This is a genomic window from Streptomyces sp. NPDC088730 (genome assembly GCF_044751215.1).
GTDB lineage: Bacteria > Actinomycetota > Actinomycetes > Streptomycetales > Streptomycetaceae > Streptomyces.
On sequence record NZ_JBIVLK010000003.1, the window covers coordinates 343,253 to 397,869 of the forward strand.

The 54,617-nt window shown below is 70.8% G+C and carries 54 protein-coding genes and 1 riboswitch (2 of these 55 running past the window's edge); of the genes, 25 read left to right on the forward strand and 29 right to left on the reverse strand.

Annotated elements, in window-relative coordinates:
* Window positions 1-45, reverse strand: the beginning of a protein-coding gene (locus ACIP89_RS13440; RefSeq protein WP_402114907.1) for a glycosyltransferase. The gene continues 1,116 nt to the left of window position 1, outside the view; the window shows 45 of its 1,161 coding nt (coding positions 1-45); the start codon lies at window positions 43-45; its stop codon lies off the left edge, out of view.
* 148 nt (window positions 46-193) lie between these two features.
* Between ACIP89_RS13440 and ACIP89_RS13445 the strand changes: the two genes are divergently transcribed.
* The 4 genes from ACIP89_RS13445 (at window position 194) to ACIP89_RS13460 (ending at window position 3,728) form a co-directional block, all read left to right on the forward strand.
* A complete protein-coding gene (locus ACIP89_RS13445; protein WP_402114909.1) occupies window positions 194-1,168 on the forward strand; it encodes a multiprotein-bridging factor 1 family protein in 975 nt (324 codons plus the stop codon).
* Window positions 1,165-1,728, forward strand: a complete 564-nt coding sequence (locus tag ACIP89_RS13450; protein ID WP_402114912.1) for a peptide deformylase — start codon at window positions 1,165-1,167, stop codon at window positions 1,726-1,728. Before ACIP89_RS13445 ends, ACIP89_RS13450 begins: the two co-directional genes overlap by 4 nt.
* Before the next feature lie 95 nt (window positions 1,729-1,823).
* The gene (locus tag ACIP89_RS13455; RefSeq protein ID WP_402114914.1) at window positions 1,824-2,309 is read left to right on the forward strand and encodes an NUDIX domain-containing protein; all 486 of its coding nucleotides are present in this window, start codon (window positions 1,824-1,826) and stop codon (window positions 2,307-2,309) included.
* Between the two features lie 927 nt (window positions 2,310-3,236).
* Entirely contained in the window at window positions 3,237-3,728 is a 492-nt protein-coding gene (locus tag ACIP89_RS13460) for a GNAT family N-acetyltransferase (RefSeq protein WP_402114917.1), read from the forward strand.
* A gap of 22 nt (window positions 3,729-3,750) precedes the next feature.
* On the opposite strand, the gene ACIP89_RS13465 is transcribed toward ACIP89_RS13460, so the two are convergent.
* Complete coding sequence (locus tag ACIP89_RS13465) at window positions 3,751-4,344, reverse strand: TetR/AcrR family transcriptional regulator (protein WP_402114919.1); 594 nt, start codon at window positions 4,342-4,344, stop codon at window positions 3,751-3,753.
* A gap of 135 nt (window positions 4,345-4,479) precedes the next feature.
* Between ACIP89_RS13465 and ACIP89_RS13470 the strand changes: the two genes are divergently transcribed.
* Window positions 4,480-5,268 (forward strand): SDR family oxidoreductase, encoded by a 789-nt coding sequence (locus ACIP89_RS13470; protein WP_402114921.1) that lies wholly within the window; start codon window positions 4,480-4,482, stop codon window positions 5,266-5,268.
* Between the two features lie 26 nt (window positions 5,269-5,294).
* Here the strand turns inward: ACIP89_RS13470 and ACIP89_RS13475 are convergent, their stop codons facing one another.
* A complete protein-coding gene (locus ACIP89_RS13475) occupies window positions 5,295-6,782 on the reverse strand; it encodes an MFS transporter (protein ID WP_402114923.1) in 1,488 nt (495 codons plus the stop codon).
* A gap of 101 nt (window positions 6,783-6,883) precedes the next feature.
* Here ACIP89_RS13475 and ACIP89_RS13480 point away from each other — a divergent pair, with 101 nt between their 5' ends.
* A complete protein-coding gene (locus ACIP89_RS13480; protein ID WP_401927749.1) occupies window positions 6,884-7,495 on the forward strand; it encodes a TetR/AcrR family transcriptional regulator in 612 nt (203 codons plus the stop codon).
* 260 nt (window positions 7,496-7,755) lie between these two features.
* Here the strand turns inward: ACIP89_RS13480 and ACIP89_RS13485 are convergent, their stop codons facing one another.
* The 6 genes from ACIP89_RS13485 to ACIP89_RS13510 all read right to left on the reverse strand — a co-directional run bounded on the left by ACIP89_RS13485 (window position 7,756) and on the right by ACIP89_RS13510 (window position 13,314).
* On the reverse strand, window positions 7,756-8,370 hold the full coding sequence (locus ACIP89_RS13485; RefSeq protein ID WP_402114926.1) for a nucleotidyltransferase domain-containing protein: 615 nt from the start codon (window positions 8,368-8,370) through the stop codon (window positions 7,756-7,758).
* A gap of 7 nt (window positions 8,371-8,377) precedes the next feature.
* Window positions 8,378-9,319, reverse strand: a complete 942-nt coding sequence (locus ACIP89_RS13490; protein ID WP_402114929.1) for an SDR family oxidoreductase — start codon at window positions 9,317-9,319, stop codon at window positions 8,378-8,380.
* Entirely contained in the window at window positions 9,316-9,672 is a 357-nt protein-coding gene (locus ACIP89_RS13495) for a DUF952 domain-containing protein (protein ID WP_402114930.1), read from the reverse strand. Before ACIP89_RS13495 ends, ACIP89_RS13490 begins: the two co-directional genes overlap by 4 nt.
* Before the next feature lie 30 nt (window positions 9,673-9,702).
* Window positions 9,703-11,025: a choice-of-anchor A family protein gene (locus tag ACIP89_RS13500; protein WP_402114933.1), complete on the reverse strand. Its 1,323-nt coding sequence runs from the start codon at window positions 11,023-11,025 to the stop codon at window positions 9,703-9,705.
* A gap of 153 nt (window positions 11,026-11,178) precedes the next feature.
* Window positions 11,179-12,180, reverse strand: a complete 1,002-nt coding sequence (locus tag ACIP89_RS13505; RefSeq protein ID WP_402115208.1) for an NAD-dependent epimerase/dehydratase family protein — start codon at window positions 12,178-12,180, stop codon at window positions 11,179-11,181.
* 180 nt (window positions 12,181-12,360) lie between these two features.
* On the reverse strand, window positions 12,361-13,314 hold the full coding sequence (locus ACIP89_RS13510; protein WP_402114936.1) for a LysR family transcriptional regulator: 954 nt from the start codon (window positions 13,312-13,314) through the stop codon (window positions 12,361-12,363).
* Between the two features lie 278 nt (window positions 13,315-13,592).
* On the opposite strand from ACIP89_RS13510, the gene snpA reads away from it, so the two are divergent.
* Window positions 13,593-14,264, forward strand: a complete 672-nt coding sequence (snpA, locus tag ACIP89_RS13515) for a snapalysin (RefSeq protein ID WP_401920632.1) — start codon at window positions 13,593-13,595, stop codon at window positions 14,262-14,264.
* Window positions 14,265-14,385: 121 nt separating this feature from the next.
* Here the strand turns inward: snpA and ACIP89_RS13520 are convergent, their stop codons facing one another.
* From ACIP89_RS13520 to ACIP89_RS13540, 5 genes are all read right to left on the reverse strand, one after another.
* Window positions 14,386-14,742, reverse strand: coding sequence for a GntR family transcriptional regulator (locus ACIP89_RS13520; RefSeq protein ID WP_401921057.1), 357 nt, complete (start codon window positions 14,740-14,742; stop codon window positions 14,386-14,388).
* Window positions 14,743-14,744: 2 nt separating this feature from the next.
* Complete coding sequence (locus ACIP89_RS13525) at window positions 14,745-15,728, reverse strand: DUF1648 domain-containing protein (RefSeq protein WP_402114939.1); 984 nt, start codon at window positions 15,726-15,728, stop codon at window positions 14,745-14,747.
* A 268-nt stretch (window positions 15,729-15,996) separates the two neighbouring features.
* Complete coding sequence (locus ACIP89_RS13530; RefSeq protein ID WP_401920635.1) at window positions 15,997-16,665, reverse strand: DUF6304 family protein; 669 nt, start codon at window positions 16,663-16,665, stop codon at window positions 15,997-15,999.
* 243 nt (window positions 16,666-16,908) lie between these two features.
* The gene (locus tag ACIP89_RS13535; RefSeq protein ID WP_401920636.1) at window positions 16,909-17,952 is read right to left on the reverse strand and encodes a family 2 encapsulin nanocompartment cargo protein polyprenyl transferase; all 1,044 of its coding nucleotides are present in this window, start codon (window positions 17,950-17,952) and stop codon (window positions 16,909-16,911) included.
* Between the two features lie 149 nt (window positions 17,953-18,101).
* Complete coding sequence (locus ACIP89_RS13540; protein ID WP_401920638.1) at window positions 18,102-19,508, reverse strand: family 2B encapsulin nanocompartment shell protein; 1,407 nt, start codon at window positions 19,506-19,508, stop codon at window positions 18,102-18,104.
* A 172-nt stretch (window positions 19,509-19,680) separates the two neighbouring features.
* Here ACIP89_RS13540 and ACIP89_RS13545 point away from each other — a divergent pair, with 172 nt between their 5' ends.
* The 4 genes from ACIP89_RS13545 (at window position 19,681) to ACIP89_RS13560 (ending at window position 23,195) form a co-directional block, all read left to right on the forward strand.
* Entirely contained in the window at window positions 19,681-20,130 is a 450-nt protein-coding gene (locus ACIP89_RS13545; RefSeq protein ID WP_402114942.1) for an RrF2 family transcriptional regulator, read from the forward strand.
* A 106-nt stretch (window positions 20,131-20,236) separates the two neighbouring features.
* Window positions 20,237-21,433: a globin domain-containing protein gene (locus ACIP89_RS13550; protein WP_402114945.1), complete on the forward strand. Its 1,197-nt coding sequence runs from the start codon at window positions 20,237-20,239 to the stop codon at window positions 21,431-21,433.
* Between the two features lie 150 nt (window positions 21,434-21,583).
* A complete protein-coding gene (locus tag ACIP89_RS13555) occupies window positions 21,584-22,174 on the forward strand; it encodes an N-acetylmuramoyl-L-alanine amidase (RefSeq protein ID WP_401920642.1) in 591 nt (196 codons plus the stop codon).
* Window positions 22,175-22,247: 73 nt separating this feature from the next.
* The gene (locus ACIP89_RS13560; protein ID WP_402114948.1) at window positions 22,248-23,195 is read left to right on the forward strand and encodes a 1-aminocyclopropane-1-carboxylate deaminase/D-cysteine desulfhydrase; all 948 of its coding nucleotides are present in this window, start codon (window positions 22,248-22,250) and stop codon (window positions 23,193-23,195) included.
* Here ACIP89_RS13560 and ACIP89_RS13565 read toward each other — a convergent pair.
* Entirely contained in the window at window positions 23,174-24,769 is a 1,596-nt protein-coding gene (locus ACIP89_RS13565) for a Na+/H+ antiporter (protein ID WP_401920646.1), read from the reverse strand. The two genes, ACIP89_RS13560 and ACIP89_RS13565, sit on opposite strands and share 22 nt — an antisense overlap.
* 35 nt (window positions 24,770-24,804) lie before the next feature.
* Between ACIP89_RS13565 and ACIP89_RS13570 the strand changes: the two genes are divergently transcribed.
* The 3 genes from ACIP89_RS13570 (at window position 24,805) to ACIP89_RS13580 (ending at window position 26,688) form a co-directional block, all read left to right on the forward strand.
* Window positions 24,805-25,065: a UBP-type zinc finger domain-containing protein gene (locus ACIP89_RS13570; protein ID WP_073737002.1), complete on the forward strand. Its 261-nt coding sequence runs from the start codon at window positions 24,805-24,807 to the stop codon at window positions 25,063-25,065.
* Between the two features lie 232 nt (window positions 25,066-25,297).
* Complete coding sequence (locus ACIP89_RS13575) at window positions 25,298-25,711, forward strand: anti-sigma regulatory factor (RefSeq protein ID WP_014048265.1); 414 nt, start codon at window positions 25,298-25,300, stop codon at window positions 25,709-25,711.
* Window positions 25,708-26,688, forward strand: a complete 981-nt coding sequence (locus ACIP89_RS13580; protein ID WP_401920648.1) for an RNA polymerase sigma factor SigF — start codon at window positions 25,708-25,710, stop codon at window positions 26,686-26,688. The genes ACIP89_RS13575 and ACIP89_RS13580 overlap by 4 nt, the downstream gene beginning before the upstream one ends.
* Window positions 26,689-26,749: 61 nt before the next feature.
* Here the strand turns inward: ACIP89_RS13580 and ACIP89_RS13585 are convergent, their stop codons facing one another.
* Window positions 26,750-27,151 (reverse strand): hypothetical protein, encoded by a 402-nt coding sequence (locus ACIP89_RS13585; RefSeq protein WP_401921059.1) that lies wholly within the window; start codon window positions 27,149-27,151, stop codon window positions 26,750-26,752.
* Between the two features lie 235 nt (window positions 27,152-27,386).
* On the opposite strand from ACIP89_RS13585, the gene ACIP89_RS13590 reads away from it, so the two are divergent.
* Both ACIP89_RS13590 and ACIP89_RS13595 read left to right on the forward strand, forming a co-directional pair.
* Window positions 27,387-28,355, forward strand: a complete 969-nt coding sequence (locus ACIP89_RS13590) for a diacylglycerol/lipid kinase family protein (RefSeq protein ID WP_401920650.1) — start codon at window positions 27,387-27,389, stop codon at window positions 28,353-28,355.
* 318 nt (window positions 28,356-28,673) lie between these two features.
* A complete protein-coding gene (locus tag ACIP89_RS13595) occupies window positions 28,674-28,931 on the forward strand; it encodes a WhiB family transcriptional regulator (protein ID WP_003953983.1) in 258 nt (85 codons plus the stop codon).
* Window positions 28,932-29,143: 212 nt separating this feature from the next.
* Here ACIP89_RS13595 and ACIP89_RS13600 read toward each other — a convergent pair whose 3' ends face one another.
* Together ACIP89_RS13600 and ACIP89_RS13605 are read right to left on the reverse strand one after the other, a co-directional pair.
* Window positions 29,144-30,610: a sensor histidine kinase gene (locus tag ACIP89_RS13600; protein ID WP_402115210.1), complete on the reverse strand. Its 1,467-nt coding sequence runs from the start codon at window positions 30,608-30,610 to the stop codon at window positions 29,144-29,146.
* Between the two features lie 353 nt (window positions 30,611-30,963).
* Window positions 30,964-32,034, reverse strand: coding sequence for an SIS domain-containing protein (locus ACIP89_RS13605; RefSeq protein ID WP_402114951.1), 1,071 nt, complete (start codon window positions 32,032-32,034; stop codon window positions 30,964-30,966).
* A 227-nt stretch (window positions 32,035-32,261) separates the two neighbouring features.
* On the opposite strand from ACIP89_RS13605, the gene nagB reads away from it, so the two are divergent.
* A complete protein-coding gene (gene nagB / locus ACIP89_RS13610) occupies window positions 32,262-33,047 on the forward strand; it encodes a glucosamine-6-phosphate deaminase (RefSeq protein WP_402114953.1) in 786 nt (261 codons plus the stop codon).
* 308 nt (window positions 33,048-33,355) lie between these two features.
* Here nagB and ACIP89_RS13615 read toward each other — a convergent pair whose 3' ends face one another.
* The 4 genes from ACIP89_RS13615 to ACIP89_RS13630 form a co-directional block, all read right to left on the reverse strand.
* On the reverse strand, window positions 33,356-34,891 hold the full coding sequence (locus ACIP89_RS13615) for a glycoside hydrolase family 3 protein (RefSeq protein ID WP_402114955.1): 1,536 nt from the start codon (window positions 34,889-34,891) through the stop codon (window positions 33,356-33,358).
* Between the two features lie 8 nt (window positions 34,892-34,899).
* Window positions 34,900-35,730: a carbohydrate ABC transporter permease gene (locus ACIP89_RS13620; protein ID WP_401920656.1), complete on the reverse strand. Its 831-nt coding sequence runs from the start codon at window positions 35,728-35,730 to the stop codon at window positions 34,900-34,902.
* Window positions 35,727-36,719, reverse strand: coding sequence for a carbohydrate ABC transporter permease (locus ACIP89_RS13625; protein ID WP_402114958.1), 993 nt, complete (start codon window positions 36,717-36,719; stop codon window positions 35,727-35,729). The genes ACIP89_RS13620 and ACIP89_RS13625 overlap by 4 nt, the downstream gene beginning before the upstream one ends.
* 98 nt (window positions 36,720-36,817) lie before the next feature.
* Complete coding sequence (locus tag ACIP89_RS13630) at window positions 36,818-38,101, reverse strand: extracellular solute-binding protein (RefSeq protein WP_401920658.1); 1,284 nt, start codon at window positions 38,099-38,101, stop codon at window positions 36,818-36,820.
* Window positions 38,102-38,382: 281 nt separating this feature from the next.
* On the opposite strand from ACIP89_RS13630, the gene ACIP89_RS13635 reads away from it, so the two are divergent.
* The 6 genes from ACIP89_RS13635 (at window position 38,383) to ACIP89_RS13660 (ending at window position 45,650) form a co-directional block, all read left to right on the forward strand.
* Complete coding sequence (locus tag ACIP89_RS13635; protein WP_401921063.1) at window positions 38,383-39,147, forward strand: GntR family transcriptional regulator; 765 nt, start codon at window positions 38,383-38,385, stop codon at window positions 39,145-39,147.
* Window positions 39,148-39,395: 248 nt separating this feature from the next.
* Entirely contained in the window at window positions 39,396-39,668 is a 273-nt protein-coding gene (locus tag ACIP89_RS13640) for a DUF3311 domain-containing protein (RefSeq protein WP_401927716.1), read from the forward strand.
* Window positions 39,665-41,293 (forward strand): monocarboxylate uptake permease MctP, encoded by a 1,629-nt coding sequence (gene mctP / locus ACIP89_RS13645; RefSeq protein ID WP_402114962.1) that lies wholly within the window; start codon window positions 39,665-39,667, stop codon window positions 41,291-41,293. The genes ACIP89_RS13640 and mctP overlap by 4 nt, the downstream gene beginning before the upstream one ends.
* Before the next feature lie 113 nt (window positions 41,294-41,406).
* Window positions 41,407-41,919 carry a GNAT family N-acetyltransferase gene (locus tag ACIP89_RS13650; protein ID WP_401920663.1) on the forward strand — a complete coding sequence of 171 codons (513 nt, stop codon included), beginning with the start codon at window positions 41,407-41,409 and terminating at the stop codon, window positions 41,917-41,919.
* A 20-nt stretch (window positions 41,920-41,939) separates the two neighbouring features.
* Window positions 41,940-42,097: riboswitch (cobalamin riboswitch) on the forward strand.
* A 140-nt stretch (window positions 42,098-42,237) separates the two neighbouring features.
* A complete protein-coding gene (locus ACIP89_RS13655; protein ID WP_401920665.1) occupies window positions 42,238-44,634 on the forward strand; it encodes a ribonucleoside-diphosphate reductase subunit alpha in 2,397 nt (798 codons plus the stop codon).
* Entirely contained in the window at window positions 44,634-45,650 is a 1,017-nt protein-coding gene (locus tag ACIP89_RS13660; RefSeq protein WP_401920666.1) for a ribonucleotide-diphosphate reductase subunit beta, read from the forward strand. The genes ACIP89_RS13655 and ACIP89_RS13660 overlap by 1 nt, the downstream gene beginning before the upstream one ends.
* Here the strand turns inward: ACIP89_RS13660 and ACIP89_RS13665 are convergent.
* Window positions 45,647-45,859, reverse strand: coding sequence for a hypothetical protein (locus ACIP89_RS13665; RefSeq protein WP_402114965.1), 213 nt, complete (start codon window positions 45,857-45,859; stop codon window positions 45,647-45,649). The two genes, ACIP89_RS13660 and ACIP89_RS13665, sit on opposite strands and share 4 nt — an antisense overlap.
* Window positions 45,860-45,940: 81 nt before the next feature.
* Here ACIP89_RS13665 and ACIP89_RS13670 point away from each other — a divergent pair, with 81 nt between their 5' ends.
* Entirely contained in the window at window positions 45,941-46,915 is a 975-nt protein-coding gene (locus ACIP89_RS13670) for a helix-turn-helix domain-containing protein (protein WP_402114967.1), read from the forward strand.
* A 90-nt stretch (window positions 46,916-47,005) separates the two neighbouring features.
* Window positions 47,006-48,922: a family 20 glycosylhydrolase gene (locus ACIP89_RS13675; RefSeq protein WP_402114970.1), complete on the forward strand. Its 1,917-nt coding sequence runs from the start codon at window positions 47,006-47,008 to the stop codon at window positions 48,920-48,922.
* Between the two features lie 77 nt (window positions 48,923-48,999).
* Here the strand turns inward: ACIP89_RS13675 and ACIP89_RS13680 are convergent, their stop codons facing one another.
* From ACIP89_RS13680 to rsrA, 6 genes are all read right to left on the reverse strand, one after another.
* Complete coding sequence (locus ACIP89_RS13680; protein WP_401920672.1) at window positions 49,000-49,731, reverse strand: D-Ala-D-Ala carboxypeptidase family metallohydrolase; 732 nt, start codon at window positions 49,729-49,731, stop codon at window positions 49,000-49,002.
* A gap of 164 nt (window positions 49,732-49,895) precedes the next feature.
* Window positions 49,896-50,543, reverse strand: coding sequence for a peptide deformylase (gene def, locus ACIP89_RS13685; RefSeq protein WP_402114973.1), 648 nt, complete (start codon window positions 50,541-50,543; stop codon window positions 49,896-49,898).
* A gap of 106 nt (window positions 50,544-50,649) precedes the next feature.
* Window positions 50,650-51,642: a hypothetical protein gene (locus ACIP89_RS13690; RefSeq protein WP_328695642.1), complete on the reverse strand. Its 993-nt coding sequence runs from the start codon at window positions 51,640-51,642 to the stop codon at window positions 50,650-50,652.
* Window positions 51,643-51,732: 90 nt separating this feature from the next.
* A complete protein-coding gene (locus tag ACIP89_RS13695) occupies window positions 51,733-52,968 on the reverse strand; it encodes an HD-GYP domain-containing protein (RefSeq protein ID WP_401927702.1) in 1,236 nt (411 codons plus the stop codon).
* The gene (locus ACIP89_RS13700; protein WP_402114976.1) at window positions 52,965-54,383 is read right to left on the reverse strand and encodes an HD-GYP domain-containing protein; all 1,419 of its coding nucleotides are present in this window, start codon (window positions 54,381-54,383) and stop codon (window positions 52,965-52,967) included. Before ACIP89_RS13700 ends, ACIP89_RS13695 begins: the two co-directional genes overlap by 4 nt.
* Window positions 54,384-54,528: 145 nt before the next feature.
* Window positions 54,529-54,617, reverse strand: the 3' end of a protein-coding gene (rsrA, locus tag ACIP89_RS13705) for a mycothiol system anti-sigma-R factor (protein ID WP_073737027.1). It continues 232 nt past the right edge of the window; 89 of the gene's 321 nt are visible here — the last part of the coding sequence; its start codon lies off the right edge, out of view — the gene reads right to left on this strand; its stop codon occupies window positions 54,529-54,531.

The following is a 54,617-nucleotide window of genomic DNA, read 5'->3' on the forward strand; positions in this document are numbered from 1 at the left end:
CAGCTGGTCGGGGTTGGAGATGTTCAGCAGGTACAGCACGCGCATGATGCGTCGCCTTCCTTGTCTGCCCGAACGGGTCTATCCGGGGCACTGAGGGAAGGAAAGCGGTGACGGGAGCCGTGACGGGATGATGAACTCAGATCACTCACGGTTCATTCATGCTCACCGACAAGTGACGCGGAGCGGGGCTTCCATGAACGCGCACAGCGAGGAGACGACCGTCGAGCAGGCGGCCGAGGACTTCGCAGCCGAGGTGGCCCGGTGGCGGGAGGTACGGGGCATGCCCAAGCGGGCATTGGCCCAAGCGATGGGCTTCGACCCGTCTCACGTCAGCCACATGGGGTCAGGTCGCACCAAGCCCACCGAGGAGTTCGCCCGGCTCGCGGACAAAGCCCTGAACGCCGGAAAGGCGATCTGGCGACGGTGGTGCGACTACGAGCAGGCCCGTCATCGGGGCAGGCGCCCGCCGACGGCGTCGCCGGCCCCGCGGAGGTCCGAGCAGCCCTACGCCACCGGCTCCGCCCTCGTGGTCGAGCACGACGCCGCCCACCTGAAGTACGACGGGCACTCCTACCGGCTCACCATGCGCAGGCTCCTGCGGAACACCGGTTCCGAGCCGGTGACCCGTTACCTGATCCGTGTCGCCGTCGACCGCTACCCCGGCGATCCCGAGCGCTCCAACGCCCACTACCGGGCACACCCCTTGACCTGGGAGGAACTCGACCTGACAGCGACCTGCCGGGGCGAGGCGATGCGCTGGCAGGTAAAGCACGACCGCGACGCGTTCAAGGAAGTCTGGCTGGTGTTCGACAACGAACACGGCCGCTTCCCGCTCTACCCTGACGAGTCCGTGTGGATCGAGTACGCGTACACCGTCGGTGACGACAAGTGGGGCAACTGGTTCCAGCGGGCCGTTCGGCTGCCCACCGAGCAGCTCGAAGTCCAGCTCGCCTTCCCGGTCGCCCTCGACCCGGTGGTCTGGGGAACCGAGGCCTCCATGACAGCCGAAGCCTCCCCACTGCGGACCCCACCCCTCCGCAGTGAGGACGGCGGGCTACGGCAATTCACGTGGATCACGGCCGCACCGGCCCTGCATGCTCGGTACCGTCTTGAGTGGCGTTTCCGGGCCGGACCCGAACGCGAGACAGATCAAGGGGAGTTCAGGTGATCGACGTGCGGCCCAGCCAGCAGATGCGAGACCTCGGAGTCGTCCAACGCGGCGCCGGCATCCTTGCCGAACCGGCCCGCGCCTTCGATCTGCCCGCCGAGCGCGACGAGGCGGAAGGCATCATCGATGAGCTGTTCGCCGCCATGGAGCGGATCGGCCAGGTTCATCCTTTCGCCAAGGGCATGGGCATCGCCGCCCCGCAGATCGGCATCGGCCGCGCTGTCGCCGTCGTCCTGCCGGCCGCCGACGCGCCTGCCATCGTCCTGCTCAACCCGAAGATCACCGATCGCTCCGACGAAACGGACGAGCAGTACGAGGGCTGCCTCAGCTTCTTCGACGTCCGCGGCCACGTCCCCCGTCCGCTGGAGATCACGGTCGAGACCACGGCCCTGACCGGTGAGGCCGTCACCACCGTGTACGAGCGTGGCCTCGCCCGCCTCGTCCACCACGAAATCGATCACCTCGACGGCCTGCTGTACACCGCCCGGATGAGGCCAGACGTCGCCCCCATCCCGGTCGAGGAGTACCGGCAGACCGGCCGGGCCTGGGCCTACGAGTAGGCCGCAGCTATCACTGCGGCCGTAAGAAGGGAGCCCCTGTGCCGCAACCGGCAACCGACGACCAGCCCGAGGCACTCAGCCCCGCCCTCACGTCCATGACGCTGCTGGTCGCCGGCGTCATCGTCCACGACAGGGACGCGAACCAGGTCGTCCTCCTCCAACGCAGCGAGCATGCCAAGTTCGCCCATGGCATGTGGGACCTACCGGTCGGCAAGAACGAGCCGGGCGAACCCATCACGGAGACCGCGGTCCGCGAGCTGTACGAGGAGACGGGCCTCACGGTCAAGTCCGAGTCCTTAAAGGTCGCCCATATCATCCACGGCTCCTGGGGCGTCGAGGCCCCCAACGGCTTCCTTACGGTCGTGTTCGCCGCTGAGGAATGGACCGGCGAACCCGAGAACCGCGAACCTCGCAAGCACTCCCAGGTCCGCTGGGTCAATACCGACGCCATCCCCGAGAACTTCGTAGAAACCACCTCAAGCGCCCTCCGCCGCTACCTCGCGGGAGGCCCAGACGTGTCCGTGAATGGCTGGCGACGGAAGGCGCAGCGCCCAGTGAGGGCTGAAGTAGCCAGATGTTGACTCTCTCTTCTATGTGATCGCGGCCGCTCCAGCTATTTTTCAGGGCTCCGGCAGTACTGTTACAGCCGAGACTTCCGTCGTACCTGAACTCCATGACGGGCTCGGGGAACTGCCATTGCCTCACCGACACGCTCGGCAGTGTGTGGCGGTCGCCGACGGACCGGCTCCACCGTCAACAACTACGGCTACAGCGCTCGCGGTCCGCTCCTGCGCCCCCAACATCGGAGGTTTCACCACACCCGCCCTTCGGGAGCCCTCTCGCTCTCTTTGGGGATCGGGCATGCGACATCGCCCGCGTCCGCCTCCGGCATATTCACCTCCTCTCCCCTTCGAGCTGACACAGCAGCCGGCAGCTTCATGCATACAAAATCGAAAATGAGGGCTCATGGAAAGCCGTATGACGCTGGCAGCCGCCGAGCAGGACAGGCCCGAGCTCCCCGCCTGGGGGATTGCGATCTTTCTGGTGATCTTCGCACTGGTGGGAGTCTTCGTTTTCCTGCGGAGATCAAGGAAACGCCCCTGACCGACGGGATGTTCGGCTCGGCCGCGGTCGGGTTGATGCCGCGCCGACCGGGCGACGCCGTGCGGGCAGCAGGCCGTGGGGGCCGAGGAAGTGCGCCGGGCGCCCAGCAGTGGACGTGTTCGCACCGCACGCCCCGGGGCGTGCGGCCCCTCGGGGAATTCACCTCCGTCAAGGAAGACCCGACCATCCTGCGTCGGTTCATGGCCCAAGACCTGGTGCTGAGATTCTGACGCGCCCTCGCAGCCGCCGACTCATTCGGCGCTTGAGCATCTTGATGCCGGCCGGTTACTCATAGGGCTACTGGGCTACTGGGCTACTGGGCTACTGGGCTACTGGGCTCAGCTTCCGTTGTGCCTTACCTTGCCGCCATACATGCCCTTCCGAACCGAACCGGAGAGTGGCCGATGGCCGATGGAGTCGTTCTCGACGGGGTGCTGACCCGCCTTGTCCCGACGGCCGAGGAGGATGTGGACCTGCTGGCCCAGTGGTTCGCTTCGCCGGACTTCGTCGAGCACTGGGGCGGCGTACCGCTATCGCGTGCCGAGGTGGCCGAGAAGTACGTGGGTCGGCGCCGGCCGCGTGTGGAGTCCTTCCTCGTACTCGAAAACGGCACACCGGTGGGCTACGCGCAGTACTGGCGGGCCGGAGTGGCCGAAGGGGGCATCGACATGGTGCTGGCGCCGGAAGCGGGAGGGCGGGGCCTGGGGCCGGATGCCGCTCGGGTGCTCCTTGCGCACCTGGGCGGGGATCTCGGGTGGCGGCGCGTGACGGTCGATCCCGCGAGGGGGAACCCGCGGGCAGTACGTGCCTGGGAGAAGGCCGGGTTCCGGCAGGTGCCGAGCGCGGGTGAGAACCTCCTCATGGAGTTCAGGTTTCCCGAGCGAGGACTGGACTGATCCCTTCGGCCACGCTGCCCCCTCAGGAGCTGAGCAGCCCGCCCTGACCCACCCCGCGCAGCAACGTGTCGACCACGAGTGCCGCCAGTTCGTCCACGTCCCTGGTTTCGGTGGCACGGCTCTGGGCGGCCTCGTGGATCAGGGCGTAGTAGACGCGGCGCGCCCAGGCCAGGTCCGTGCCGGGGCGCAGGACGCCGGCTTCCAGGGCACGTCGGAACAACCGCTCGCACTGGTCGAGCACTTCGGCGTGCACGCGGGCCACCTCGGGGTCCTCCGGGGTGGTGGCGCCCATCGCGAAGCCCCAGCCGGTCTTGACGCGCAGGACGTTGGCGGTCACCTGGTAGAGGGCGACCAGTGGTGGGGCGCTGTCGGCGTGGGCGCTCGTCACGGCTTCGTGGAACTGCCGGGCCGCCCACCCCCGCAGGGCTGCGACCAGGGCCTCGCGGCTGCTGAACCGGCGGTGCACCGTGGTGCGGGCGACGCCCGCCGCCTCGGCGATCTGCTCCATCGTGGCGGCCGGGTTGGCGCCGAGGACCCGCTCGGCGGCTTCCAGGATCGCCCTGACCGTCCGCTCGGTATCCGCGCGCAGCGGTCGCTGCTGAATCTTCCGGTCCACGAGGCTCCTCACATCCCAGTGTCTGTTCGAACAGGCTACGGGACAGTCGCCGGTCGTCCTTAAGTTGCGACATCAGTGTCGCAGGTTCTAGGGTTGTTGCATCACTAGCGACCCATCTAGGTAGAGGGGTGCCTCATGGACCTGCAACTGACCGAAAAGACCGCCGTCGTGACCGGCGCAAGCCGGGGAATCGGCCTGGCCACCGTCTCCGCGCTGGTGGGCGAGGGCATGCGCGTGGTCGGCGCGGCGCGGACCATCACACCGGAGCTCAAGGAGACCGGCGCGATCTGCGTTGCCATGGACCTCGCCGCGTCCGACGCCCCCGGCCGGCTCGTCGCCCTGGCCGCGGCCGAGCTCGGCGGGCTCGATCTCCTGGTGAACAACGTCGGCGGGGGCGACTCGGGTGCGGACACGACGGGCGGGTTCCTCGGCTTCACGGACGAGCAGTGGCACGACACGTTCAACCTGAACTTCATGACCGCCGTCCGCACCACCCGGGCGGCCCTGCCCCACCTCACGGAGAGTCGCGGATCCGTCGTCAACATCTCCTCGAACGGAGCCAGGACCCCGCACGCCGGCCCCGTCCCGTACACCACCGCGAAGGCCGCGCTGACCGCGCTGGGCAAGGCGCTGGCCGAGGAGTTCGGCCCCTTGGGCGTGCGCGTCAACACCATCTCGCCCGGCCCCGTCCGCACCGCCATGTGGGAGAGTCCCGACGGGTACGGGGCCGAGCTGTCCAGGTCCATGGGCGTGGAGCACGAGCAGCTCCTGGCCGGTCTCCCGGCCGCCGTGGGCATGGTCACCGGCAGGCTCGTGCAGCCGGACGAGGTCGCCGCGCTCGTCGCCTGCCTCGCCTCTCCCCGCGCCGGCAGCACCACCGGCGCGGACCACATCATCGACGGAGGTTCGATCAAGACGGTGTGATCGGGAGAGTGCGTTCCGCGGCGTGATCAGGATCGCGCGGCCGCCGCCCGCTCCGCTCGCCCGCGGCCCAGGAAGGCGCCGGCGAGCAGGGCCCCGGCCAGGACCAGCGCGGAGTTGACGAGGATCGCGACCGCGACCCCGGAGAGGACCCCGTCGGGACCCGTGTCCCCCAGGGCGGCCATCCTGGCGGTGGCGACGGCGCTCATGACCGGGATGCCCAGGGTGATGCCGACCTGCTGGGTCATCGTGGCGAGGCCGGTGGCCAGGCCCTGCTCCTCGTCCGGGAGTCCGGAGGTGGCGGTGACCATGAAGCCGACGATCATCAGCATGTTGCCGACGCCTCCGACGAACGTGGCCGCCAGCAGCAGCCAGATCCACGTCCCCGAGGTGCCGAGCGCGACCAGGGAGAGGGTGGCCGCCGCCTGGACGACGCCGCCGGTGACGATGGTGGTGCGGTTGCCGAACCTGCCGACGGCCCGGCCGCCCAGGGTGCCGCCGATGACCGTGCCGATACCGAGGACGCCGAAGGCGAGCCCCGTCGCGAGGGGCGAATAGCCGAGGACTTCCTGGAGGTAGAGCGTCAGCAGGAAGACCAGCGAGGTCTCGGTGACGAACGCGATCAGGCCGGTGGCGTTGCCCCAGATGACACTGCGGCGCTTGAGGATGCGGACGGGGACGAGCGGCGCGGCGGCCCTCTTCTCGACGAACCAGAAGCCGATGAGCAGCCCGGTGCCCGCGAGGAGCGCGGCCAGGGTGGTGGGCGTCGTCCAGCCGGTCGCGCCCGCCTGGGTCAGCCCGTAGACCAGGAACAGCAGGCCGCCGGTGACGGTCGCGGCTCCGGGCACGTCGAGACGGGGCCGTTCGGCCGGGCGCGAGTCGGCGATGACGGACGGGGCCAGGGCGACGACGAGCGCGGCGACGGGCACGTTGACGAAGAACGCCCAGCGCCAGGAGAGCAGATCGGTGAGCAGCCCGCCGAGGATCGCGCCCGCCGTGAACCCGGCGGACATCAGCGCCCCGTTGAGGCCCAGGGCGCGTTCGCGCAGCGGGCCCTCCTTGAAGGCCGTGGTCAGCAGGGCGAGTCCGGCCGGGGTGACGGCCGCGGTGGCGAGACCCTGGAGGACCCGGGCGGTGAGCAGCACCTCCGGGGAGGTCGCCAGTCCGCCCAGTGCCGAGGAGAGGCCGAGGACGATCATGCCGCCGACGAACAGGCGTTTGCGTCCGACGAGATCGGCCACCCGGCCGAACAGGAGCGTGAATCCGGCGGCGGCGAGGGCGAACGCGGTGGCGATCCACTGGAGGTCCGCGAGAGCGAAGCCGAGGCCCTCGCCGACGACGGGCAGTGCGACGTTCAGGATCGAGAAGTCCACCGCGATCATGAACTGGGCGCCCAGGAGAAGAGCGAGTACGAGCTTCTGCCGGCCGGTCATCCGGGGCGGCGGCGGAGGAGCGGCGTCCACGGGTGGCGTGGCGTCAAAAGGTGCGCGGGACGGGGTCTGGCTGGGTGCGGACATGGCCGGCCTTCCTCGGGTCGAGGTGTTAACGGTTCCGTAGTTCCGTTAAGGTGAGGTGACCGTAGCAGAGGAGAGGGTATTAATGGAACTGGAGACCCGTTATGACGTCTGAGGGTGTGGAACCCGGTACGGTCCGGCCAGGCGGGCGCACCGCCCGGGTCCGGGAGGCCGTCCTGCGCGCGGCGGGTGACGCGCTGGCGGAACACGGCTTCGACCGCCTCGACCTCGCCGATGTCGCGCGCCGCGCGGAGGTCGGCAAGACGACCGTCTACCGCCGCTGGTCGAGCCCCACCGGGCTGATCGCGGAGCTGCTCGACGACATGGCCGAGCAGTCCTCCCCGCGCACGGCGACCGGCTCGCTGGACGAGGACCTCAGGGCCAACGCCCGGCTCGTGCTCAGCACCCTCACCGACCCCCGCCAGGGGGCCCTGTTCCGCTCGGTGATCGCGGCGGCGACCTGCGACGAGCGCACGGCGGCGGCGCTGCACCGCTTCTACGCGATCCGCATCAAGGAATGGTCCGGCTGCGTCACCGAGGCCGTCGAGCGCGGGGAGCTGCCCGCGGGCACCGATCCGGACGAGGTGATCCGAGCCGTCTCGGCGCCGCTCTACTACCGCCTGCTGGCCAGCGGCGACCCGCTCGACGCGGCGGCCGCAGACCGCGCTGCCGACGCCGCCGCGGCGGCCGCCAGGGCGGGCGCGTACGTGAGCTGAGCCGGCTCAGCCGGGCCTCCCAGGGCTGCCGGGCTCAACCCGCCCCGCAGCCGCGCGCCCAAGGATGCCGGGCTCAGCTGCGCCGCCAAAGGATGCCGCGCTCAGCCCGCCCGGAACCACACCGCCCAGGGATGCCGGGCTCAACCCGCCCGCACCGCGCTGCCCAAGGCCGCCGGCCTCAACCTGCCGGCACCGCACCGCACCGCCCAAGGCTGCCGGGCTCAACCCGCCCGCAACCGCACCGCCCAAGGATGTCGGCCTCAAGCCGCCCGCAGCCGCGCCGCCCAGGGGTGGTCCGCGCCTGCGGCCAGGGTGATCGTCTCGGTCAGCCAGGCGCGCTGGTCGTCACCGAGAACGGGCAGCGCGGCCGCGAAGTCCTGCTCGTCCTTGGGGCGCCGGGACCGGGACTTGTACAGCAGCTGGACCTCCGGCACGACGTACGGGACGCCGTCCCCGGAGACCGCGCCCAGCCGGTCAAGCGGCAGCCTGATCCTGGGATCGCGCCGGAACACCCAGTCGCCGCCCGCCACGTCGTCGAGCATGAACTGGACGCGCCACGGCTCGTCCGGCCCCGGCCTGCACCAGATGTCGTGGACGTCCCCCGGCAGGATCTCGCCGGGCTTCCAGGGCCGCAGCGTGCCGGGCGGATCGGCGGCCCACCACTCCCAGCCCGGCAGTGTCCGCTGGACGGCGAGCTGGTCCCGGCGCAGCAGGAGCACATCGATGTCACCGTGCTCACGGTAGGAGCGGCCGACGGCCAGCTCGACCGCGTACCCGCCCGCGATCCACCACGGGCCGCGCAGCGGGGCGAGCAGGCCGACGGTTCCGGGGAGGGACAGTGGGTCCCAGGGGCCCCACGGGGTCTCCGTGCGCACGACGCCCTCAGCCCGGAGGGAGGAGGTGCCGGTAGCTGTCCGGGTGCTCCCTGAGGTAGGTGGCCAGGTCCTTGGGCGGCCGGCCGGTAAGCCGCTGCACGGCGTCCGAGACCGTGGCCATCTCGCCGGCCGCGATGGCCTCGTAGGACGTCACCCAGCCCGCCACCTCCCAGTCCGGCGCCCCGTACCCCGAGCGGGAGGCGTAGGCCTCCTCCCGCGTCTCCGGCACGTAGGTGATGGTCCGTCCGGTGGCCCGGCTCAGCTCCTCGGCCGCTTCCGTGAGGGTGAACGCCCGCGGGCCGGTCAGTTCGTACGTCGCCCCGTCGTGCGCGGCGTCCCCGGTGGGGCCGCCGCCGGACAGCAGTACCGCGGACGCCGCGTCGGCGATGTCCTCGTGGGCCACCGCGGCCACCCGGCCGTCCCCTCCCGGGCCGCGCAGCACGCCGTCGGCACCGGTCATCGCCGGGAGGCCCGCGAGGTACCAGCTGTCGCGCAGGAAGGTGTGGCGGACGCCGGAGACCCGGATGTGCGCCTCGGTCTCCCAGTGGTCCCGGGCGAAGGTGAACGTGGCGTCGGGCGCCGCGCCGACGAACGACACGTACACGATCCGTTCGACGCCCGCCGCCGTCGCCGCGTCCACGGCGCTGATGTGCTCGCGCACCCGGTCCGGGCTCTCGTGCGCCGATACGAGGAACAGGGTCTGCGCCCCGGCCAGCGCGCGGCGCATCGCCTCCCCGTCGCCGTAGGACGCGGCCGGCCCGGTGTGGGCGCCGGGCAGTTCGGGCAGCCGCGACGGGTCGCGGCCCAGCAGCCGGACCGGGACGCCCGCCCGGGCCAGCCGCTTGGCGACCCGGCCGCCGAGCGCACCGCTCGCGCCGGTGACCGCTGTGAGGGGGCCGCCGGTGAGGTCGTCGGGGCTGTGCTGCCTGTCGTCGTCGGATGAAGTCATATCGGATCGCCTTCCTTGCGCTGCCAGGGGCGCACCTCCACGACCGCTTCGACCGGAACCGGTCCGTAGATGTGCGGGAACTGCTCGCCGCCGGGGATGACCGACTCGTACCGGACGGGCGCGGGGAGCCGTTCGGTGTCGATGACCAGCACCACCAGGTCCTGGTCACCAGCTCCGGACCGGCTCCCGGCGCCGTACAGCATCTCGGCCACACCGGGGAGCTGGTGGGGCAGCGAGCAGTGGATGAAGCCCTCTTCGTGCAGGGTGCGGCCGCGGGTGGACATCTCGTACGTCCCGGTCCCGCGGGCCGCCTCCCACAGCGGGCCTTCGGTGAGGTGCAGAAGTTCGGTCATGGGCCAAAGCTAGGCCGGACCCAGTGGGTCTCAGCCGCGTCGGCGCGTCCTGCGGGCCATCAGTGTGGCCGCCGATCCCGCGACCAGCAGCGCTGCGGCAATCCCGCCGATCACCCATTCACCGCCGCGTGAACCCGTGTTCGGGAGTTCTCCTCCCGGGTGGGGCCGGTGCGGCCAGGAGTGGGTGGGGGTGGGCCTGGGGTTGGGGGTCGACTCCGACGGCGACGGTCCCGGCGTATCTGTCGGAGTGGGGGTGGGAGTAGGAGTGGGGGTTGGGGTGGGGGTGGGAGTCGGAGTCGGAGTCGGTGTCGGTGTCGGGGACGGCTCCTCGTCGCAGTCCGGCAGATCGCCGTCGAACGGGTAGGCGTGCATCTCCTGGCCGCCCGACTCGCCCTCCGACGTGTGGGTCAGCGAACCAGCGGTGTAGAAACGGCCGTTGGTGCCGCTCATCATCAGGTTCGCCATGCTGGACTGCTGCCCGATGAGCACACTGCCCTGGAACTGGCCGGTGCCCTTCAGCCCGACCTCGGTGGCGTCCGGGAAGTTCCACATCAGCCGCTCGCGGAGCCCGGACTGGGGCAGCGAACCCATGTACGTGCTGATGTTGCGGGCCGTTCCGTAGACGTTGACCAGCACGGTCGCACCGTCCGGAATATCGCGGAAGACGATGCCCTCCTGGCCTCCGGAGCCCGTGGCCAGATCGGCGTCCAGGGCGAAGACCTGAAGGGCGGAGGTTCCGTCGCCGGTGAAGTAGGTCTCGGAGCCGTCCATCTGCACCCTGCCGGTCGCCGGGCGGCGGTGGTCCTTGTTGTCGTCGTAGGCGTAGCAGTGGCTGGCCGCCGTCAACTGGTCGCGCAGGGCGGTGTACGGGGCGGTCGCACCGGCCTCGTGGACCGCGGCCGGGATCACCGTCCCGGTCAGGCTCTGGGCGTACCGCACCACACCGTGGTTGAGCCCCTCCTCGGCGAGCAGCCGCTGTCCGGTGGCGATGCTGAGGTCGCCGCCCACCGTCAGGTAGTCGGACCCGTTGGGCGGCGGCACCCGTGATCCCACTCCGATGACGCCGACGTTGTAGATCTGCGAGGCGCCCGCCCGCTTGTTCATGTCGAACCGGCCGAGGGTGACGATCTTCCCCTCGGCTTCGGCCGCCGCCTCCCTGACCAGGTAATCGCCGCCCACGTAGATGTTGATGTTGCTGTCGTGGTTGACCACGGGTCCGTTGTTCGGATCGTTCCAGTCGGTGGGGCAGTCGTCCCCCAGACACGGTCCGAGTCCTCCCGGCAGCGGGTCGGCGGCCGCGGTGGGCGCGAGGGCCCCCACCATGGCTGCCGCCGCCGCCACCGTCACCGCCACGCGGTGAGTTCTACCGCTTCTGCGCGCTTTCGTTCCCATGCAGCGCAATATGCAGCTTTTCTGAGTACTTATCAGCTGTGCCACGCCGGGCGGCCGCCCGCTTCCGCCGACCGCCCGGCCCGCTCGTCCCCGGACGGCCGCCCCGTCAGCCCGTCAGCCGTCCAGCAGCTTCGCCTCGGTCCGCGGATCGAGGCCGACCGAGGGCCGGTCGGGGCGCTGAGGTGCGCTGCCGCCCAGTTGGCACAGCCACTTCCAGGTGTCCTCGACCGTCTCCCCGACCGGCCGGCAGCGCAGCCCGGTGGCGTGCGCCCGGCTGACGTCGCCCTGGTGCAGGCTGTCGTACAGCTCCCCCGGCGGCAGCCAGACCGGCAGGTCCGACCAGGGCTCGACGCCCGCCGCGAGGATCTCCTCCGTGGCGGTCCAGCGCAGCTCGGCATCGGAGCCGGTGACCCGCACGCAGGCGTCGAGCAGCTCCCCCATCGTGGCGTGCCCGGGGCGGCTAACCAGGTTGTACGGCCCGTTCAGCCCGCTCCCGGCGGCGTCCAGCAGCCACCCGGCGAGGTCACGGGCGTCGATGTACTGAAGGGGCAGACCGGGTGTCCCAGGGGCCAGCACGGGACCGCCCCGGGCGATCCGCGTCAGCCACCAGGGCAGCCTGCCGATGTTCTCCCAGGGACCGATGACCAGCCCCGCGCGGACGAGCAGCGCCCGGTCGCCGAAGGCGTCCAGCGCGGCCAGTTCGCCACCCCGTTTGGCCAGGGCGTACGAGACGTCACCACCGGCGTCCGGTGAGGCGCCGTCCACCACCGGGCCGTCCTCCGCCAGGCCTGCCGGGGCCGGGTAGGCGTAGACGGAACGGCTGGAGACGTACGCGTAGCGCCCGGCCCGGCCCGCGAGCAGCCGGGCCGCGTCCCGTACGGCCGAGGGCGCACCGCTCCAGGTGTCGACGACCAGGTCCCAGGTGTACGAGCCGTCCGCCGGCCCTCCGGCGGATTCGAGCGCGGCCAGGCCGTCCTGCGCGGTGCGGTCGCCGAGCAGTTCGGCCGTGCCGGGCGGTGGCTCGTGGTGGCCCCGGTGGAACACGGTGACCTCCCAGCCGCGCGTGAGCGCGCCCTCGGTGACGGCCCGGCCGACGAATTCGGTACCACCCAGCATCAAGAGCCTCATGCCCCGACTCTGCCTCCCCGCGCCCCGGACCGGAACCGGCCTCGCTCCGGGCTGAACCGGGCGCGTTCCGGTGCACGCCGGGCGCGTTCCGATGCGCGCCGAACCCGTTCAGGTGCCCGACCGACCCGTTCCGGCGTCCGCCTCGTTCCGGCACGCGCCTCGTTCCGGTCAGGAGGAACGTGCCAGCGGGCTCCGGTTGCGCAGGAGCCACTGGTGGTAGCCGTCGACCTGCCGGGCCGCCTCCCGGTAGGCGGCCTCCAGCTCGCCGTACACCACCGCCGTGTCGGCGCCCGGCCGGGAGACCAGCAGCAGCCGGACCGCGAGCGGGTCGTCGCGCAGCGGGCGGATGGCCATGTCGTCGCGCGGGCCCGAGGTCGGCTGGCAGGGCGCGACCGCCTCACCGAGGACGACGAGGGAGGCGGCGGTGAGGTAGTCGCCGTGCAGCACGGTCGGCGCGACACCGGCCGCGCCGAACACCCGGCGCAGGCCGTCCCATTCGCCGTCCACCGTGGGATCGACCATCCACCGGTCGGCCGCCAGGTCGGTCAGATCGACGACCGGCAGCGCGGCGGCCGGGTGGTCGCGGGCCATCGAGACGAACTGCGGTTCGCGGTCCAGGAGCACCCGCTGCACCAGGCCGTCGGGCACGTACAGCGGGCAGCCCTCCACCTCGTGCACGAAGGCGACGTCGAGCCGGCCCGCCTCGACCGCGCGCAGCAGCGCGTGGGCGGACACGTCGACCCGCAGCGTGATGTCCGTGCCGGGCAGCCGGATGCGCAGCCTGCGCAGCCAGCCGCCGATGACCCGGCTGGCGGTGCAGCCGATCCGCAGCCGGGGGCCGCCGGACCGGGCCGCGTCCGCCTCCGCCCTGGCGTCGGTGACCAGCGCCCGCATGCCGTCCACGAGCGGACGGGCCCGGCTCAGAACGGCGTGGCCGAGCAGGGTGGGGCGACACCCGGTGCGTTCGCGGCTGAACAGTTCGGCGCCGAGGGAGTTCTCGATCCGGCGCAGCTGGGTGGTGAGCGAGGGCTGGCTCACGCCCAGCCTGCGGGCCGCCCGGTGCAGGCTGCCGGTCTCGGCGATGGCGCACAGCGCCCTGAGGTGCCTCACCTCAAGCTCCATACCGCCGAGAGTAGGGCGGCGGCGCCATGCCGCACCAGACGTCCCAATCCCATCAAACTCCTGTAATTCAGCGGTAGGTGGAACGCCGGACACCGTTTGTGCCCGCTCGATTCATCGCACCCTCGCCCAGGAGCTGGGGCCGGGTGATAGGGCGGCGCTATCGCCGGTTGGCATCATCCGCCGGGGCTCCGATTGACCCACACTCTCTCCGTACCGCCCCCGTCCGAGTCCGATGATCGGACGGGTTCCTCGGACAGGTAACTGGTAGGAGACCCCCCATGAGACACCCCAGGACCGTCATGTCGGCCGTGGTCGGCCTCGGCTTCGGCCTCGCCGCCGCGCTGGGAACCGCACCCGCGCTCGCCTCTGCCGCCCCCGCACCTGCCTCTTCCGCGCCGGCCCCCCACGTCGCGTACACCTCCCACTCCGGATCGCACGAGAGCGCCGCCGCCAACAAGGCGTTCTTCGACGCGGTCGTGAAGTCGGTGGCCGAGAAGCGGGCCGCCCACCCGGGCGTCCAGTCGGTCACCATCGTCTACAGCACCGCCAACGCGCCCAGCTTCCGCACCCAGATAGCCAACAGCGCGCAGATCTGGAACAGCTCGGTCTCCAACGTCCGGTTGCAGGAGGGGTCCAACGCGGACTTCACCTACTACGAGGGCAACGACCCGAGCGGCTCGTACGCCAGCACCGACGGACACGGCAACGGCTACATCTTCCTCGACTACGCACAGAACCAGCAGTACAACTCGACCCGCGTCACGACCCACGAGACCGGGCACGTGCTCGGCCTGCCGGACCACTACTCGGGCCCGTGCAGCGAGCTGATGTCGGGCGGCGGCCCCGGCCCGTCCTGCACCAACCCGTATCCGAACACCAATGAGCGCAACCAGGTGAACTACCTCTGGCAGAACGGCTTCGCGGCCGCGCTCGCCCGCAGCGGTTCCTGACCACAGCACGCGGAAAGGGGCCACCTCGCCGGACGGGGTGGCCCTTCGCGGGTGCGCGACGGCCTGGGCCGCCGGCCCTTCGTGTGCCTGAGTTCAGCCTCCGGGCGTTCGCTCGGGGCTGTCAGCGGCTCAGTTCGGTACGGACGAGGGCCAGCAGTTCGTCGTCCGTCATCCCGAGCTCGCGGGCGCCGCCGACCATCTCGCGTACCCGGTCCAGCAGCCTGGCGCGGTGCGGGGAGACGCCCGCGGCGACCATCGCGCCGCGGCCACGGCGCAGTTCGATCAGCCCCTCCTCGCGCAGCCGCTGGTAGCCGCGCAGCGCCGTGTGCACATTGACGCCCAGCGATTCGGCCAGGACCCGGGCGGCGGGCAGCCGCTCTCCCGGGCCGACCGTCCCGTCGGCGACGGCACGGCGCACGCAGGCCGCGATCTGGTCGCCGAGCGGCACGGTGGAAGTGGGATCGACGCGGAAAAGCATGGTCATTTATCCGTTCGACGCTGATCGACGAGGGTGTTGAGCAGCGCCGCGGCGGTCGACGAGTCCTCGACGGTCACCGCGAACTGCCGGCCGCCGACCAGTTCCGCCACGATTCCCTCACCGGACCGGATCATGACTCCGGTACGGCCGGGCCGGATCCGGTAGCCCCAGCCGCCGTACTCGGCCAAGGGGTTGATCCTACGGCTGTCCGCCGCCTCGATCCGGTCGAGCGGGATTCTTATCCTCGGCCACGGCAGCACCCCGGAGACCGTGAGGCCGCGCCGGTCCACCGTTACGTACGGACGGGCGAAGACCGCGAGGAGCAGGCCGATCACGAGAGCCGGAACCGCCGCGATCCAGTGGGCGGTGAACACCAGGACGATGCCGCCTGCGAGCACGACGAGCGGGATCAACGGCAGCCACCAGGTCCCGGCATTGCGCGCCCACCCCGCGACCTCCCCGTCGGCCAGCTTGATCCGTTCGACGCCACGGGCCGGGCGGCTGCCGGCCGGGGCCGCTTCGCGGGGAAAGCGCGCGGCGAGCAGCAGCCCGAGCCCGAAGGCGAGCACCGCGACTCCCACGCCCACGGCCAGGTGCCACATCGGGAACGAGACATCCCGCGCCCGGCCCCGCGCGTCCTGGGCGGCATCTACGTTGATGTACAGAACGACCGCCATCAGGTAGCCGAGACCTCCGGCGGTGGCGTAGCCACTGGCGACGACCCTCCCGTACGAGCGGCCGCTGTACTTCCCCGCGACCGCCATCAGGACCCACAGGGCGCCGATCCCGGCGAACAGCACTACGACGAGAACGATGTACGAACCCCGGCTCGCATGGTCGTCTACCTGGCCGTTGCCGACGAAGTGGCTGGCCATCTGCTCGGGAAGCCGGTCACGCCAGGTTGCGAACAGGATGAGGTCGGCAGCGAGGGCGAGTACGAACGGCAGCGCGGCAAGGGCCGCACCGCCGACATTTCTACGGTTCATAGAAACCTCCATTGTTTGCATGCTAGTAGAACAATGAAGTTGCGGCAATGACGCGGGCCGGTGCGGCGGTTGGGGCAGTGCGGCAGCGGGGGCAGTGCAGCAGTGAGAGCAGTGCGGCGGTTGGGGCAGAGGGGGCAGTGGGGGCAGTGCGGAAAATGCGGAGCCCGCCTGACGGTGACGCGCTGTCAGGCGGGCTCGGTGACGGTTCGGTAAGGGTGGCGGGCGGTGAGTCGGCCAGGCCGGTCGGCGGGTCGGACGGGCCGGGCGGTCAGGCCAGTTCGAGGGGGAACGCTCCGCGGTGTCCGGTGCCCGCGCCGGCCGTCGGCCTGGGCTCGAACTCCGGGCAGCTGTAGGTCTCCTGGACGAATCCGCTGCGCCGGTCCCACAGGTCGAGGACATCGCCCTCCCCGTCCGCCCCCCGGTAGGCCTCCTTGGCACCCCGGAAGCAGGCGAGGCCGCCGGAGAGACCTCGGCCGGGCGCCGGGAAGTAGTCCGAGAAGGCGCAGGCGATGCAGGTCCGGAGCCGCACCCCGGGCGGAAGAACCCGCTGGATGGTGGCGAGCGCGGAACCGAAGTCGCTCTCGGCCCGGTGGGACCGGAATCCCGCCCCGCCGAACTGCAGCTCCAGGTAGAGGTACGGATCCGGCCGGCGCAGGGACAACAGGCAGCTGAGCCGCGCCTGTTCGGGCACCCCGTCCGCGACGACCGGGAACGGCAGGTCCCATTCCAGGACGCAGTCGTTGAGCACCCCGTCCGCCAGGGCGAACATCTCGCCCTGGTCCGGCGTGCCCGGCGCGGGACGGAGGCCGTCGAAGCTCTCGCCCACGAAGTCGATTCCCCGGATACGGAGGCGGAGTTGCTGTCCGTCGGTGGTGAGGATGACGGCATCGGATCCCTGCCGGTCCCGGTACCACCCTGCCCACGACTCATCTGTCATGGGCAGGGACTGTAGCCCGTGCCTCGGACACTCCCCCTGCCGCCCTCCACTTCGCCGCGCGAGGCCTGTGACCTCGGCCGATCACCGACCCACCGCATCACGCCCCTTCGCCCCTTTGCTCCCTCGTTCCTCTGCTCCTCCGCTTGCTCTTCGCTTCTGCGTTCCTCCGCCGCTCCTGCGGTTCTCTGTCGCTCCTGCGTTTCTCTGTCGCTCCTGCGTTTCTCTGCCCTTTCGCTCCTTCGCTCAGTGGGTCCGGCGGGTGACGAACTCCGCCAGGGCCAGGAGGTCGCCCGCCGCGGACAGGTCGGGCACCGCTCGGGACAGGTGGTGCACGGCCCGCGCCATCCGGTCCGCGGCGCAGACCTGCGCCCAGTCGCGGCCGCCCGCCCGGTCGACGGCGTCGGACGCGCGGCTCACCTCGCCGACCGTGTTCATCGCGCCCCGGTAGAGCGCGGCCAGCTCCGCGGCCGCGGGGGTCCCGGAGGTGAGCGCGGCGACCACGGGCAGCGACTTCTTGTGGGCGGCGAGATCGGCCCCGACCGGCTTCCCCGTCTGGGCCGGGTCGCCCCAGATGCCGATGAGGTCGTCGATCAGCTGGAAGGCCAGCCCGGCCTCCCGGCCGAAACCGTCCATGGCTCCGACGGCACGCTCGTCGGCGCCCGCGTAGAGCGCGCCCAGCGCGCAGGCGCAGCCGAGCAGGGCACCCGTTTTGGCCGTGGCCATGGTGAGGCACTCGTCCAGCGTGACCTCCTCCGGGCTCCGTTCCTCGAAGGCGCAGTCGGCCTGCTGGCCGGCGCACAGTTCGATGACGCAGGTCGAGAGCCGGGCCGAGGCGCGCGGCGACACCGCTCGGGCGTCCTCGGCCAGCAGCCGCTGGGCGAGGGCCAGCATGGCGTCGCCCGCGATGACGGCATCCGGGATGCCGAACACCGTCCAGGCGGTGGCGCGGTGACGGCGGGTCCGGTCCTCGTCGATGACGTCGTCGTGCAGCAGGGTGAAGTTGTGCGCCAGCTCCACGGCGACGGCCGCCCGCACGGCGTCCCTGGGGTCACCTCCGAGCGCCCGGGTGGCGGCCAGCACGAGCGCCGGCCTGATCGCCTTGCCCGCACCGCCGTCGGCCGGGCTGCCGTCGGCGTGCTGCCAGCCGAAGTGGTACATGGCGACGCGCCGGATGGATCCGGGCAGCGAGGCGACCGCCGCCCGCAGGTGGGGATCGACGAGGGATCGGGTGTACTCCAGAAGAGCCGCGGCCTCGTTGCCCTCGGTCGCGGCGTCGGTACGGGTCATGGTCAATCGGTCGCCCCGGGCGTTGCCGTCCCGGCCCGGACGCTGTCGCTCCGGGCCAGGGCGTGGGTGGTTGCTGTGGTCTCTGGGAACCGCGGCGCGTGCCGGGCGGCGGTCCCGCCGGTGGCGGCGGGACCCGCCGCGGACACGGACTAACGCCAGCGGCTTACCTCGACGTTCTCCAGGACACCGAGGGCGTCCGGCACCAGTACGGCCGCCGAGTAGTAGGCCGTCACGAGGTAGGAGATGATCGCCTGCTCGTCGATCCCCATGAAGCGGACCGACAGGCTGGGCTCGATCTCGTCGGGGATGCCCGTCTGCTGGAGCCCGACGACGCCCTGCTCCGCCTCGCCGGTCCTCATGCAGATGATCGAGGTGGTGCGGGCGTCGCTGACCGGGATCTTGTTGGACGGGAAGATCGGAACCCCGCGCCAGGTCGCGATGCGGTGACCGCCGACGTCCACGCTCTCCGGGACCAGGCCGCGCTTGCTGCACTCACGGCCGAAGGCGGCGATGGCCCGGGGGTGGGCCAGGAAGAGCTTCGATCCGCGGCGGCGCGAGAGCAGTTCGTCCATGTCGTCCGGGCCAGGGACGCCGTCGTGGGGCTGGAGCCGCTGGCCGTAGTCGCAGTTGTTGAGCAGGCCGAACTCGCGGTTGTTGATCAGCTCGTGCTCCTGGCGCTCGCGCAGCGCCTCGACCGTGAGCCGCAACTGCTGCTCGGTCTGGTTCATCGGCTGGTTGTACAGGTCGGCGACCCGGCTGTGGACCTTCAGCACGGTCTGCGCGACGCTCAGTTCGTACTCGCGGGGCGCGGCGTCGTAGTCGACGAACGTGTGCGGGACGAGGGCCTCCCCGACGTGTCCCGCGGACAGGTCGATGGCCGCCTCGCCGTAGGTGTTGGTGCGCTGCTGCGGGATGGCCAGCAGTCCGGCGAGGTGCTCGCGCAGCGATTCGGACCGCTCCGCGAGGTTGAGCACATCGGCGCGCTGCAGCGTCAGTACCGTGCAGTTCGTGACGGCGCGGGCCGTGTACTCCCAGAGGGCGTCGCCCTCCACGAGGGAGTGGTCACCGAAGTAGGCCCCGTCGGCATGCACCCCGAGCACCGTCTCGTCCCCGTAGGGGCCGGTGCCGATCTTCTCGACCTTGCCGTGCGCCAGCAGGAAGACCCGGTCCGCCGCGTCACCGGCCGTGGCCAGGAGCTGTCCGGCGGGGACGTCACGCTGCTCGCACCTCCGGGCCAGCTCCGCCAGCGCCTCCTCGTCCCCGAAGTCCCGCAGGGCCGGGAGTTCACCGAGCTCGGCGGGGATGACCGCCACCCGGTCACCGGTCTGCACGAAGGTCACCCGGCCGTCGCCGACCGAGTAGCTCAGCCTGCGGTTCACCCGGTATGTGCCGCCCTGCACCTGGACCCACGGAAGCATCTTCAGCAGCCACCGCGAGGTGATCTCCTGCATCTGCGGGGCGGACTTGGTGGTCGTCGCGAGGTTCCGCGCGGCTGCCGTGCCAAGACTCTGCTGCGGCGGCACCTGCGCGTTCTGAACCTCTTCACCAACGGACATCTGGCGTCCTCTCCATCATCGGCTGACCTGCTGAAGAAGCCTTTCAGCAGGTGCCTCGGCGCGCCATTACACAAAAGAGTGTGACTAATCGGGCTTTGGGCTGGGCACTACGCTGCGCGATGCCCGTGCGGTTAACTTGCATCCCGAATACCAATTATCTACCGTGACGGCCATGCGGCTGACGAGATTCACCGACGTGGCCCTGCGCGTACTGATGCGCCTCGCCGTCGTGGAGAACGAGGATCCGCCGACCACCCGCGAAGTGGCGGCGGCCATGCAGGTGCCGTACTCCCACGCCGCGAAGGTCGTGGCCCGGCTCCAGCACCTCGGTCTGGTCGAGGCGCGACGGGGCCGGGGCGGCGGGCTCACCCTCACCCCGGACGGCCGGACCGCGTCGGTCGGCGGGCTCGTCCGCGAGCTGGAGGGCCCCGGCGACGTCGTCGACTGCGAGGGCGCCACCCCGTGCCCGCTGCGGTCGGCGTGCCGGCTGCGCGGAGCGCTGCGCGAGGCGGCGGAAGCCTTCTACGCCGCACTCGACCCGCTCACCGTCGCGGAACTCGTCACCTCCCCCACCGGACCGCTCCTGATCGGCATCAGCGGCGGACGACCGCCCGGAGACTGAACCACCCCAGGCCCGGACACCGGACGAAGACCCCCTCACCCCACCCCGTCCCCACCTCGCCCATAAATACGCATCTTGAATGCCAATTCAAAAACGAGGAGTCACGATGCTCTCCGAGCAGTCGACCGCCACCGTCCGTGCCACCCTGCCCGCCGTCGGCGCGGCCATCGGAGACATCGCGGATCTCTTCTACCGCAAGCTGTTCGACGCCCACCCAGAGCTGTTGCGCGATCTCTTCAACCGCGGCAACCAGGCCTCCGGGGCCCAGCGCCAGGCGCTCGCCGGTTCCATAGCCGCCTTCGCGACACAGCTGGTCGAGCACCCGGACACCCGCCCCGACGTCATGCTCGGCCGCATCGCGCACAAGCACGCCTCGCTCGGGATCACGGCCGGCCAGTACGACGTCGTCCACACCCACCTGTTCGCCGCCATCGCCGAGGTGCTCGGTGACGCAGTGACCCCGGAGGTCGCCGCCGCCTGGGACGAGGTCTACTGGCTGATGGCCAACGCCCTCATAGCGATCGAGGAGCGGCTGTACGCGCGGCAGGGAGTGCTCGCCGGTGACGTGTGGCGGGACTGGGAGGTCGTCTCCCGGACCGAGGAGACCTCGGACGTCGTCACCTTCCGGCTCCGCCCCGCCGACGGTGCGCCCGCCCCCGGCTTCCGCCCCGGCCAGTACGTCTCGGTCCGGTGCGAACTCCCGGACGGCGCCCGCCAGATACGCCAGTACAGCCTCTCCTGCGCCCCCGGCTCCCCGCTCCGTTCGATCACCGTCAAGCGGGTCCACGGGGACGGCACCCCGGACGGCGAGGTCTCGCGGCAGCTGCACGACCGGGTCCGGCCCGGCGACCTGCTCAGCGTCTCGGCCCCGTACGGCGATCTCGTGCTGGACTCCCCCGGCGCCCCGCTCCTGCTCGCCTCCGCGGGCATCGGATGCACCCCGATGCTCTCGATGCTGGAGCAACTGGCGAACGACGGCCACCGCACCCCGGTCACCGTCGTGCACGGCGACCGCTCCCCCGACGACCACGCCCTGCGCGCCGACCACGCCACGCTCACCGGCGGACTCCCCGACGCCTCGGCGCACTTCTGGTACGAGAATCCGGCACCTGGCCACCCCGGGAACCGCACGGGCCCGGTCGATCTGACGGACCTGGCCGTCCCGTCCGGCACCCACGCCTATCTGTGCGGCCCGCTGCCCTTCATGCGGTCCGTGCGCACCCAGCTGCTCGCCAAGGGCGTCCCCGCCGCCGACATCCACTACGAGGTGTTCGGCCCCGACCTGTGGCTCGCCCGGGACTGAACCCCGGCCGGTGCTCGCGGAACTGACCGGATCGGCTCGCACACCGCCCGAACAGGGTCCCGTCAACAGCCCATGACTGGATCGTGGCCCTGTCCGCCGGGTACAAGCGCTATACGGGCATATCTCCCCCCACGCGCAAAGGAGTCGGCCATGTCCTCACCCATGTCCGCGAGCACCTTCCTCGCCGCCCTGAAGGACGAGGGGCTCACCGTCGTGCAGGTAGGCGACTGGCGAACCCACAACCGCAACCAGCAGGGCGACTGGGGCCCGGTCCACGGCGTGATGATCCACCACACCGTCACCAAGGGCACCGCCGCCACCGTCCAGCTCTGCCGCGACGGCCACAGCGATCTGCCGGGGCCGCTGTGCCACGGCGTCATCGCCAAGGACGGCACCGTCCACCTGGTCGGCTATGGCAGGGCCAACCACGCCGGCCTCGGCGACGGAGACGTACTGCGCGCCGTCATCGCGGAGAAGAGCCTGCCGCCGGACAACGAGGCCGACACCGACGGGAACCGGCACTTCTACGGCTTCGAGTGCGAGAACCTCGGCGACGGGAAGGACCCCTGGCCCGACGTCCAGCTCGAAGCCATCGAGAAGGCCGCGGCCGCGGTCTGCCGCCATCACGGCTGGACGTCCAAGTCGGTCGTCGGGCACCTGGAGTGGCAGCCGGGCAAGGTCGACCCGCGCGGCTTCACGATGGCCGATATGCGGGACAGGATCCATGACCGCATGAAGTAGCCGCGCACGGTCCGCCAGGAGCCCGTCCGCGACCCGGGGCACGTCCACCAGCGGGCACGTCCACAATGAGGTCATGCCCGCCACACCGCCCGGTCCGCCCGGCCTTCCCCGGCTGCGGCCGGTGCTTCCGTCCCCCCTGCAGCCGGCCGAGGACGACCGCTTCGGCCGGTACGGCGTACGGCTGCTGCTCAAGCGCGACGACCTGATCCACCCGGACCTGCCGGGCAACAAATGGCGCAAGCTCGCCCCGAACCTGCTCGCCGCCGCCGGACGTCCCGTGCTGACGTTCGGCGGGGCGTACTCCAACCACCTGCGGGCCACGGCCGCCGCGGGACGGCTGCTCGGCTTCCGCACCGTCGGTGTCGTCCGCGGCGACGAGCTGGCCCACCGGCCGCTCAACCCCTCGCTGGCGAGGTGCGCCGCCGACGGGATGCGACTGCACTTCGTGGACCGTGCGACCTACCGCGCCAAGGCCGATCCAGAGGTCCTGGCCGGGCTGCTGAGCGCCCACGGCGCGTGCGAGGTCATCCCGGAGGGCGGCAGCAACGCCCTGGCCGCACAGGGCTGCACAGAGCTCGGGCACGAGCTGCGCGGCCTGGCCGATGTGGCCGCCGTGGCCTGCGGCACCGGCGGCACCCTGGCGGGCCTCGCCGCCGGTCTCGCGCCGGGGCAGCGCGCGCTCGGCGTCCCCGTCCTGCGCGGCGGCTTCCTGGGCGACGCGGTACGCGGCCTCCAGCGGGAGGCCTTCGGCGGACCGGCCGGCGACTGGTCCCTGGACGAGCGGTTCCACTTCGGCGGCTACGCCCGCACCACCGACGCCCTGCACGCCTTCGCGGACGACTTCGAGGACCGGCACGGGCTGCCGGTCGAGCGGCTCTATGTGGCCAAACTCCTCTACGCGCTCACGACGCTGGCCGGGGAGGGCGCGTTCCCCGCCGGGAGCGCGGTCGCCGCCGTGATCACCGGACGTCCGGAACCGGCGGAACCGCCCGGTGCCCCTCAGTCCGACTCCTCCCGGTAGGCCGCCGCCTCCTCCAGGTCGAGGCGCCTGAGCAGGGTCCGCATCATCTCGTCGTCGATGCCGCGCTCGTCCCGCAGCCGCACGAAGACCTCCCGCTCGGCCTCGATCATCTCGCCGGCGAGGCGCCGGTAGGTGTCGTCGGCCGACTCCCCCGTCACCGGGTTCGACGCCCCCAGCCGCTCCCACACGGCGTTGCGGCGCCGCTCCAGGACGGTGCGCAGCCGGTCGGTGAGCGGCTGCGGCAGCCGGTTGCGCTCGTCCGCGAGCAGCTCCTCCAGCCGCGCTTCCGCGGCCGCGGACGCCTCGCTCTGCGCCTGCGCCTCCGCGAGGGTCTCGGCCTGCCGGTCGCGCCCGGGGAGCCTCAGGACGCGCACCAGGAGCGGCAGGGTGAGCCCCTGGATGACCAGCGTGCCGATGACCGTGGTGAACGTCAGGAAGAGCACCAGGTTGCGGGCCGGGAAGTCCGCGCCGTCGGCCGTGGCCATCGGGATGGAGAACGCGATGGCCAGCGAGACGACGCCGCGCATCCCGGCCCATCCGACGATGAGCGGCGCGGTCCAGTCCGTCCCGGGCTCCCGGTCCCTGATCCGTCTGGACAGCCGGGGCAGGTAGGTCGCCGGATAGACCCAGATGAACCGGACCACTACGACCGCCAGGAAGACCGCCACGGCGTACCAGAGGGCGTCCGCGACGGCGTACGTACCGAGCCCCTTCAGTACGAAGGGCAGCTGGAGGCCGATCAGCGCGAAGACCGCGGACTCCAGGACGAAGGCGACCATCTTCCAGACGGCCGCCTCCTGGAGCCTGGTCGCGAAGTCGACCTGCCAGGACCGGTGGCCCAGGTAGAGCGCGACGACGACCACCGCGAGCACTCCGGAGGCGTGCACCCGTTCGGCGGCCGCGTACGCCACGAAGGGGATCAGGAGCGACAGGGTGTTCTGGAGCAGCGCCTCCTTGAGGTGCGTGCGGAGCCAGTGCAGCGGCACCATGAGCACCAGGCCGACCGCGACGCCGCCGACCGACGCGAGGAAGAACTCCCCGATCCCGGCGCCCCAGCTCACCCCCTCGCCCACGGCCGCCGCGAGGGCCACCTTGTACGCGGTGATCGCGGTGGCGTCGTTCACCAGGGACTCGCCCTGGAGGATCGTCGTGACCCGGGCGGGCAGGCCGACCCGGCGGGCGATGGCCGCGGCCGTCACGGCGTCCGGCGGGGCGATCACGGCGCCCAGCACCAGTGCGGCGGTGAGCGGCAGATCGGGCACCAGCCGGTAGGCCAGCCAGCCGACCGCGACGGTCGCGAACAGCACGTAGCCGACGGAGAGCAGCGCGACGGGGCGGAGGTTGGCCCGCAGGTCGAGGTAGGAGCTGTCGACCGCGGCGGTGTAGAGCAGCGGTGGCAGCAGGAGCGGCAGCACGATGTGCGCGTTCAGGGTGTACGTCGGCACCCCCGGCACGTAGCTGCCGATCAGCCCCATCGCCACCAGAAGCAGCGGGGCCGGCACCGGGGTACGGCGGGCCAGCCCCGCCACCGCCGCGCTCGCCGCGACCAGTGCCACCAGTGGCAACGCGTCCATCTCACGGTCCTCGCATCCGTCGTAACCTGGCAATCATGAGTGAGTGCCCGCACGTATCAGATCTGCCGCGCCCCGAGCCCGCACCCCTCAGTGATGCCTGTCTCGAATGCCGGGCAGCCGGCACCCACCCCGTGCAACTGCGGCTCTGCCTGGTCTGCGGCCACGTCGGCTGCTGCGATTCGTCACCGATGCAGCACGCCACGACGCACTTCAAGGAGACCGGTCATCCGGTGATGCGGAGCTTCGAGCCCGGTGAAAGCTGGCGTTGGTGCTTCGAGCACGGTTCGATCGTCTGACGTCTGGGTACGTCAAACCGGCGCCTGTTGTTCGTAATTGACCGCCACAGACCTCTAGCCACTGTGCGTACCCATGTGCTTACCATGAGTGACAGTCATGGGACGGGGTCTTGGCGACACGGCATCATGGATCGCGATAGCGTCGCCGGACCAAGAACCGAAGACGTACCGCATGGCTCCGGGGCACTCTTCCCGGATCCTCGAATGAGTTTGTGCCACCTTGGAGGTGAGGGTGTCCCAGATCGCAGGCGAGCCCGGGAATCAGGACTTCGTAGAGGTCCGGCTGCCCGCTGCGGGTGCCTACCTGTCGGTGCTGCGTACGGCCACGGCCGGCCTCGCAGCGCGCTTGGACTTCACTCTCGACGAGATCGAGGATCTTCGCATCGCGGTCGACGAGGCCTGCGCGATCCTGCTTCAGCAGGCCGTGCCCGGCTCCGTCCTCAGCTGCGTCTTCCGTCTCATCGACGACTCACTTGAGGTGACGGTATCGGCCCCCACGACGGACGGGCGGGCCCCGGAACGTGACACCTTCGCCTGGACGGTGCTCTCGGCACTGGCGGGGAAGGTCGACTCCACGGTCGCCGACGACCGGACGGTCAGCATCAGCCTGTACAAACAGCGCGGCGCGGGACCCGGGCCGGCGTGAGCAACGGGAACGGGGACGGTCCTGTGCGGGACGAGACGATCCGACCAGGGGTGGTGCACGCGGCAGGCATCCCGGACCAGCAGGCCCTGACTCATCCGGTGGATGAGGCGGACCTGCCCCGTGCGGTGGACGGGGCGGACGGCTCCGCCGGCCGTACGGTCGCGGTGGAGCAGTCGCAGGCGGAGCGGGCGGGCCAGATGAGCGAGCACAGGCACCACGATCCACACGACCGCAGCGGGGCGCGGGCGCTGTTCATCGAGCTGGGCAAGCTCCCCGAGGGCTCGCCCGAGAAGGCCGAACTGCGCAACCGGCTGGTCCGGATGCATCTGCCGCTCGTGGAGCACCTGGCCCGGCGGTTCCGCAACCGGGGCGAGCCGCTGGACGATCTGACCCAGGTCGCGACGATCGGCCTGATCAAGTCGGTGGACCGGTTCGACCCGGAGCGGGGTGTCGAGTTCTCGACGTACGCCACGCCCACGGTCGTCGGTGAGATCAAGCGTCATTTCCGCGACAAGGGCTGGGCGGTGCGGGTGCCGCGCCGCCTCCAGGAGCTGCGGCTCTCGCTGACCACGGCGACCGCGGAGCTGTCCCAGCAGCACGGCCGTTCGCCCACGGTGCACGAGCTGGCGGAGCGGCTCGGCATCTCCGAGGAGGAGGTGCTGGAGGGGCTGGAATCGGCCAATGCCTACAGCACGCTCTCCCTGGATGTGCCGGACACGGACGACGAGTCCCCCGCGGTCGCGGACACGCTCGGCTCCGAGGACGAGGCGCTGGAGGGCGTCGAGTACCGGGAGTCGCTCAAGCCGCTGCTGGAGGACCTCCCGCCCCGCGAGAAGCGCATTCTGCTGCTCCGGTTCTTCGGCAACATGACCCAGTCGCAGATCGCCCAGGAGGTCGGCATCTCGCAGATGCACGTCTCGCGGCTGCTGGCCCGAACGCTGGCACAGCTGCGCGAGCGGCTGCTCGTCGAGGAGTAGCCGTACGGCGCGCGGCCCCGGGAGACCGGCGGCCGCCCGCGCCCCGGTTCACGCGTACGCGTCAGGCGGCGGTGTCCCTGTCGGTCTCCGGTGCGGGCTCCGCGCCCGGCCGGCGGATCCCCAGGGCGCCGATCGTCGTCGGCCTGGCCAGCTGGTACAGCGCCGTCAGCGACACCGCCGCCAGGACGATCCCGGCCGGGATCAGCACCCCCTGGGAGCGCAGCAGCGTCCACGCCACCGGCAGCGCGATGATCTGGGTGATGAGGGCGGGGCCCCGGCTCCAGCTGCGCCGCAGCAGCAGTCCGCGGGCGGCGAACAGCGGGATCAGCCCGAGCGCGATCAGCGTCAGACCGCCCATTTCGGCCTGCTGCGGGCTCTCGGGGCGGCCGAGCAGCCCCATCACCAGCATGTAGATCCCGCCCATGACGAGGGCCGCACCCTCCAGGGCGTTGAGTCCGGCCACGAGCGTGATCCTGGCCGGCTTCGGCGGTTCCACCAGAGGCATCGACGAGGGCGCGTTCTCCTGAGTACTCACCCATGCAGGTTGGCACTCCGGAGCCGCGGACGCGAAGCCGGGGTGGCGAATCCACCGGAACGCGGCGGCCGCGATCGGCCCACCGCTCCCACTCCGTCACCCTGCGTGAAGGCCATCGGGCAGGACTTCAGGCCCATACCCCGCGGTAGGTAGTCTGGCGGACATGCGCGCACTTCTTGTGGTCAATCCAGCTGCTACCACCACCAGTGCCCGCACCCGTGATGTGCTCATCCACGCGCTGGCCAGCGAGATGAAGCTGGAGGCCGTGACCACCGAGTACCGCGGGCACGCCCGCGACCTGGGGCGCCGGGCCGCCGACAGCGACGACATCGATCTCGTGGTGGCGCTCGGCGGTGACGGCACGGTCAACGAGGTCGTGAACGGCCTGCTGCACAACGGACCCGACATCGACAACCTGCCGAAACTCGCCGTCGTGCCCGGCGGCTCCACCAACGTCTTCGCACGCGCCCTCGGGCTGCCCAACGACGCGGTGGAGGCGACCGGCGCCATTCTGGACGCCCTGGCCAACCGTACGGAGCGCACCGTCGGACTCGGACTGGCGGCCGGCACCCCGGGCACGGAGGACGAATCCGTGCCGGAACGCTGGTTCACCTTCTGCGCCGGTCTCGGATTCGACGCGGGCGTCATCGGCCGGGTCGAACAGCGACGGGAACAGGGAAAGCGGTCGACCCACGCGCTCTACGTCCGCCAGGTACTGCGCCAATTCCTTGAGGAACCACACCGCCGGCAGGGAATGATCACGCTCGAAGTGCCCGGACAGCAGCCGGTCACCGAGCTCGCGCTCTCCATAATCTGCAATACGGCACCCTGGACCTACCTGGGGAACCGCCCGATGTACGCCTCCCCGAAGGCCTCGTTCGACACCGCCCTGGACGTCCTCGGCCTGCGGCGGCTGTCGACGGCGGCGGTCACCCGCTACGCGACCCAGCTGCTCACTTCGAGCCCCGAAAAGGGGCCGCGCGGTAAGCACGCGGTTTCACTGCATGACCTCACAGACTTCACCTTGCATTCAAAGGCTCCACTGCCCTTCCAGATGGACGGTGACCACCTGGGGGTACGCACAAGTGTGACGTTCACAGGCGTACGCCGTGCACTGCGTGTGATTGTGTGAGCGGAAGGGACCAAAGTCCTTTAACTCGAACGTTTGGACTGGCTTCCACCCTCTAGAAGTACGGCTGTGACCTAGCCGACACCGAGGAATCAAAAAAAACTTTCCTGTAGGGGTTGTATCCGCCGCCGAGGTTTGCGAATCTCTACATGGCGATCGGGACGGCCCGCAACAACGGCCTCCACTGAGAGCCAGAACCCCTCCTCACTTCACAGGACCACAACCAGTTCATCTGGGCGTCGGCCCGACACCTGCGGGGGGATTCGTGAAAGCGTTCACATTCACAAGCCACAGTACGTATACCAAGGAGAGGTAGCAGCCATGGACTGGCGTCACAACGCCGTTTGTCGTGAGGAAGACCCGGAGCTGTTCTTCCCCATCGGCAACACCGGTCCTGCGCTGCTGCAGATCGAGGAAGCCAAGGCCGTCTGCCGTCGCTGCCCCGTCATGGAGCAGTGCCTGCAGTGGGCGCTCGAGTCCGGCCAGGACTCGGGTGTCTGGGGTGGCCTCAGCGAGGACGAGCGCCGCGCAATGAAGCGCCGCGCCGCTCGCAACCGGGCGCGCAACGCCAGCGCCTGACCGACGCCACCGCTACGAACCTGAGCCCGGCGGCGCGTACAGAGCGTACGCATCACCCCGCCCTCCCCCGAGTCGCAGCGCGCAGTACCCCCGAAGCGCATGCTTGACCAGAGAGCCCGGACCGTTCACCAACGGTCCGGGCTCTCTGCTGTCCCGCCGCTCCGGTCCGGGCGGCGGCTACGGCTGCCGCTTGTCGGCCGCTCGCTCGACGACTACTTGTCGGCGCGGACCGGGATGTCGAGGATGACGCGGGTGCCGCGTTCCGGCGCCGGCACCATGCCGAACGTCCCGCTCAACTCACCTTCCACCAGCGTCCGCACGATCTGGAGCCCGAGATTGCCGGTGCGCTGCGGGTCGAACCCCTCGGGCAGACCGCAGCCGTCGTCCTGAACGGTGATCAGCAGCCGCGCCTCCGTGGGCGAACCGCCCCGGACCGCGGAGACCTCGACCGTCCCCGACTCGGCGACGCCGAAGGCGTGCTCCAGGGCGTTCTGCAGCACTTCGGTGAGGACCATGGCCAGCGGAGTGGCCACTTCCGCGTCCAGGATGCCGAAGCGTCCCGTCCGGCGGCAGGTCACCTTGCCCGGCGAGATCTCCGCGACCATGGCGAGGACCCGGTCAGCGATCTCGTCGAACTCCACCCGCTCGTCCAGATTCTGGGACAGCGTCTCATGCACGATGGCGATCGAACCGACGCGCCGTACCGCCTCGTTGAGCGCCTCGCGGCCCTGCTCCGAGTCCATCCGGCGGGCCTGCAGCCGCAACAGGGCCGCCACCGTCTGGAGGTTGTTCTTCACCCGGTGGTGGATCTCCCGGATGGTGGCGTCCTTGGTGATCAACTCGCGCTCACGGCGGCGCAGTTCCGTGACGTCGCGGAGCAGGACCAGGGAGCCGATCCGGACCCCCTTGGGCTTGAGCGGGATCGCCCGGAGCTGGATCACCCCGCCCGTGCACTCGACCTCGAACTCACGGGGCGCGTAACCGCTGGCCAGTTTGACCAGTGCCTCGTCCACCGGGCCCCGCGAAGGCGCGAGTTCGGCGGTGATCCCGCCGAGGTGCTGTCCGACGAGGTCGGAGGCGAGCCCGAGGCGGTGGTAGGCGGAGAGGCCGTTGGGACTGGCGTACTGGACGACGCCGTCGGCGTCGAGCCGGACCAGCCCGTCACCGACCCGCGGCGAGGCGTCCATGTCGACCTGCTGGCCGGGGAACGGGAAGGACCCGGCGGCGATCATCTGGGCCAGGTCGGAGGCGGACTGGAGGTAGGTGAGCTCCAGGCGGGACGGGGTGCGGACGGTGAGCAGGTTGGTGTTGCGGGCGATCACCCCGAGGACCCGGCCCTCCCTGCGTACGGGGATCGACTCGACCCGTACGGGCACCTCCTCGCGCCACTCCGGGTCGCCCTCGCGCACGATCCGGCCCTCGTCCAGCGCCGCGTCCAGCAGCGGGCGGCGGCCGCGCGGCACCAGGTGGCCGACCATGTCGTCCTGGTAGGAGGTGGGGCCGGTGTTGGGCCGCATCTGGGCGACGGACACATAGCGGGTGCCGTCGCGGGTGGGGACCCAGAGGACCAGGTCGGCGAAGGAGAGGTCGGAGAGCAGTTGCCACTCCGAGACCAGCAGATGGAGCCACTCGAGGTCGGTGTCACTCAGGGCGGTCTGCTGGCGGACGAGGTCGTTCATGGAGGGCACGCGTGCGAGCGTACCTGTGGATGCGGACAGGTACCGAACCGGAGGGCCCGGCCCCCCGTGTGGGGTGGAGGACCGGAAATTACCGCGTCCCATGGATGGACAGGCATGAATGGTCTAGTCCACAATGCAGAAGACAGAGCCTCCGCTCTCCCCGCACAGGAGAGCGGAACGAGGTACCCGCGCTCTCTGCCCTGACTGCGCCGGTACCTCTCCCGGGCCGGGGGCACCGCACACCGCCGGCCCGACTGACCGCCCGCGGGCGGTCTTACTCCGGGCTGCGGTGCTGGTCGGGCTGAGGGTCCCGGCCCGGCGCCGTGGCCCGCGGGTGTTTCCCGGGGCGCCTCTCAGTGCGTCTCCGTGACCTTCGCCAGCGCCCGCGGAGCGTCCGGGTCCTGGCCCCGCGCGATCGTCACCTCGTACGCCAGCATCTGCAGCGGCAGGATCTCCAGGATCGGCTGGACCTCCTCCGCGACCCCGGCGGTCGGCAGCACGAAGCCCGCGGAGGCCGCCTGGACCTGGGCCTCCGGGCCGACCACGAAGAGGTCGGCGCCCCGCCCGCGCAGCCGGTCGAGCACCGGCTGGAGTGCCTCGCCGCCCCGGCCGTCGGTGACCACGGCGATCACCGGGGAGATGTTGTCGACCATGGCGAGGGGGCCGTGCAGCAGGTCGGCGCCGGAGTAGGAGAGGGCGGGGATGTAGCTCGTCTCCATCAGCTTCAGGGCGGCTTCCTTGGCCGTGGGATAGCCGTAGCCGCGCGAGGTGATGACCATGCGCTCGGCAAAGCGGTAGCGCGAAGCCAGCGCCCTGACCTCGTCCTTGCGGGCCAGGACCGCCTCGGCCAGCTCCGGCAGGACCGCGGCCGCCGCACCGTCGCCGCCGCGCAGCCCCTCCACGAACAGGTACAGCGACAGCAGCGAGGCGGTGTACGTCTTGGTGGCCGGCAGCGCCTTCTCCGGTCCCGCCAGGATGTCGATGTGGTACTCGGAGACCGCGGCGAGCGGCGAGTCCGGGTTGTTGGTCACGGCCAGCGTCACCGCACCGGCCTCCCGCGCGGCCTTGGTCGAGGCCACCAGGTCGGGCGAGCCGCCGGACTGGCTGACGGTGATGACCAGGACGTCCTTGAGGTCCGGCTTCGCGCCGTACGCGGTGGTGGTGGACATCGAGGCCAGACCGCAGGGCAGTCCGAGCGTGATCTCGATCAGGTACTTCGCGTAGAGCGCGGCGTTGTCCGACGTGCCGCGGGCGGTGAGCAGGACGAAGCGCGGCCTGCGCGCGGCGATCTCGGCCGCCACCGCGCGGATGGCGGGGGCTCCGTCGTCGAGGATGCGGCGGAGCATCGCGGGCTGCTCGCCCATCTCGCCGGACATGATCCGGCCGGGCAGCTCGCCCTCGTCTGCCGGGTACGTGGCGGACATGTCTGGTGCCTCCCGGTGAAGTACCGATGCGTCGGCTGGGACCGGTCCAAGTCGAACACGGGGCATCGAGGGGCCGCCAGCGGACGGCACCCGGCGGGATTGCGGACGCGCCGCCCGCTGTTCGTCCGACGGGTACCCGGGGGCTTCGTCCGGGTGGACGAGGTCTGCTAGATTAGGACTTTGATTGGTCTATACCACATGATTCACTCCAGATCGGCAGGCCCCGCGTGGAAGTTGTCATCGTCCCGGACGCCAAGGCAGGCGGCGAACTGATCGCGGGGGCCATCGGCACCCTGCTGAGCCGTAAGCCCGACGCCCTTCTCGGCGTTGCCACCGGCTCGACCCCGCTGCCCATCTACCAGGCGCTGGCGGACAAGGTCCGCTCAGGTGCCGTGGACGCCTCGCGCGCCCGCATCTGCCAGCTCGACGAGTACGTCGGGCTGCCGGCGGGCCACCCGGAGTCGTACCGCTCCGTGGTCCTGCGCGAGGTCGTCGAGCCGCTCGGCCTCTCCGAGGCCTCGTTCATGGGCCCCGACGGCTCGGCGGAGGACGTCCAGGCCGCCTGCGAGGCGTACGACAAGGCGCTCGCGGAGGCCGGCGGGGTGGACCTCCAGCTGCTGGGCATCGGCACCGACGGGCACATCGGCTTCAACGAGCCGTGCTCCTCGCTCGCCTCCCGTACCCGGATCAAGACGCTGACCGAGCAGACCCGGGTCGACAACGCGCGCTTCTTCGACAACGACATCTCACAGGTGCCGCACCACGTGATCACCCAGGGCATCGGCACGATCCTGGAGTCCCGCCACCCGATCCTGCTCGCGACGGGCGAGGGCAAGGCCGACGCCGTGGCGGCGACGGTCGAGGGGCCGGTGGCCTCCGTGGTGCCCGCGTCGGCGCTCCAGATGCACCCGCACGCGACGATAGTGGTCGACGAGGCGGCGGCGTCGAAGCTGAAGCTGGCGGACTACTTCCGCGCCACGTATGCGGCGAAGCCGCTGTGGCAGGGTATTTAGTCTTCTGCGGTACGTGGGAGGGGCCGGGCACCTGCGGGGTGTCCGGCCCCTCCCACGTCTGTGCGGGTGCGTCGTGGCGGACGCCTTGTCCTCAATCGCCGGACGGGCTTGATGCGCGCGGAAGCCCTCGTGCCCGGGGGCTTGCCCTCAATCGCCGGACGGGCTTGATGTGCGCGCGAGCCCTCGTGCCCGGGGGCTCGTCCTCAATCGCCGGACGGGCTTGATGCGCGCGGGAGCCCTCGTGCCCGGGGGCTTGCCCTCAATCGCCGGACGGGCTTGATGTGGCCGTCCGGCGATTGGGGAGGGGGTCAGACGGCGGTGATGACCTCGGCCGCTGCCAGGCCGCAGACCCTGGCGGCTCCGTGGGTGGCGATGTGGAAGGCTCCCCGGGGCTCGGCCTGGGGGACGCCCATCTCGACCACGATCGTGTCCGCACGCGCCGCCAGCAGCGCGTCCAGGGCCTCCGTCATCCACGGGTGGCGGTGCGCGTCGCGGACGACCGCGACGATGCGCCGGTCCCCCGCCGCCCGCAGCACATCCGCGGCGAGGCTCTCGTGCTCGTCGCCGTAGGTGGCCGTACCGGTGCCCGGCACCAGCCGGGCCAGTTCGGCGGCGACGCCCCAGGGGGTCTCGTCCCCCACCGCGATGTTCGCGACCGGGGTGAGCGCGGCGACGTACGCCGGGCCGGTGAGCGGTTCGGCCGGGCCGGTCACCACGAGTGCGCGGCGGGCCGCGATCAGGCCGATGTCGGCGCTGATGCCCTTGCTGTCCCCGGTGCCGGGCGCGGTCCCCTCCTGCACTGCCGCGCCCGGCTCCGGGACAGCCCCCCTGGCCCCTCGCGTCCAGGACGCGAGGGCCCGTACCCGGGCGGCGGCGTCGGCGAGCCGCTCCTCGGGCAGCTCACCGGAACGGACCGCCGCGACCAGCGCGTCGCGCAGCCGGAGCACCGTGCTGTCGTCGTCGAGGCCGCCGCCGACACAGAGCGCGTCGGCGCCCGCCGCGATCGCGAGGACCGAGCCGCGCTCGATCCCGTACGTCGAGGCGATGGCCTGCATCTCCACGGCGTCGGTGACGATCAGTCCGTCGTAGCCCAGCTCCTCGCGCAGCAGACCGGTGAGGATCTGCGGGCTCAGCGTCGCCGGGCGGGTCGGGTCGAGCGCGGGAAGCAGGATATGCGCGCTCATCACCGATTTGGAACCCGCCGCGATCGCCGCCCGGAAAGGCACCAGTTCACGGGCGTGCAGGGTTTCCAGGTCCACGTCGATGCGCGGCAGCGCGTGGTGCGAGTCGACCGCTGTGTCGCCGTGCCCCGGGAAGTGCTTGGTGCAGGCGGCGACACCGGCGGCCTGGAGGCCCTCGATGTACGCGGCGGTGTGCCGGGCGACCAGCTGCGGGTCTGCGCCGAAGGACCGTACGCCGATGACCGGGTTGCCGGGGTTGGAGTTGACGTCCGCGGACGGCGCCCAGTTGAGGTTGACGCCGCACTCCGCGAGCCGGCGGCCCAGCTCCTGGGCGACGGCCCGGGTCAGCGCGGTGTCGTCGACGGAGCCGAGCGCCAGGTTGCCGGGGAAGGAGGAACCGTGCCGCACCTCCAGCCTGGTGACGTCGCCGCCCTCCTCGTCGATCGCGACGAGCACGTCGTCGCGTTCGGCGCGGAGCTGGGCGGTGAGCGCGGTGAGCTGTCCGGGCGTCTCGATGTTGCGGCCGAACAGCCCGACGGAGGAGAGGCCCTCACCGATCCGGCGCAGCAGCCAGTCCGGTGCCGTGGTGCCGGTGAACCCCGGCTGCAGGACGGCGAGTGCGTCGCGGGTGACGGTGTCCGTGGTGGGTACGAGGGTGGTCATGGGTGGCGTTATCCCTTCACGGCACCGTCGGTGAGACCGCTGACGGCCTTACGCTGCAGGAAGACGAAGAGGATCAGGATCGGGACCGCGAAGATCGAGGCCGCCGCCATGGTGGCGCCCCAGTCGTCGCCGAACTGGCTCTGGAACTGGGAGAGCCACAGCGGCAGCGTCTTGGACTCGGGATCCTTGTTGAGGATGAGGACGAGCGGGAATTCGTTCCACGCCGTGATGAAGCCGAAGAGCGAGGTCGCCATGAGACCGGGGGCCAGCAGCGGCAGGATCACCTTGACGAACGCCTGCGGGCGGCTGCACCCGTCGACCATGGCGGACTCCTCCAGCTCCTTCGGCACGGCGGCGACGTAGCCGCGCAGCGTCAGGATGGTGAAGGGCAGCACCATGACCATGTAGAAGAGGGTCAGCGGGACCAGGCTGTTGAGCATGTCCGCGTCGCGGACCAGCATGTAGATCGCGATGACCATGACTTCCCACGGGGCCATCTGCGCGATCATGAAGACCAGGATCATGCTCTTGCGGCCCTTGAACCGCATTCGCGCCAGGGCGAAGGACGCGAAGAGCGCGATGATCAGGGAGAACACGACCGCGAGCAGCGTGACGGTCAGCGAGTTCCTGACCAGCGTGAGGAAGTCGGGCGCGTTGTACGCCGTCTTGAAGTGCTCGAACGTGACGTCGGTCGGGAACCAGACCGGCTTCTCGGTGATGATGTCACCGGTCGGCTTGAACGCCGTGCTGAACATCCAGTAGACGGGGAAGACGAAGGCGGCGAAGAGGACGATCGCCGTTGCGTTGGGCCAGATGCGGCCGAGCAGTGAGCGCTTCACAGCTCGTCCTCCTCTTGCTTGAGAACGATGCGGAGGTAGTACGAGGTCAGCCCCAGCATGATCAGGATGGTGAGCAGCGAGATCGCGGCGCCCATGCCGTAGTGCTGGTTTCCGACCCCTTCGACGAAGGCGTAGATCGGCAGCGTCTCGGTGAGGCGGTTGGGGCCGCCCTCGTTGATGGTGAAGAGCTGCGGGAACGCCTTGAACACCCAGATGACCTCAAGGAAGGTCGTGGCGTAGAGGAAGGGCCGCATGAACGGGAACGTCACCTGGGTGAAGCTCTTCCAGTTGCCGGCTCCGTCGAGCGAGGCGGCTTCGTAGAGTTCCTTGGGGATCGTCGTGGTGGCGGCGTAGAGGTTGATCGCCACGAAGGGGATCGACTGCCAGACGATCAGCAGCCCGACCACGGAGAAGGTGGAGAGCTGCGAGCCGGTCCAGTTGTACTCGGCCATGGAGTGGAAGCCGATGTGGTCGAGCACGTAGTTCACGACACCGAACCGCGAGGCGAAGAGCCACTGGTAGACGGTGGACGCCGCGACGACGGGCATGGCCCAGGCGAGCACGAGGCCCAGCATCAGGGTGAGCCGCATCCGCTTGCCGAGGCGGGCGAGCAGCAGTCCGATCAGCGTGCCGAACAGCATGATCAGGGCGACGTTGGCGCCGGTGAAGACGATGGTGCGGAGGGTGACGCGCCAGAAGTCCTCACCGCCGAGGATCTCCGTGTAGTTCTTGAACCCGTTCCATTCGGTGACGTGCTGGATCAGCTGCCCCATATTGAGGTTCTGGAACGACAGCATGCCGTTCTTCACCAGGGGGTAGCCGAGGAGGAGCGCCGTCACGGCGAGAGCGGGTACGAGCAGCAGATAGGCCGCGGTCCCCGCGCCCAGCTTCCGCCTGCGTTTCCCACCCGGTGCGGCGGGTGGCTGCCCGCCGGGCCCCCGGCCTGCGGCTGTCTTAGCCACGTCCGACGGATTGGTCTCTACTGCCATGCTCGTCATCACTTCCAACAGAGCCCTACAGGAACGGTGCGTACAGCCGGGGCGGCGGGTGGATGCCCGCCGCCCCGGAGTGTGTCGCGCTGCTGCTACTACTGCTGCTGGCTCAGGCGCTTGTTGAGCTCGCCCTCGACCTTCTTGGCGGCATCGGCGGACGACTTACCCTGCAGGACCAGGGTCATGTAGTTCTTGATCGGGTTCGGCGGGTTCTCGACCGGGGCCCACTCGGGGATCAGCGGCGTCGTACCACCGGACTTGGCGGCGGCGGGGCCGGCGGCCTCGGCGGCGGGCTGGCCCACGGCGTACTTCTGTCCGGCCTCGGACTTCGGGGTCCAGCCGGCCTCCTTGACGAGGGCGCCGTCGTTCTTCTCGCTGAGGGCGATCCGCAGGAACTCCTTGGCGAGGTCCTGCTTCTTGCTGCCCGCGGCGACGGCGAAGTTGGAGCCACCGAGGAAGACACCCTCGGGCTTCTCGGCGGTCTCACCGGGGATGGTGAAGAAGCCGATGTCGTCCTTGAGCTTCGGGTTGGCCTCGATGGCCGTGCCGGCCTCGTAGCCCATCGCGATGATGGCGCCGGTCTTGCCCTTGGCGAAGACCTGGGCCTGCTGCGGGGTGGCCTCGTCCTTGTCCTTGGGGGCCTTGGAGTAGGACTGGTACTGCTTGTACACGTCCATGGCCGCGGCGACCTTCGGGTCACTCAGGTTGGAGACGTACTTGTCGCCTTCCTTCTTGACCGGCTCGACGCCCTGGCCGACGAGCAGACCGTCGAAGAAGTACCAGTTCTGGCCGGGCAGGTAGATCGGCTCGGCGTCACCCTTCTTCTTGATGGCGTCGAAGGCCTTGAAGAGGTCCGCGCGGGTCTTCGGCGTCTCGGTGATACCGGCGTCCTTGAAGACCTTCTTGTTGTACATGACGACGCGGTTGCCGAAGTACCACGGCAGGGCGTACTGCTTGCCGTCGAAGACCGAGGGGGCGTTGACCGCGTCGGCCCAGTCGCCGCCGATCTCCTTCTTCACGTCACCGAGCTCGGCGAGACCGCCGGTCTTGGCGTACGCGGGGGTCTGGGTGTTACCGATCTCCAGCACGTCGGGCGGGTTGGACTCGGAGAGGGCCGTGGTGACCTTCTGCTGAATACCGTTCCATTCCTGGACTTCGATCTTCAGCTTGGCCTTGGTCTTCTTCTCGAACTCGTCGGTGACCGTCTTGGTCCAACCGGGCGGGTTCGAGCCGGACATCGTCCAGACCGTCAGGGTCTGGCCCGCGTATCCTTCGGCACCAGCCTTCTTGCCGTCGCCGCTGTCGTCGTCAGAACCACAGGCCGCCATGCCGAACACCATGCCCGCGACGCCGATCGCCGCGATGAGCTTGCGCTTCACGCCACCCTCCTCAGGGATGCTGCAACCCCCGCCCACCGCACAAATAGCGTCGACGAGTACTACTGGGGCTGGAACCTGGTCTTTAATGGTTTAGACCAGTACCGGGAGCTTGGCCTAGACCTTTAGGGGTGTCAAGGGTGTATAAGAAGTGCACTCGCGTCCGTTATAGGACCGACATCTGAGGGAGGGCGACGAGCCGTGACCGGACCGTGCCACCATGTGAGCCGCGACAGACGGAGGAGCCGGTGACGGCAGCAGCGCAGCAGTCGGGAAGGCGGGCCATGGGCGTCGACGGGGGCAGTGCGGAGAACGATACGGGCGCGGGCACGCGTACCGCGCGCGTTCCGAAGTACTACCGGCTGAAGCGACATCTCCTCGACATGACGGACACGATGCCGCCCGGCACCCCGGTGCCCCCGGAACGGACCCTGGCCGCCGAGTTCGACACCTCGCGCACCACCGTGCGCCAGGCGCTCCAGGAGCTGGTCGTCGAGGGCCGGCTGGAGCGCATCCAGGGCAAGGGCACCTTCGTGGCCAAACCGAAGGTCTCGCAGGCCCTGCAACTCACCTCGTACACCGAGGACATGCGCGCCCAGGGACTGGAACCGACGTCCCAGCTGCTGGACATCGGCTATGTCACGGCCGACGACACACTCGCCGGGCTCCTCGACATCACCGCCGGCGGCCGGGTGCTGCGGATCGAGCGGCTGCGGCTGGCGAGCGGTGAGCCGATGGCGATCGAGACCACCCACCTTTCGGCCAAACGCTTCCCGGCGCTGCGGCGTTCGCTGGTGAAGTACACCTCGCTCTACACGGCCCTGGCCGAGGTGTACGACGTGCGGCTGGCCGAGGCGGAGGAGACCATCGAGACCTCGCTCGCCACCCCGAGCGAGGCCGGACTGCTCGGCACGGACGTGGGCCTGCCGATGCTGATGCTGTCCCGGCACTCGCTGGACGAGCAGGGCGAGCCGGTCGAGTGGGTCCGTTCGGTCTACCGGGGCGACCGCTACAAGTTCGTGGCCCGTCTGAAGCGTCCGCTGGACTGATAGCGGCACACTCCGACGGCCCCCGTGGAACCGCTTCCACGGGGGCCTTCCCGCGCCCGGACCAGTGGCTTCGTACCACCATTGGTCTGCACCACTTCTCCGACGCCGCGGACCGCCACGGCGAGCCGCCGCCGGACGGACGACCGTTGCCGGACCGCAATGCGGACAGGGGGTGACGCTGGCCGGGACCCTCGCCTAGATTTCCTGCGCATTACATCGGTGATCAGCGAGGGGACGGAGTCGCCGCCATGCCGGAAGAACCAGAAGGAAAGCCGGACCCAGGAGCAGAGCCGCCCACGGTCACCCCCGTGCGGGTGGTCATCGCCCTCTGCCTCATCGCACCGTTCGTGGCGATGCTCTGGGTGAGTTCGTACGCCAAGGTCGACCCGACCTTCATCGGCATCCCGTTCTTCTACTGGTACCAGATGCTCTGGGTGCTCATCTCGACCGCACTCACGATGGTCGCGTACAAGCTGTGGCAGCGTGACCAGCGCGCCCGCAAGGGGGGTGCGTCCGCATGAAGGACGGCGTGAACGGCATCGCGCTCGGCGTCTTCATCTTCTTCTTCCTGGCCGTCACGGTCGTCGGCTTCATGGCCGCCCGCTGGCGCAAGGCGGAGAACGAGGCCAGCCTCGACGAATGGGGCCTGGGCGGACGGTCCTTCGGCACCTGGGTCACCTGGTTCCTGCTCGGCGGCGACCTCTACACCGCGTACACCTTCGTCGCCGTGCCCGCGGCGATCTACGCGGCCGGCGCGGCGGGCTTCTTCGCGGTGCCCTACACCATCCTGGTGTACCCGATGATCTTCACCTTCCTGCCCCGCCTGTGGTCGGTCTCGCACAAGCACGGCTACGTCACCACCTCGGACTTCGTCCGCGGCCGGTTCGGCTCCAAGGGGCTCTCGCTGGCCGTCGCGGTCACCGGCATCCTCGCCACCATGCCGTACATCGCGCTCCAGCTCGTCGGCATCCAGGCGGTGCTGGACGTGATGGGCGTCGGCGGCGGCGAGAACACCCACTGGTTCATCAAGGACCTGCCGCTGCTGATCGCGTTCGCGGTGCTCGCCGCGTACACGTACTCCTCGGGACTGCGGGCGCCCGCGCTGATCGCGTTCGTCAAGGACGGGCTGATCTACCTGGTCATCGCCGTGGCGATCATCTACATCCCGATCAAGCTCGGCGGCTTCGACGACATCTTCGCCGCCGCGCAGGAGAAGTTCAACGGCCCGCCGGGCTCCAAGCCGACCGGCGCGCTCGCGCCCGGCGTGGACGGCCAGTGGGGTTACGCCACGCTGGCACTGGGCTCGGCGCTGGCGCTCTTCATGTACCCGCACTCGATCACGGCGACGCTCTCCAGCCGCAGCCGCAACGTGATCCGCCGCAACACCACGATCCTGCCGCTGTACTCGCTGATGCTGGGCCTGCTCGCGCTGCTCGGCTTCATGGCGATCGCCGCCGGGGTCAAGGTGGACAACGGCCAGCTGGCGATCCCGCAGCTGTTCGAGGACATGTTCCCCGACTGGTTCGCGGGCGTGGCGTTCGCCGCCATCGGCATCGGCGCCCTGGTCCCCGCGGCGATCATGTCGATCGCGGCGGCGAACCTCTTCACCAGGAACATCTACAAGGACTTCCTGAAGCCCGACGCGACGCCCGCCCAGGAGACCAGGATCTCCAAACTGGTGTCGCTGCTGGTGAAGGTCGGCGCGCTCGCCTTCGTCCTCACCATGGACAAGACGGTCGCGATCAACTTCCAGCTGCTCGGCGGGATCTGGATCCTCCAGACGATGCCGGCCCTGGTCGGCGGCCTGTTCACCCGGTGGTTCCACCGCTGGGCGCTGCTCGCGGGCTGGGCGGCCGGCATGGTCTACGGGACGGCCGCCGCCTACGGGGTGGCCAGCCCCACCCAGGCGCACTTCGGCGGCTCGTCCAAGGAGATCCCGGGCATCGGTGAGATCGGCTACATCGGCCTCACGGCGTTCGTGCTGAACATCGTGGTGACCGTCGTCCTCACCTTCGTCCTGAACGCCCTGAAGGCGCCTGCCGGGCTCGACGAGACCTCTCCCGGCGACTACACCGCGGACGCGGGCGACCCGGGCGTGCAGACCGAGCTCCCGCCGGCCACGGCCGGGGCCCCGGGCGGTCACTGACCGAGGTGAACGGGCCGCCGCACCCCCGCCCGTGGGGGTGCGGCGGCCCGTTCGCGCGTCCGGCGGAAAACCCCGTGCCGTCGCCGCCCGGCGGGTGCGGCAGACTCCCCTGCATGGACATAACCATCAGGCCGGTCGAGCCCGCCGAGTACGCAGCCCTCGGCGAGATCACCGCCGAGGCCTATCTCGGGGACGGGCTGCTGGACTACGGCGACGACGATCCGTACCTGGTACAGCTGCGCGACGTCCCCCGGCGGGCCGAGGAGGCCGAGGTGCTCGTCGCGGCGGACGCCCGGGGCCGCGTCCTCGGCGGGGTCACCTACGCGCCGCCGGGCAACCGCTGGGCCGATATCGCGACGCCGGACGAGGCCGAGTTCCGGATGCTCGCGGTCTCCCGCGAGGCCCGCGGCGCCGGGGCGGGCGAGGCGCTCGTCCGGGCCTGCATCGACCGCGCGCGGACCACCGCGGGGGTCACCGGAATCGTCCTGTCGACGCAGCCGGCCATGCGCGGGGCCCATAGGATCTACGGGCGCCTCGGCTTCGTCCGGACCCCGGAAAGGGACTGGTATCCGATCGAGGGACTCTCGCTCCTGACGTACCGCCTGGAGTTCCCGGCGGTCTCCTGATCGGTCACGCGACACAACATGTGGGGGCTGCCTCATCCGGCGGCCCCCACATGTATGCTCATGCTCGCTGTCGCCGCAGGGAAATCCGGTGCGAATCCGGAACTGTCCCGCAACGGTGTGTTCGGTGTGCTTTTGCGCACCCCGAGTCCGAGGACCTGCCGACAGCGCATCCGGCTCGACCGAACCGGATGCCCAGACGTCCGGGCCTCGTGGATGGGCCGGTGGACGCCGCACGGAGTGCTGCCCGGACCGGGCCCCGCTCCGCCCGGCTGCCTCCGCTCCCCCGTCGGCCCAGAGCCGAGCGAGGGAGAGCACCACGTGACCATCGCGCCAGCCGATCCGGTCTCAGCGGCCGCATCAACGGGAACCACGAGCGACGGACCGGGCACCGCACTGCTGCGGACCCTCACCGAGCTCACCGCCGATCTGCCCGACACCGACCCCGGACGCGTCGCCGGCGCCGCGCTGCGCGGCCGCAACGCCCGGTCGGACGAGGCCGAGCTGCGCTCGCTGGCCACCGAGGCCGCCGCGGGCCTGATCTCCGAGGACCCCGCCTACTCCCGGCTCGCCGCCCGACTGCTCACTCGCTCCATCGCGGACGAGGCGGCCGGGCAGGGCGCGACGTCCTTCTCCGCCTCGGTCGCCGTCGGACACCGCGAGGGCCTGATCGCGGACCGCACCGCCGCGTTCGTGACGCTGCACGCGGCCGCCCTCGACGCCCTGGTGGGCCAGGCGCTCGCCGACGGCGCCGACGACCGCTTCGGCTACTTCGGGCTGCGCACCCTGCACAGCCGCTACCTGCTGCGCCACCCGATCACCCGCCAGGTCGTCGAGACCCCGCAGCACTTCATGCTGCGGGTGGCCGCCGGGCTCGCGGAGGACGACTCCGAGCGCGCGCTGGACGAGGTCGCGGCCCTGTACCGGCTGATGAGCCGGCTGGACTACCTGCCCTCCTCCCCGACGCTCTTCAACTCGGGCACCCGGCACCCGCAGATGTCCTCCTGCTACCTGCTGGACTCGCCGCTGGACGAGCTGGACTCGATCTACGACCGCTACCACCAGGTGGCGCGCCTCTCCAAGCACGCGGGCGGCATCGGCCTCTCGTACTCCCGCATCCGGGCCCGCGGTTCGCTGATCCGGGGCACCAACGGGCACTCCAACGGCATCGTGCCGTTCCTGAAGACGCTCGACGCCTCCGTCGCGGCGGTCAACCAGGGCGGCCGGCGCAAGGGCGCGGCCGCCGTCTACCTGGAGACCTGGCACGCGGACATCGAGGAGTTCCTGGAGCTGCGCGACAACACCGGCGAGGACCAGCGGCGCACGCACAACCTGAACCTGGCGCACTGGATCCCGGACGAGTTCATGCGCCGGGTGGACGCGGACGGAACCTGGTCGCTGTTCTCCCCGGCCGACGTGCCGGAACTGGTCGACCTGTGGGGCGAGGCGTTCGACGCCGCGTACCGGGCCGCCGAGGCCAAGGGCCTGGCCCGCAAGACGATGCCGGCCCGTGAGCTGTACGGCCGGATGATGCGGACCCTCGCGCAGACCGGCCAGGGCTGGATGACGTTCAAGGACGCCTCCAACCGGACCGCGAACCAGACCGCCGAGCCGGGCCGCGTCGTGCACTCCTCGAACCTGTGCACCGAGATCCTGGAAGTCACCGACGACGGCGAGACGGCCGTCTGCAACCTCGGTTCGGTCAACCTCGGCGCGTTCGTCGAGGGCGGCACGATCGACTGGGAGCGCCTGGACGCCACCGTGCGCACCGCCGTGACCTTCCTGGACCGGGTCGTGGACATCAACTTCTACCCGACCGAGCAGGCCGGGCGCTCCAACGCCCGCTGGCGGCCGGTGGGCCTGGGCGCGATGGGCCTCCAGGACGTCTTCTTCCAGCTGCGGCTGCCCTTCGACTCCCCCGGGGCGCGCGCCCTCTCCACGAAGATCTCCGAGCGGATCATGCTCGCCGCCTACGAGGCCTCCTGCGACCTCGCGGAGCGCTCGGGCCCGCTCCCCGCCTGGTCGGAGACGCGTGCCGCCCGCGGCGTGCTGCACCCGGACCACTACGACACCGAGCTGAACTGGCCGGAGCGCTGGGACGCGCTGCGTGCCCGGGTCGCGAAGACCGGCATGCGCAACTCGCTGCTCCTGGCCATCGCGCCGACCGCGACGATCGCCTCGATCGCGGGTGTGTACGAGTGCATCGAGCCGCAGGTCTCCAACCTCTTCAAGCGCGAGACGCTCAGCGGTGAGTTCCTCCAGGTCAACGCCTACCTGGTGGACGAGCTGAAGAAGCTCGGCGTGTGGGACGCGCGGACGAGGGAGGCGCTGCGCGAGGCCAGCGGCTCCGTGCAGGGCTTCGCGTGGATCCCCGAGGACGTGCGGGCGCTGTACCGCACCGCGTGGGAGATCCCGCAGCGCGGACTGATCGACATGGCGGCGGCCCGTACGCCGTTCCTGGACCAGAGCCAGTCGCTGAACCTGTTCCTGGAGACGCCGACGATCGGCAAGCTCTCCTCGATGTACGCGTACGCCTGGAAGCAGGGGCTGAAGACGACGTACTACCTGCGCTCGCGCCCGGCGACGCGGATCGCCCGCGCGGCGTCCGGACAGGCCGCGGCCGCCGCCCCCATTCCCGTACAGCAGGCGGCCGCGCCCGACGCGGACGCGATCGCCTGCTCCCTCGAAAACCCCGAGTCCTGCGAGGCCTGCCAGTAATGAGCACCAACGAAGACAAGAACCTGCTGGACCCGGGCTTCGAGCTGACCCTGCGGCCCATGCGCTACCCGGACTTCTACGAGCGCTACCGGGACGCGATCAAGAACACCTGGACGGTGGAGGAGGTCGACCTGCACTCCGACGTCTCCGACCTCGCCAAGCTGTCGCCGGGCGAGCAGCACATGATCGGGCGGCTCGTCGCGTTCTTCGCGACCGGTGACTCGATCGTCTCCAACAACCTCGTGCTGACGCTGTACAAGCACATCAACTCCCCCGAGGCGCGGCTGTACCTGTCGCGGCAGCTCTTCGAGGAGGCCGTGCACGTCCAGTTCTATCTGACGCTGCTCGACACCTACCTGCCCGATCCGGACGACCGGGCGGCGGCCTTCGACGCGGTCGAGGAGATTCCCTCGATCCGTGAGAAGGCGCAGTTCTGCTTCAAGTGGATGGACTCGGTCGAGAAGATCGACCGGCTGGAGACGAAGGCCGACCGCCGCCGCTTCCTGCTGAACCTGATCTGCTTCGCGGCGTGCATCGAGGGGCTGTTCTTCTACGGCGCGTTCGCCTACGTGTACTGGTTCCGCTCGCGCGGACTGCTGCACGGCCTCGCCACCGGGACCAACTGGGTCTTCCGTGACGAGACCATGCACATGAGCTTCGCGTTCGAGGTCGTGGACACCGTCCGCAAGGAGGAGCCCGAGCTCTTCGACGACGCCCTCCAGCAGCAGGTCACCGACATGCTGAAGGAGGCCGTCGAGGCGGAGCTGCAGTTCGGCCGCGACCTGTGCGGCGAGGGGCTGCCGGGCATGAACACCGAGTCCATGCGCGAGTACCTGGAGTGCGTCGCCGACCAGCGGCTGGCCCGCCTGGGCTTCCCCGCGGTGTACGGATCGCAGAACCCGTTCTCGTTCATGGAGCTCCAGGGCGTCCAGGAGCTCACGAACTTCTTCGAGCGCCGCCCCTCGGCCTACCAGGTGGCGGTCGAGGGCACGGTCGGCTTCGACGACGAGTTCTAGATCCTCGCCCAGCTCCTCACGTACGGACGCCGTGCGGCCTTCACCGGCTGCGCGGCGTCCGCCGTTCCCGGTGGTGCGGTTCTCCGGCCCCGTTCCGCGTCCCGGAGCTCGCGGTCGATGCGGAGCTCGCGGACGATCCCGATCAGCGCCGGGAGGAGGACGAGGACGGTAACAGCCGATATGCCCAGGACGTTCTGGAATGTGTTCATGCCCCTACTCTCGTCCGTGCGAGCAGAATCCGGCAGTGGCAGGACTGTCATGGAGCATCGAATTACTGCCACACTTGGGTCATGCTGAAAAATGTCGCGGTCCTGCTGCTCGGTGAGGTCCACCCCTTCGAACTCGGCGTGCTCTGCGAGGTGTTCGGGCTCGACCGCAGCGACGAGGGCCTTCCGGTGCAGGATTTCGCCGTGGTCTCCGCCGAGGGCCCGGTGCTCAGTACCCACGCGGGGTTCAGCATCAGCACCCCGCACGGCCTCGACCGCCTGGAGGAGGCCGACCTCATCGCCGTGCCGGCCAGCGGCCAGGCCGCGGACCGGGAGTACCCGGAGGAGGCCTTGGAGGCACTGCGCCGGGCCGTGGACCGCGGCGCCCGGGTACTGAGCGTCTGCTCGGGGGCGTTCGTGCTGGGCGCGGCCGGACTGCTGGACGGCCGTCGCTGCACCACGCACTGGCGCCACTCCGACGCGCTGGCCCGCCGCTTCCCGCGGGCCGTCGTCGAGCCCGATGTGCTGTACGTGGACGAGGGCTCCGTGATCACCTCCGCGGGCACGGCCGCGGGCATCGACGCCTGTCTGCACCTGGTCCGCCAGGCGTACGGGCCCGCCGCCGCCAACACCATCGCCCGCCGCATGGTGGTGCCGCCGCACCGCGACGGCGGGCAGGCGCAGTACATCCAGCGGCCGCTGCCCCGGGGCCGCTGCGACACGGTCGGTGACACCCTCGTGTGGATGGAGCGGCATCTGAACGCGGAGATGACCGTCGAGCAGCTCGCCGCCCAGGCGCACATGTCACCGCGCACCTTCGCCCGGCGCTTCCAGCAGGAGACGGGCACCACCCCCTACCGCTGGCTGCTGCGGCAGCGGGTGCTGCTGGCACAGCACCTCCTGGAGACATCGGACGAAACGATGGACACGATCGCGGGACTGGCGGGCTTCGGGAACGCCGCGGCCCTGCGCCACCAGTTCGTACGCTCCCTGGGCACCACGCCGAACGCGTACCGCAGGACCTTCAGGGGGCCCTCGGAGCTGACCGAAGTCGCCTGATACCGGCCGCGTCGACATCCGATCATTCGTCCAACTCTTTCCCTCACCCGTCCATGGACCGGGCCCCGGCGGGCGGGCCAGGCTCTGACGATGGACATCCGGACGGCAAGACAGAGGACCATCGGGGCCGTGGTGGCCGCGCTCGCCGCCACTCTGCTGCCCTGGCAGAGCGCCGCCGCCGTGGACGGACCGGCCCCCGCTCCGCCGCCGGAGGTGCTGCCCTCGCTGCGGCAGTGGCAGCCGGCCGAGGGGGAGTTCACCCTCACGGACCGGGCCAGGATCGTGCTGGACGGAGTGCGGGAGCAGCGCACCGCCGACGACGCGAAGAGGTTCGCGGGCGAGCTGAAGGGCGGCGCCCCGGTGTCCCGGGGCCGGGCCAGGTCCGGCGACGTGGTGCTGCGCCAGGACGCCTCCCTGAAGGGGGCGCTGGGCGCGGAGGGCTACCGGCTCGATGTCGGGGACCGGGTCACGGTCACCGCGGCGACCTCCACGGGGGTGTTCTACGGTTCGCGCACCGTGCTCCAGCTGCTGAACGACGACGGCCGCGCGGCCCGGGGCTCGGCGACCGACGTTCCCGCGTACCGGGAGCGCGGGGCCGGGGTCTGCGCCTGCTACATCAACGTGTCCCTGCCGTGGTTCGAGCGGCTGATGAAGGACATGGCCTCGCAGAAGCTCAACCAGCTCTGGATCGAGGCGAAGGTCAGGAGCGACACCGACCCGGAGTCCGCGTTCTGGGGCTACTACACCAAGCCGCAGATCCGTTCGCTGGCCGCGATGGCGAAGAAGTACCACATCGAGCTGGTGCCGGAGATCAACTCCCCCGGCCACATGGACACCTATCTGGAGAACCACCCCGAGCTCCAGCTCAAGGACAAGGACGGCGTCGCCTCGCCGCCCCGGCTGGACATCTCGCGGCCAGAGGCGCTGACGTACTACACCTCCCTGCTCGACGAGGCCCTGAAGGTGTGGGACACCCGCACCTGGCACATGGGCGGCGACGAGTACATGATCGGGTCCTCGTACCCGGACTATCCGCAGCTCCAGACGGCTGCGACCGCGAAGTGGGGTGCTTCTGCCACCCCCGACGACCTCTTCGTCGACTTCATCAACCAGGTCAACGCGCATGTGAAGGCCGGCGGCCGGTCGCTGCGGATCTGGAACGACGGGCTGCTCGGCCATAACGGCGCCGTGCCGCTGGACCGCGACATCGCCGTCGAGCACTGGCTCGGCGGCGGCGCCATCCAGCAGCCGTCGGAGCTGCTGGCCGAGGGCCGTCCGGTGATGAACTCCGCGTACTCGCTCTACCTGGTGCGCGGCGGCTACACGATGCAGACCCAGAAGCTGTACGAGAGCGACTGGACGCCGCTGAGCTTCGAGGGCGAGACGCTGCCCGCCAAGGCGGCGAACCTGACCGGCGCGAAGATCAGCCTCTGGCCGGACAGCGCGGCCGCCGAGACCGAGAACGAGGTGGAGGCGAAGGTCTTCATGCCGCTGCGCTTCATCGCCCAGGCCACCTGGGGCGGCCCGAAGCCGAGTGACACGTACGCCGGTTTCGAGGCGCTGGCCCGGCGGATCGGTCACGCGCCCGGCTGGGCGAACACCGACCGCACCCCACTGGCCGACGGCACCTACCGGCTGGCGGCGGGCGCGAAGGCGCTCGCGCCCGGCGCGGACTCCGGGGTGTCCCTGACCCGGGGCACGACGGACGGCTGGACGCTGACCGCGACCGCCGACGGGTACTACACGGTCCGCTCGGAGCGGACCGGCACGTGTCTGGACGCGGTACGCGGGAAGAAGTACCTGGGTGCGCCGCTGGAGGTGGGTGCCGAGCTGTCGCTCGGGACCTGCTCCCAGGGCGCGCGCACCCAGCGCTGGCAGCTGGACGCCGGGGCGGGTGCGCTGGTCCTGCGCAACGCCGTCTCGCAGCTCCGGCTCACGGAGCGGGCCGGAGACGGCGCCGCGGTACAGACGACGGGCGGGACGCGCCTGACAGCGGAATCCGCCTGACGCGCGACTGTGGGGCCCGCCTTCCCGGCGGGCCCCACACGTGCGTCCGGGGGCGTGCTCTCCGGACCGGGCCGGAGTCAGATGCCGCAGTTCGGCGCCGACCAGAAGTGGCTCGGCCCCTGGTTCACATGGATGTGGTCGCCGTGGTCCGGGTAACCCGGGCCGAGGATCCCGTTGAAGCCGTGGTTGCGGGCCTGCTGGGCGATGGTGCACAGGGGGAGTCCGCCCAGGTCGGCCGCGTCGCCGTACAGATGGCGGCTGCCGGCCGCGCCGCCGACCGCGCTGTTGCAGGACGTGGAGCGGAAGCCGCTGTTGATCCTGATGGGGTGGTCACCGAGCGCGTGACGCAGCGCCTCCAGCTTCCACATGGTGCTCAGCGCGTTGGCCTTCGCCGTGCCCGCCGCGACGGCACCGCCGGCCCAGGTGCTGTTGCAGGTGTTGTGCTCGGCGTAGGTGAAGTGGACGGGCGTGCAGTCGTTGTCCTGGAGGGCGTAGAGCTTGGCCTGGGTGGCGGGGCCGGCGATGCCGTCGGCGGCCAGCCCGTAGGCGGCCTGGAAGCGCTTGACGGCGGCGGTGGTGGCCGGCCCGTAGGAGCCGTCCACGGCGAGTACGGAGTTGTACCCGGGGTATCCGGCCACCCGGATCTGGAGCTGGACGACATCGTTGCCGGTGGCGCCCGGGGAGAGGGTGCGGGTCCAGGTGTAGCAGCCGTCGGCCTGGGCCGTGCCGGCCGTGGCCACGGCCCCGCCCAACGCGAAAGCCATGGTCATGACAAGACCGAGCAGGAGTCTCGCGGAACGTCTGAACATGGGGGGCTCCCTACCACGACGAAGGTGTGGACAGAGAGACTGTCGGACGCGTCGACGCGCGTCAACTACGCCCGGGGAAAGGCAGGTTGACGGTAGGGAGAAGCAGCGGGGCCCGACCCCGGCGAACCAGGACAGGGCCCCGCACAACCGCGCGCTCAGCCGGTTCAGCTGTTCGGCACGGTCTCGTAGCGCGGGGTGTTCTCCTCCATCTGCCGCAGCGCGTCCTTGCGGTCGCGCTTGGAGAGCCGGTCGATGTACAGGTACCCGTACAGGTGGTCCGTCTCGTGCTGGAGGCAGCGGGCGAAGTAGCCGTTGCCCCGCACCTTGACCGGGTTGCCCTTCGCGTCCTGCCCGCGCACCACCGCGTAGTCCGGGCGCGCCAGCGAGGCGTACGCCGTCGGGACCGAGAGGCAGCCCTCGTTGGCGTCGTCCAGGACGCGCTCCTCGGGCGCCAGCTCGTCCAGCACCGGGTTGCAGATGACGCCGGTGTGCCGCACCCCGTCGTCGTCCGGGCAGTCGTAGACGAAGACCTTGAGGTCGACGCCGATCTGGTTGGCGGCCAGGCCCACGCCCTCCGCCGTCCGCTGGCTGGCGAACATGTCGTCGATCAGTGTGGCCAGCTTGTCGTCGAACTCCGTGACGGCCTTGCACTCCTTGTGCAGGACCGGATTGCCCACCACCGTGATCGGGCGCGAGGTGCCGCGCTCGCGGTAGGCCGCCTCACGCGCCTCGCAGTCCTCGGTGTCGACGAGAAACCCCTCGTCGTCGACGCCGTCGACGCTGATCTGCCCGTCCGTCTGCTGCTGCGCCATGTCCGCCGTACGCCTTCCTCACAACCTGAGACCCGGGATCCGCGGCTCGCGAGGACCCGGGCACCCGAGCACCGGAATCGGTGCGCGTACAGCCTACGGGTACGGGTCAGCAGACCTCTTCCAGATCCCGCCACTCCCGGCTGTCCGGGCTGTCCGCCACCCAGCCGTCCAGCAGCCCGCGCACCAGCCCGGCGGGTGCGGCCAGGCCGCACTCACGCTCCGGTACCCACAGCTCACCGGCGGTGCGGTGGCCCAGCGGGCCGGGGTGTCCCGGTTCGCTGTGGTCGTGCGGGTCGAGGTGCTCGCCGTCGCCCTCGTCGCTCTCCATCCGGCTCTCCGAGCAGGCCCGGCAGAGCAGCCGGACGGACGAGGACCAGTCCTCCGCCGCGAAACCGGCGTCGGACGCCAGCTGCTCCAGGGCGTCCCGGTCCGCCTCCGTGGCGGCTTCGAGGAGCACCACCCAGGTCGGCACCGGGGACGGCGCCCACAGCTCTATCTCGTCGAACACGGGGTACGAGGGTCCCGCCGCGGTGATCCGCTCGCCGTTCGGCACCCCGTCGTGCAGCACGACCTCGCCCCAGCGGCGCCCGGAGGACGGCAACGGGATCGACAGCACTTCCATCCGCGCCGGATCCAGCCTGCGGCCCCACACGACCTCGGCCTCGCCCTCCGGCGACAGCCGCACGGCCGCGCTGCCCAGGTCCATCCCGACCGGCTCGCTGTTGGAGGCGGGGGTCTGCTGCCCGCCCCCGGGCACCCGCAGCCCGTACGCCTGCCAGGCCCGGCGCGCCAGCGGCCAGTCCTGCAGCGCGGTGGCGGCGATCCCGACGTTCCACCAGTCGGGAGCGCCGGACTCCTTGTCCAGCAGCGCGACGGCCCGCAGCCCGGCGGCCCGCGCCTGTTCCCAGTCATGCCGGAACTTGTGCAGCAGCGCCAGGTTGAACCATGACTCGGAGAGCCAGGGCTCCAGGTCCGCCGCACGCGTCAGCAGCGCGCCCGCGTCCTCGTACCGGCCGTCGCCGATCAGCGTGAACGCGCGGTCCGTGGCCTGCCGCCAAGAGGCGGAGGGCCGATGCCGTACCTTCCCGAAGATCCTCACGATTCCCGCCTGTCCCGACTGGACACCCTCGTTTTCCGCTCTCTTCGCATCCAACCATGCCCGACCGGACGCCCGCTCATTACCCATGGGTTACCCAGGTGGGACGGGGGTCAGACCGTCCCTGGCCAGAACCCGGGCGAGCGATTCCACGACCTGGGGCTGATAGTCGTGAGCGGTCCCGAGCCTGAGCCGTTCCAGCGCGCCGAGCGGCCCACCGGCGCATTCCCCGCACAGGTCGTCGTACGCGTTGACCGCCCTGACGATCCTGGCGGACAGCGGCTGCTCGCGGAAGGGGTCCGCCTGCCTCTCGACCACGACGGCCACCTTCGCGTCGACCCCGGTCTGGCGGACCACGGCCCCGCCGAGCAGCGCGATCCGGCGCTGTTCGGCGGCGGGCAGCGTGGCGGTGGCGCCCTCCGGGACCGGGTCCACGAGCGAGAGCTGGCCGATGTCGTGCATCAGGGCCGCGTACTCCAGGACCGTGAGCTCGGGCCCGGAGAGCCCCAGCTCAAGGCCGACGGCCGTGCAGAGCTCCGCGACCCTGCGGGCATGGCCGTGCGGGGTGTACCCGGCGATCTCGGTGGAGCGGGCGAGCGAGGCGATGGTCTGCCGGTAGGTGGTGCGCACGGCGGCGAAGCGGCGGAACGACAGCTGGGTGAGCAGCAGCGGTACGCACAGGACGGGCAGCGCCCACAGCCCGGCCGCGGCGACCCCGAGCGCCATGACCGCGCCGGTCGCGCAGACCGCGGAGCCGATGCCCAGCAGGGCCCGCAGCTCCTCGCGGAGCAGCGGGCCGTACGGGACGGGGGTGCCGGCCCGCAGCAGCAGGGCGCCCAGGACGGCGTCGCACAGCGCGGTGAGGCCGAGCAGCAGGAGCAGGAAGGCCGCGTAGTACGGACCGTCGCCGAACCAGCTCTCGGAACGGCCGGAGTTGTAGAGCGGCTGGAAGCACACGGCCGCGAAGGCCACGGTCAGGACGCGGCGCGCCAACTGGTCGGGGCCGGGTCCGCGGCCGCGGGCGACATGGGGCACGGAGGCGAGGAGCTGGGCCGCGACGAGCACGGTGATCACCTGGAAGACGCCCTGCCCGGTGGGCTCCCCGCCGCTGCGCCCGAGCAGGGCGTACGCGAGGGCTCCGGCGGCGCCGAGCGGTGCGGGCTCCCGCTCACCGGGGAGGGCGCCCCAGCGGGCCAGCTCACCGACGGCGATGAGCACGCCGAAGGCGAGGGCGTGGCCGGGGTCGTGGACCCCGTGCCAGAGGGTGTGGGCGAGCGCGGCGGCGGTGAGCGCGAGGGCGGCGGCGCGCACGGCCGGGGTGGCGTTCACCGCTCGGACGCGCCGATGTCGAGCCCGTCCGGCGACGGAGGACGGACCGGCCCCCGGGCGGCCCCGGTACCGGGGCCCGCGCCCCGCCCCCCGCCACGCGCCCCCGGCAGCTCCGCCCCCGTCTCCGTCACGGCGGACGACACCCACCCGTGCCGTTCCAGGCCGCGGGCCAGCGCCCGCACCATCTGCGGATCGAACTGGGTGCCGGCACACCGCTTGAGCTCCTCCACGGCGGCCGGCACCGGACGCCCCGGCCGGTAGGACCGGGTCGAGGTCATCGCGTCGAAGGCGTCGGCCACCGCGACCACGCGGGCGAACTCGGGGATCTCGCGGCCGGCGAGCCCGTACGGGTATCCGCTGCCGTCGAGCCGTTCGTGGTGGTGCAGGATCGCGGCCCGTGCCTCACCGAGGAAGCCGATGCCGCGCACGATCTCGTGCCCGTACTCCGGGTGCAGCTCGATCACCCGGCGCTCCTCGGGTGTCAGCGGGCCGTCCTTGCGCAGTACCCGGGTCGGTACGCCGAGCTTGCCGACGTCGTGCAGGATGCCGGCGAACCGGAGCACTTCGACACGGTCCTTCGCCATGCCCAGCTCATCGGCGATCAGCACGGAGGCGCGCCCCACGCGCTCGCTGTGGCCCCGGGTGTAGGTGTCCTTGATGTCGACGGCCTGCACCAGGGCCCTGATCGTGGCGCGGTGCGCGGCGTGCTCGCGGTGGTACTGGGCGAACACCCAGCAGGAGATGTACATCGGCAGCAGGACGAAGAGCGCGGCCAGCGGCCCGTACGAGCTGTTCCACAGGACCGCCATCATGAGCCCGGCGAGGCCGTGCACGAGGTGCGGGCCGAGCGCGCGGGGCAGCAGCCCGGCCCAGGCACGCCGGACGGGCAGCTGTTCGGCGGCGGCCAGGATCGAGCCGTCCAGCGCGCTCAGCACCAGGCTGAAGGCGAGGGCGGCGGCGCAGGCGGGCAGCAGCGCGTACGGGAGCTCCGGCAGTCGCCCGGCTCCGGAGCCGCCGAGCGCGGCGGGCCCGCCGAGCAGGGCGTGGACCTGGGCGGCCGCCCAGACGGTGAGGGCGAGCTGGGCCGCCCGCCAGACGCGGCGGGCGGCGGCCGGGGGGCTCTCCACCCGGCCGGCGAACGAGCCGGGTATCGCGACCAGCGCCGCGGCTCCCGGAGGCAGCAGGAAGGCGGCCGCGAGGAGCAGCGGGAAGAACGATCCGGAGCTGATCGGCATGGAGCTGCCGAAGAAGGGCCAGCGCCCGGGGAGCTCGCACAGCAGGTAGAGCCCGGCGAGCAGGGCGAGGGTGGTCCACGGGGTGCCCGCGCCGGGGCGCAGCGCGGGCAGTACGCAGAGTGCGGCGCAGAGCGCGACCGCCAGGATGTACGCCCGTGCCACGCCGCCTGTGGCTCTCACCCGATCCGCCCGCCCCCAGGTCGCGTCCGCGCGTTCCCGCCGGTTCGCGGACACTCCCTGGCATCGCCAATGGAGGCGCCAGGCTAACGAGTCGGGTGCGGCGGCTCGGGGGCGACGGCCGCGATTAGCACGTTCGGGTGATGCGTCAGTCCTTGGCGGCGGCCGGAAGCTCGCTGTCGGAGACCGTCACGTCCTGCTCGGGCACCGCCTGGCCGGAGCGGATCAGATCGATCC

What these genes read in the sequence shown, in the direction of transcription:
- ACIP89_RS13445 (WP_402114909.1), top strand. Translation starts at nt 194, where the DNA reads ATGAACGCGCACAGCGAGGAGACGACCGTCGAGCAGGCGGCCGAGGAC.
- ACIP89_RS13455 (WP_402114914.1), top strand. Translation starts at nt 1,824, where the DNA reads ATGACGCTGCTGGTCGCCGGCGTCATCGTCCACGACAGGGACGCGAAC.
- ACIP89_RS13460 (WP_402114917.1), top strand. Translation starts at nt 3,237, where the DNA reads ATGGCCGATGGAGTCGTTCTCGACGGGGTGCTGACCCGCCTTGTCCCG.
- ACIP89_RS13470 (WP_402114921.1), top strand. Translation starts at nt 4,480, where the DNA reads ATGGACCTGCAACTGACCGAAAAGACCGCCGTCGTGACCGGCGCAAGC.
- ACIP89_RS13475 (WP_402114923.1), bottom strand. Translation starts at nt 6,782, where the DNA reads ATGTCCGCACCCAGCCAGACCCCGTCCCGCGCACCTTTTGACGCCACG.
- ACIP89_RS13480 (WP_401927749.1), top strand. Translation starts at nt 6,884, where the DNA reads ATGACGTCTGAGGGTGTGGAACCCGGTACGGTCCGGCCAGGCGGGCGC.
- ACIP89_RS13490 (WP_402114929.1), bottom strand. Translation starts at nt 9,319, where the DNA reads ATGACTTCATCCGACGACGACAGGCAGCACAGCCCCGACGACCTCACC.
- ACIP89_RS13495 (WP_402114930.1), bottom strand. Translation starts at nt 9,672, where the DNA reads ATGACCGAACTTCTGCACCTCACCGAAGGCCCGCTGTGGGAGGCGGCC.
- ACIP89_RS13505 (WP_402115208.1), bottom strand. Translation starts at nt 12,180, where the DNA reads ATGCTGGGTGGTACCGAATTCGTCGGCCGGGCCGTCACCGAGGGCGCG.
- ACIP89_RS13510 (WP_402114936.1), bottom strand. Translation starts at nt 13,314, where the DNA reads ATGGAGCTTGAGGTGAGGCACCTCAGGGCGCTGTGCGCCATCGCCGAG.
- snpA (WP_401920632.1), top strand. Translation starts at nt 13,593, where the DNA reads ATGAGACACCCCAGGACCGTCATGTCGGCCGTGGTCGGCCTCGGCTTC.
- ACIP89_RS13520 (WP_401921057.1), bottom strand. Translation starts at nt 14,742, where the DNA reads ATGCTTTTCCGCGTCGATCCCACTTCCACCGTGCCGCTCGGCGACCAG.
- ACIP89_RS13525 (WP_402114939.1), bottom strand. Translation starts at nt 15,728, where the DNA reads ATGAACCGTAGAAATGTCGGCGGTGCGGCCCTTGCCGCGCTGCCGTTC.
- ACIP89_RS13530 (WP_401920635.1), bottom strand. Translation starts at nt 16,665, where the DNA reads ATGACAGATGAGTCGTGGGCAGGGTGGTACCGGGACCGGCAGGGATCC.
- ACIP89_RS13535 (WP_401920636.1), bottom strand. Translation starts at nt 17,952, where the DNA reads ATGACCCGTACCGACGCCGCGACCGAGGGCAACGAGGCCGCGGCTCTT.
- ACIP89_RS13540 (WP_401920638.1), bottom strand. Translation starts at nt 19,508, where the DNA reads ATGTCCGTTGGTGAAGAGGTTCAGAACGCGCAGGTGCCGCCGCAGCAG.
- ACIP89_RS13545 (WP_402114942.1), top strand. Translation starts at nt 19,681, where the DNA reads ATGCGGCTGACGAGATTCACCGACGTGGCCCTGCGCGTACTGATGCGC.
- ACIP89_RS13550 (WP_402114945.1), top strand. Translation starts at nt 20,237, where the DNA reads ATGCTCTCCGAGCAGTCGACCGCCACCGTCCGTGCCACCCTGCCCGCC.
- ACIP89_RS13555 (WP_401920642.1), top strand. Translation starts at nt 21,584, where the DNA reads ATGTCCTCACCCATGTCCGCGAGCACCTTCCTCGCCGCCCTGAAGGAC.
- ACIP89_RS13560 (WP_402114948.1), top strand. Translation starts at nt 22,248, where the DNA reads ATGCCCGCCACACCGCCCGGTCCGCCCGGCCTTCCCCGGCTGCGGCCG.
- ACIP89_RS13565 (WP_401920646.1), bottom strand. Translation starts at nt 24,769, where the DNA reads ATGGACGCGTTGCCACTGGTGGCACTGGTCGCGGCGAGCGCGGCGGTG.
- ACIP89_RS13570 (WP_073737002.1), top strand. Translation starts at nt 24,805, where the DNA reads ATGAGTGAGTGCCCGCACGTATCAGATCTGCCGCGCCCCGAGCCCGCA.
- ACIP89_RS13590 (WP_401920650.1), top strand. Translation starts at nt 27,387, where the DNA reads ATGCGCGCACTTCTTGTGGTCAATCCAGCTGCTACCACCACCAGTGCC.
- ACIP89_RS13595 (WP_003953983.1), top strand. Translation starts at nt 28,674, where the DNA reads ATGGACTGGCGTCACAACGCCGTTTGTCGTGAGGAAGACCCGGAGCTG.
- ACIP89_RS13600 (WP_402115210.1), bottom strand. Translation starts at nt 30,610, where the DNA reads ATGAACGACCTCGTCCGCCAGCAGACCGCCCTGAGTGACACCGACCTC.
- ACIP89_RS13605 (WP_402114951.1), bottom strand. Translation starts at nt 32,034, where the DNA reads ATGTCCGCCACGTACCCGGCAGACGAGGGCGAGCTGCCCGGCCGGATC.
- ACIP89_RS13615 (WP_402114955.1), bottom strand. Translation starts at nt 34,891, where the DNA reads ATGACCACCCTCGTACCCACCACGGACACCGTCACCCGCGACGCACTC.
- ACIP89_RS13625 (WP_402114958.1), bottom strand. Translation starts at nt 36,719, where the DNA reads ATGGCAGTAGAGACCAATCCGTCGGACGTGGCTAAGACAGCCGCAGGC.
- ACIP89_RS13635 (WP_401921063.1), top strand. Translation starts at nt 38,383, where the DNA reads ATGGGCGTCGACGGGGGCAGTGCGGAGAACGATACGGGCGCGGGCACG.
- ACIP89_RS13640 (WP_401927716.1), top strand. Translation starts at nt 39,396, where the DNA reads ATGCCGGAAGAACCAGAAGGAAAGCCGGACCCAGGAGCAGAGCCGCCC.
- mctP (WP_402114962.1), top strand. Translation starts at nt 39,665, where the DNA reads ATGAAGGACGGCGTGAACGGCATCGCGCTCGGCGTCTTCATCTTCTTC.
- ACIP89_RS13650 (WP_401920663.1), top strand. Translation starts at nt 41,407, where the DNA reads ATGGACATAACCATCAGGCCGGTCGAGCCCGCCGAGTACGCAGCCCTC.
- ACIP89_RS13660 (WP_401920666.1), top strand. Translation starts at nt 44,634, where the DNA reads ATGAGCACCAACGAAGACAAGAACCTGCTGGACCCGGGCTTCGAGCTG.
- ACIP89_RS13665 (WP_402114965.1), bottom strand. Translation starts at nt 45,859, where the DNA reads ATGAACACATTCCAGAACGTCCTGGGCATATCGGCTGTTACCGTCCTC.
- ACIP89_RS13670 (WP_402114967.1), top strand. Translation starts at nt 45,941, where the DNA reads ATGCTGAAAAATGTCGCGGTCCTGCTGCTCGGTGAGGTCCACCCCTTC.
- ACIP89_RS13675 (WP_402114970.1), top strand. Translation starts at nt 47,006, where the DNA reads ATGGACATCCGGACGGCAAGACAGAGGACCATCGGGGCCGTGGTGGCC.
- ACIP89_RS13680 (WP_401920672.1), bottom strand. Translation starts at nt 49,731, where the DNA reads ATGTTCAGACGTTCCGCGAGACTCCTGCTCGGTCTTGTCATGACCATG.
- def (WP_402114973.1), bottom strand. Translation starts at nt 50,543, where the DNA reads ATGGCGCAGCAGCAGACGGACGGGCAGATCAGCGTCGACGGCGTCGAC.